Source organism: Cryobacterium sp. TMT2-17-1 (assembly GCF_004402765.1).
In the GTDB taxonomy this organism is placed as follows: Bacteria; Actinomycetota; Actinomycetes; order Actinomycetales; family Microbacteriaceae; genus Cryobacterium; species Cryobacterium sandaracinum.
The window spans coordinates 1-57,671 of the sequence record NZ_SOGC01000050.1 but is presented as its reverse complement, the minus strand read 5'-3'; the positions used below and the strand labels follow the sequence as shown (position 1 = coordinate 57,671).

General features: G+C 64.5%; 50 protein-coding genes, 1 tRNA gene, 1 other RNA gene and 1 pseudogene (1 of these 53 running past the window's edge). 45 read left to right on the top strand and 8 right to left on the bottom strand.

From position 1 onward, the window contains the following. Together E3O47_RS15375 and E3O47_RS15370 are read right to left on the bottom strand one after the other, a co-directional pair. Positions 1-347: part of a transposase family protein coding region (locus E3O47_RS15375; protein ID WP_134421206.1), annotated on the bottom strand (this coding region is incomplete at its 3' end). The annotated region extends 302 nt beyond the left edge of the window; the window shows 347 of its 649 annotated nt. A 275-nt stretch (positions 348-622) separates the two neighbouring features. Beyond that, a complete protein-coding gene (locus E3O47_RS15370; RefSeq protein WP_134421196.1) occupies positions 623-1,618 on the bottom strand; it encodes an NAD(P)-dependent alcohol dehydrogenase in 996 nt (331 codons plus the stop codon). 117 nt (positions 1,619-1,735) lie between these two features. Between E3O47_RS15370 and E3O47_RS15365 the strand changes: the two genes are divergently transcribed. The 3 genes from E3O47_RS15365 to E3O47_RS15355 are packed head-to-tail and all read left to right on the top strand — an operon-like array spanning position 1,736 to position 3,508. Further along, on the top strand, positions 1,736-2,179 hold the full coding sequence (locus E3O47_RS15365; RefSeq protein ID WP_174722157.1) for a DUF6326 family protein: 444 nt from the start codon (positions 1,736-1,738) through the stop codon (positions 2,177-2,179). Positions 2,180-2,198: 19 nt separating this feature from the next. Continuing rightward, positions 2,199-2,534, top strand: coding sequence for a PadR family transcriptional regulator (locus E3O47_RS15360; RefSeq protein WP_104099223.1), 336 nt, complete (start codon positions 2,199-2,201; stop codon positions 2,532-2,534). Beyond that, entirely contained in the window at positions 2,531-3,508 is a 978-nt protein-coding gene (locus E3O47_RS15355; RefSeq protein WP_134421194.1) for a permease prefix domain 1-containing protein, read from the top strand. Before E3O47_RS15360 ends, E3O47_RS15355 begins: the two co-directional genes overlap by 4 nt. Before the next feature lie 36 nt (positions 3,509-3,544). Here E3O47_RS15355 and E3O47_RS15350 read toward each other — a convergent pair whose 3' ends face one another. Next, complete coding sequence (locus E3O47_RS15350; RefSeq protein ID WP_134401156.1) at positions 3,545-4,078, bottom strand: hypothetical protein; 534 nt, start codon at positions 4,076-4,078, stop codon at positions 3,545-3,547. A gap of 154 nt (positions 4,079-4,232) precedes the next feature. On the opposite strand from E3O47_RS15350, the gene E3O47_RS15345 reads away from it, so the two are divergent. The 3 genes from E3O47_RS15345 to E3O47_RS15335 all read left to right on the top strand — a co-directional run bounded on the left by E3O47_RS15345 (position 4,233) and on the right by E3O47_RS15335 (position 6,730). Then, the gene (locus E3O47_RS15345; protein ID WP_241986229.1) at positions 4,233-5,600 is read left to right on the top strand and encodes a potassium transporter TrkG; all 1,368 of its coding nucleotides are present in this window, start codon (positions 4,233-4,235) and stop codon (positions 5,598-5,600) included. 34 nt (positions 5,601-5,634) lie between these two features. Continuing rightward, the gene (locus tag E3O47_RS15340; protein WP_104099219.1) at positions 5,635-6,291 is read left to right on the top strand and encodes a TrkA family potassium uptake protein; all 657 of its coding nucleotides are present in this window, start codon (positions 5,635-5,637) and stop codon (positions 6,289-6,291) included. Positions 6,292-6,487: 196 nt separating this feature from the next. Then, on the top strand, positions 6,488-6,730 hold the full coding sequence (locus tag E3O47_RS15335) for a ferrous iron transport protein A (protein WP_104169199.1): 243 nt from the start codon (positions 6,488-6,490) through the stop codon (positions 6,728-6,730). Positions 6,731-7,205: 475 nt separating this feature from the next. Here the strand turns inward: E3O47_RS15335 and E3O47_RS15330 are convergent. After that, positions 7,206-7,293 (bottom strand) — tRNA-Ser (locus tag E3O47_RS15330). A 163-nt stretch (positions 7,294-7,456) separates the two neighbouring features. On the opposite strand from E3O47_RS15330, the gene ffs reads away from it, so the two are divergent. The 7 genes from ffs to recR all read left to right on the top strand — a co-directional run bounded on the left by ffs (position 7,457) and on the right by recR (position 18,086). Next, positions 7,457-7,553: signal recognition particle sRNA small type (gene ffs, locus E3O47_RS15325), an RNA gene on the top strand. A gap of 136 nt (positions 7,554-7,689) precedes the next feature. Continuing rightward, on the top strand, positions 7,690-10,158 hold the full coding sequence (locus E3O47_RS15320; RefSeq protein ID WP_134421192.1) for a phosphoketolase family protein: 2,469 nt from the start codon (positions 7,690-7,692) through the stop codon (positions 10,156-10,158). A gap of 3 nt (positions 10,159-10,161) precedes the next feature. Next, positions 10,162-12,423, top strand: a complete 2,262-nt coding sequence (gene pta / locus E3O47_RS15315) for a phosphate acetyltransferase (protein ID WP_104099833.1) — start codon at positions 10,162-10,164, stop codon at positions 12,421-12,423. Further along, entirely contained in the window at positions 12,420-13,634 is a 1,215-nt protein-coding gene (locus E3O47_RS15310) for an acetate kinase (RefSeq protein ID WP_104099832.1), read from the top strand. Before pta ends, E3O47_RS15310 begins: the two co-directional genes overlap by 4 nt. Before the next feature lie 391 nt (positions 13,635-14,025). Further along, on the top strand, positions 14,026-14,436 hold the full coding sequence (locus E3O47_RS15305) for a YccF domain-containing protein (protein WP_104099831.1): 411 nt from the start codon (positions 14,026-14,028) through the stop codon (positions 14,434-14,436). Between the two features lie 173 nt (positions 14,437-14,609). Next, entirely contained in the window at positions 14,610-17,483 is a 2,874-nt protein-coding gene (locus tag E3O47_RS15300; protein WP_134416393.1) for a DNA polymerase III subunit gamma and tau, read from the top strand. A 3-nt stretch (positions 17,484-17,486) separates the two neighbouring features. Next, positions 17,487-18,086 (top strand): recombination mediator RecR, encoded by a 600-nt coding sequence (gene recR, locus E3O47_RS15295; RefSeq protein WP_104099829.1) that lies wholly within the window; start codon positions 17,487-17,489, stop codon positions 18,084-18,086. A 225-nt stretch (positions 18,087-18,311) separates the two neighbouring features. Here recR and E3O47_RS15290 read toward each other — a convergent pair whose 3' ends face one another. From E3O47_RS15290 to E3O47_RS15280, 3 genes are read right to left on the bottom strand one after another with little or no spacing between them, the layout of a single operon-like run. After that, a complete protein-coding gene (locus E3O47_RS15290; protein ID WP_134416391.1) occupies positions 18,312-19,310 on the bottom strand; it encodes a DUF5692 family protein in 999 nt (332 codons plus the stop codon). Positions 19,311-19,360: 50 nt separating this feature from the next. Next, positions 19,361-19,741 carry a hypothetical protein gene (locus E3O47_RS15285; RefSeq protein WP_134416389.1) on the bottom strand — a complete coding sequence of 127 codons (381 nt, stop codon included), beginning with the start codon at positions 19,739-19,741 and terminating at the stop codon, positions 19,361-19,363. A gap of 21 nt (positions 19,742-19,762) precedes the next feature. Next, the gene (locus E3O47_RS15280; RefSeq protein ID WP_134416387.1) at positions 19,763-19,993 is read right to left on the bottom strand and encodes a helix-turn-helix domain-containing protein; all 231 of its coding nucleotides are present in this window, start codon (positions 19,991-19,993) and stop codon (positions 19,763-19,765) included. Between the two features lie 202 nt (positions 19,994-20,195). Here E3O47_RS15280 and E3O47_RS15275 point away from each other — a divergent pair, with 202 nt between their 5' ends. The 7 genes from E3O47_RS15275 to E3O47_RS15245 all read left to right on the top strand — a co-directional run bounded on the left by E3O47_RS15275 (position 20,196) and on the right by E3O47_RS15245 (position 28,961). Continuing rightward, on the top strand, positions 20,196-21,533 hold the full coding sequence (locus E3O47_RS15275) for an aspartate kinase (RefSeq protein WP_104099827.1): 1,338 nt from the start codon (positions 20,196-20,198) through the stop codon (positions 21,531-21,533). A gap of 319 nt (positions 21,534-21,852) precedes the next feature. Further along, positions 21,853-22,959 carry an aspartate-semialdehyde dehydrogenase gene (locus E3O47_RS15270; RefSeq protein WP_134421190.1) on the top strand — a complete coding sequence of 369 codons (1,107 nt, stop codon included), beginning with the start codon at positions 21,853-21,855 and terminating at the stop codon, positions 22,957-22,959. A gap of 40 nt (positions 22,960-22,999) precedes the next feature. After that, the gene (locus E3O47_RS15265; protein ID WP_134421188.1) at positions 23,000-25,525 is read left to right on the top strand and encodes an EAL domain-containing protein; all 2,526 of its coding nucleotides are present in this window, start codon (positions 23,000-23,002) and stop codon (positions 25,523-25,525) included. Continuing rightward, a complete protein-coding gene (locus E3O47_RS15260) occupies positions 25,522-25,974 on the top strand; it encodes a DUF1801 domain-containing protein (RefSeq protein ID WP_134421186.1) in 453 nt (150 codons plus the stop codon). Before E3O47_RS15265 ends, E3O47_RS15260 begins: the two co-directional genes overlap by 4 nt. A gap of 164 nt (positions 25,975-26,138) precedes the next feature. Then, the gene (locus tag E3O47_RS15255; RefSeq protein WP_134421184.1) at positions 26,139-27,608 is read left to right on the top strand and encodes a malate:quinone oxidoreductase; all 1,470 of its coding nucleotides are present in this window, start codon (positions 26,139-26,141) and stop codon (positions 27,606-27,608) included. Between the two features lie 190 nt (positions 27,609-27,798). Next, entirely contained in the window at positions 27,799-28,110 is a 312-nt protein-coding gene (locus E3O47_RS15250) for a transposase (protein ID WP_134421182.1), read from the top strand. An 8-nt stretch (positions 28,111-28,118) separates the two neighbouring features. Next, positions 28,119-28,961, top strand: a complete 843-nt coding sequence (locus tag E3O47_RS15245; RefSeq protein WP_241986228.1) for an IS3 family transposase — start codon at positions 28,119-28,121, stop codon at positions 28,959-28,961. Between the two features lie 836 nt (positions 28,962-29,797). Here E3O47_RS15245 and E3O47_RS16110 read toward each other — a convergent pair. After that, positions 29,798-30,256 carry a hypothetical protein gene (locus tag E3O47_RS16110; protein WP_166785415.1) on the bottom strand — a complete coding sequence of 153 codons (459 nt, stop codon included), beginning with the start codon at positions 30,254-30,256 and terminating at the stop codon, positions 29,798-29,800. 16 nt (positions 30,257-30,272) lie between these two features. Between E3O47_RS16110 and E3O47_RS15235 the strand changes: the two genes are divergently transcribed. The 25 genes and pseudogenes from E3O47_RS15235 to E3O47_RS16705 all read left to right on the top strand — a co-directional run. Next, entirely contained in the window at positions 30,273-31,367 is a 1,095-nt protein-coding gene (locus E3O47_RS15235) for an ATP-binding protein (RefSeq protein WP_134421178.1), read from the top strand. After that, a complete protein-coding gene (locus E3O47_RS15230; protein WP_134421176.1) occupies positions 31,364-32,704 on the top strand; it encodes a hypothetical protein in 1,341 nt (446 codons plus the stop codon). The genes E3O47_RS15235 and E3O47_RS15230 overlap by 4 nt, the downstream gene beginning before the upstream one ends. A gap of 92 nt (positions 32,705-32,796) precedes the next feature. Beyond that, entirely contained in the window at positions 32,797-33,450 is a 654-nt protein-coding gene (locus E3O47_RS15225; protein WP_134421174.1) for a thymidine kinase, read from the top strand. A 211-nt stretch (positions 33,451-33,661) separates the two neighbouring features. Continuing rightward, positions 33,662-34,315 (top strand): response regulator transcription factor, encoded by a 654-nt coding sequence (locus E3O47_RS15220; protein ID WP_104099815.1) that lies wholly within the window; start codon positions 33,662-33,664, stop codon positions 34,313-34,315. Then, positions 34,312-36,675 carry a hypothetical protein gene (locus E3O47_RS16160; protein WP_174722156.1) on the top strand — a complete coding sequence of 788 codons (2,364 nt, stop codon included), beginning with the start codon at positions 34,312-34,314 and terminating at the stop codon, positions 36,673-36,675. The genes E3O47_RS15220 and E3O47_RS16160 overlap by 4 nt, the downstream gene beginning before the upstream one ends. A gap of 134 nt (positions 36,676-36,809) precedes the next feature. Then, positions 36,810-38,252 (top strand): polysaccharide biosynthesis tyrosine autokinase, encoded by a 1,443-nt coding sequence (locus E3O47_RS15210; RefSeq protein WP_134421172.1) that lies wholly within the window; start codon positions 36,810-36,812, stop codon positions 38,250-38,252. Continuing rightward, positions 38,252-38,857, top strand: a complete 606-nt coding sequence (locus E3O47_RS15205; RefSeq protein WP_134421202.1) for a low molecular weight phosphatase family protein — start codon at positions 38,252-38,254, stop codon at positions 38,855-38,857. Before E3O47_RS15210 ends, E3O47_RS15205 begins: the two co-directional genes overlap by 1 nt. A 50-nt stretch (positions 38,858-38,907) precedes the next feature. Further along, positions 38,908-39,843 carry a hypothetical protein gene (locus tag E3O47_RS15200; RefSeq protein WP_134421170.1) on the top strand — a complete coding sequence of 312 codons (936 nt, stop codon included), beginning with the start codon at positions 38,908-38,910 and terminating at the stop codon, positions 39,841-39,843. Further along, positions 39,834-41,687, top strand: a complete 1,854-nt coding sequence (locus E3O47_RS15195; protein ID WP_241986227.1) for a nucleoside-diphosphate sugar epimerase/dehydratase — start codon at positions 39,834-39,836, stop codon at positions 41,685-41,687. The genes E3O47_RS15200 and E3O47_RS15195 overlap by 10 nt, the downstream gene beginning before the upstream one ends. Beyond that, the gene (locus tag E3O47_RS15190) at positions 41,684-42,823 is read left to right on the top strand and encodes an aminotransferase class I/II-fold pyridoxal phosphate-dependent enzyme (protein WP_134421168.1); all 1,140 of its coding nucleotides are present in this window, start codon (positions 41,684-41,686) and stop codon (positions 42,821-42,823) included. The genes E3O47_RS15195 and E3O47_RS15190 overlap by 4 nt, the downstream gene beginning before the upstream one ends. After that, positions 42,820-43,470 (top strand): sugar transferase, encoded by a 651-nt coding sequence (locus E3O47_RS15185; RefSeq protein WP_134421166.1) that lies wholly within the window; start codon positions 42,820-42,822, stop codon positions 43,468-43,470. The genes E3O47_RS15190 and E3O47_RS15185 overlap by 4 nt, the downstream gene beginning before the upstream one ends. Positions 43,471-43,544: 74 nt before the next feature. After that, a complete protein-coding gene (locus tag E3O47_RS15180; protein WP_134421164.1) occupies positions 43,545-43,778 on the top strand; it encodes an acyl carrier protein in 234 nt (77 codons plus the stop codon). After that, positions 43,775-44,539 (top strand): SDR family oxidoreductase, encoded by a 765-nt coding sequence (locus E3O47_RS15175; protein ID WP_134421162.1) that lies wholly within the window; start codon positions 43,775-43,777, stop codon positions 44,537-44,539. Before E3O47_RS15180 ends, E3O47_RS15175 begins: the two co-directional genes overlap by 4 nt. Beyond that, the gene (locus tag E3O47_RS15170) at positions 44,536-45,180 is read left to right on the top strand and encodes an acetyltransferase (protein ID WP_134421160.1); all 645 of its coding nucleotides are present in this window, start codon (positions 44,536-44,538) and stop codon (positions 45,178-45,180) included. Before E3O47_RS15175 ends, E3O47_RS15170 begins: the two co-directional genes overlap by 4 nt. Continuing rightward, positions 45,177-45,857, top strand: coding sequence for a hypothetical protein (locus tag E3O47_RS15165; protein WP_104193763.1), 681 nt, complete (start codon positions 45,177-45,179; stop codon positions 45,855-45,857). Before E3O47_RS15170 ends, E3O47_RS15165 begins: the two co-directional genes overlap by 4 nt. Next, positions 45,851-46,861: a ketoacyl-ACP synthase III gene (locus tag E3O47_RS15160; protein WP_241986226.1), complete on the top strand. Its 1,011-nt coding sequence runs from the start codon at positions 45,851-45,853 to the stop codon at positions 46,859-46,861. The genes E3O47_RS15165 and E3O47_RS15160 overlap by 7 nt, the downstream gene beginning before the upstream one ends. Further along, positions 46,855-48,120: a glycosyltransferase family 4 protein gene (locus E3O47_RS15155; protein WP_134421158.1), complete on the top strand. Its 1,266-nt coding sequence runs from the start codon at positions 46,855-46,857 to the stop codon at positions 48,118-48,120. The genes E3O47_RS15160 and E3O47_RS15155 overlap by 7 nt, the downstream gene beginning before the upstream one ends. Continuing rightward, positions 48,117-49,172 (top strand): polysaccharide biosynthesis protein, encoded by a 1,056-nt coding sequence (locus E3O47_RS15150; protein WP_134421156.1) that lies wholly within the window; start codon positions 48,117-48,119, stop codon positions 49,170-49,172. The genes E3O47_RS15155 and E3O47_RS15150 overlap by 4 nt, the downstream gene beginning before the upstream one ends. Next, on the top strand, positions 49,173-50,276 hold the full coding sequence (locus tag E3O47_RS15145; RefSeq protein WP_134421154.1) for an NAD-dependent epimerase/dehydratase family protein: 1,104 nt from the start codon (positions 49,173-49,175) through the stop codon (positions 50,274-50,276). It begins immediately after the preceding gene. Beyond that, complete coding sequence (wecB, locus tag E3O47_RS15140; protein WP_104193759.1) at positions 50,273-51,403, top strand: UDP-N-acetylglucosamine 2-epimerase (non-hydrolyzing); 1,131 nt, start codon at positions 50,273-50,275, stop codon at positions 51,401-51,403. Before E3O47_RS15145 ends, wecB begins: the two co-directional genes overlap by 4 nt. 504 nt (positions 51,404-51,907) lie before the next feature. Next, positions 51,908-53,269 carry a hypothetical protein gene (locus E3O47_RS15130; protein ID WP_134421150.1) on the top strand — a complete coding sequence of 454 codons (1,362 nt, stop codon included), beginning with the start codon at positions 51,908-51,910 and terminating at the stop codon, positions 53,267-53,269. After that, positions 53,253-54,374 carry a glycosyltransferase gene (locus tag E3O47_RS15125; protein WP_134421148.1) on the top strand — a complete coding sequence of 374 codons (1,122 nt, stop codon included), beginning with the start codon at positions 53,253-53,255 and terminating at the stop codon, positions 54,372-54,374. Before E3O47_RS15130 ends, E3O47_RS15125 begins: the two co-directional genes overlap by 17 nt. A gap of 54 nt (positions 54,375-54,428) precedes the next feature. After that, positions 54,429-55,631, top strand: a complete 1,203-nt coding sequence (locus tag E3O47_RS15120; protein ID WP_134421146.1) for a glycosyltransferase — start codon at positions 54,429-54,431, stop codon at positions 55,629-55,631. A 416-nt stretch (positions 55,632-56,047) separates the two neighbouring features. After that, positions 56,048-57,064, top strand: coding sequence for a hypothetical protein (locus E3O47_RS15115; protein ID WP_166785414.1), 1,017 nt, complete (start codon positions 56,048-56,050; stop codon positions 57,062-57,064). Positions 57,065-57,243: 179 nt separating this feature from the next. Then, positions 57,244-57,496: pseudogene (locus tag E3O47_RS16705) on the top strand (hypothetical protein); the annotation flags it as partial. Between the last annotated feature and the right edge of the window lie 175 nt (positions 57,497-57,671).

Here is a 57,671-nt window from a genome sequence, read left to right as displayed (position 1 = left end):
GTGGCCAGCCACGCGACATATGAATCGAAGTGGCGGGTGTGGCCGGCCTGGTGCCTGGCCCATGGCACCGCAGCCACGATCACCCCGTGCTCCCGGCACGACACCCGCGGGGCATCCGCCTCCAGAAAGACCCGGGTCGAGCCGAAATCCAATCCCCGCCACCGGCGCCGCCCCGCCCCCTCGTCGTAGCGCGGGCAGCGTTTCTGGCAGCTCCCGCACCGGTTCCGCATCGACCTGGTCAGTCGCACCGACGCAACAAAAACGCCCGCTACGAGGTCGAGATCAACGTCCTCGACCACTGTCTTGTCGACACCGAGCAAAGTCCGCCATATTGTTAGAGACCGCACGCCGTTTTCCCGCCTATAAAGTTTCTTTCCTTTGACAGTCAGAAACCTAGACAGGAAGCGGCGTGCGGCCGTTAAGGCGCTCCGAAACACCCACGGATACAGCAGGGGAGCCGAGATTTTGCCCGTAAACCCGGTTTTCCGACCCAAAACATCCGTTTCGGCCAAAATCTCCGTCGAATTGGTTCGGGAGCGCAGCCCCCGCGCCAGACAAGGCGGCGCACTCCGCGCCAGCCGTCACTCCGGGCCAGACGAGGCGGCGCACTCCGCGCCAGCCGTCACCCCGGGCCAGCCGTCACTCCGTCCCAGATCGAGATGGCGATCTTGCCTCGGGTGTGTTCCTCGCCGAAGTGGTGCAGGGCGTCGGCGGTCCGGCTCAGTGGGTAGGTCGTCTCGATCCGGGGAGCGACCTTGTCCGAGTCGATCAGCTCGCGAATCACATCGAGATCGGTGGCGCTGGCCGACGCCACGAGCGGGCGGAGGCTCTGGCGCGAAAAGACTCCCAGGGCCGATGCGGCGAGGATGCGCCCGATCGGGCCGAGCAGACGACCGCCTGCAGCGGAGGACAGCACCAGCGTTCCGCGTGGGGTGAGCGCGCGGCGGCAGTCGGACAGGGAGCGATTGCCGATGAGATCGAAAATCACCTCGTACTGCCGACCCTTGGCCGTGAAATCCTCGGAGGTGTAGTCGATCACGTGGTCGGCGCCCAGGCCGCGGGCCAGCTCGGCGTTCCGAGTGCTGCAGACGGCCGTCACCTCAGCCCCGAAGGCTTTCGCAAGCTGCACGGCGAACGATCCGACCCCGCCGGATGCGCCGTTGACCAGAATCCGATCGTGCGGCTGCAGGTTCGCGGCATCCCGGAGTCCCTGCAGCGCCGTGGTCGCGGCGATCGGCACCGTCGCCGCCTGCTCGAAGGTGAGCGTGGCAGGCTTGCGGGCAACCACCTTCTCGGTCGCCACCGTGAATTCCGCGAAGCTGCCCGCATTGACCTCCGCGTAGACCTCATCATTCACGGCGACGCGTCGCACGGCGCTGCCGACGGCCACGACCACTCCCGCGGCATCCCGTCCCCGGACCGCGATGCGGGGTGCCCGCAAACCGAACGCGAGCCGCATGAGATAGGGCTCGCCGTGCATCAGCAGCCAGTCGGCCGCATTCACGGATGCCGCGTGGACGCGGATCAGCACTTCGTCGGCACGGGGCACCGGCATGGGGACATCGGTGTACTCGAGGGTCTCGGGCCCGCCGTAGGCCCGCTGGATGATCGCTTTCATGGCACCCTTTCTAGTGTAACACTATAGTGTGTGATACACAGTACAGTGCGACTTACAAAACCGAAACCCGACAACACCAAATCCCCACACACCAACCCTCGGAAAGGATCCGATCCCATGATGCTGCTCACTCCACTCCCGCGGCCGGTGCTGCTCTCCACGCTCTGGATCGTTCTGCTGTTCAACTACCTCTACTGCGACGTGCTCGGGCTCTACGACCCGACACACCTCGTCGACCTCGAGACCGGCACCCTCGGCGGCGGGCCCTTCACACCCGGCAAGCTGGTCGCGGCCGGGGTGCTGATGCAGATCCCCATCGCGATGGTTCTTCTCGCTCGCGTGGTGCGGCACGGACTGAACCGCTGGATCAATGTGGGCGCCGCATCTGTTATGGCCGCGGTTCAGGTCTCCACGCTGTTCCTCGGCACACCGCCCACGCCGGTCTACCTGTTCTTCTCCGCGATCGAGATCACGCTGCTGCTGGCCATTGTCGTCCTCGCGGCATCCTGGAGACGCTCCAGGGAGCGGGCGGCGCACGACCGGGCCCTTGCGGGTGTGTGACGCACACTAATGTGTACAAGTGCTCAACGAAGAAGAACTCGCCACCCACCGGCAGGAGTTGCGGCGCGGCACCATCGTGCTCGCCTGCCTGGTGCTGCTCATGCAGCCCAACTACGGCTACGCCCTGCTTACGGCCCTCGAATCCCAGGGGTTCGCGGTGGATGCCAACACCCTGTACCCTCTGCTGCGGCGCCTGGAGAAGCAGGGTCTCCTCACGAGCGAGTGGAACACCGACGAGTCCCGACCGCGCAAGTTCTACGTCACGAGTGAGGAGGGGGTGGGTCTCGCCGCCACCCTCACCACCGACTGGAACGAATTGAACATGGCATTCCGATCCCTCACGGAGACATCATGACCACCCCGTTCACCCCGTCCACCCCGTCCACCCTCACCGACCGCTTCGTCACCGAAGCGCTGCGCGGCCTGCCTGCGCGGCAGCGTGCTGACATTGAAGCCGAACTGCGCACCCTGATCGCCGACGCAATCGAGGATCGCCTGGAGGCGGGAACGGATGCCGTGGCCGCCGAACACACCGTGCTCGCCGAGTTGGGCGCACCGCGCCGGCTGGCCGCCCGGTACTCGGAGAAGCCCACCTACCTCGTGGGACCGGATCTCTACTTCGACTACGTGCGCGTGCTCACGGTGCTGCTCTCGACCGTGGTGCCGATCTGGTTTCTGTTCAGCGGCATCGTCACTTTTGTCGCCGGCTCGTCGGCTGGTGAAACGGTGGGCGTCGCCGTCACCGGCGCAATCGAGACGGCCATGTCGATCGCGTTCTTCACGACGGTGATCTTCGCGATCATCGAGCGCACATCGGCGATGCGGTCAAGGCGCACAGTGGTCTGGGATCCGGCATCCCTGCCCGAGGTCCTGGACAAGCGCGGCTATTTCACGGAGCTCGTCGGCGGAGTCAGCTTTCTCGTGATCATCGCCAGCGTGCTGATCTGGCTGCAGACGGTGGGTGCGGTCGAGGGGCGGGACAGCGCACTCATCGGTCCGATTGCGACGGAATTGTGGACATCCGGGGCGTTCTATATCGCACTTTTCTATGCCGCTGTCAGCATCAGTTTTCACCTGTTCGCGTATTACACGGGATGGTCGGTGTCGAATGCGATGGCGACCATCGTGCTGGACGTTCTCTTCGTCGTTCCAGCGGTCTGGCTCACGGCGAGCGGCCGGCTGCTCAACCCGGACTATTTCGATGCCGTCGGCTGGCCGCAGGGCGTCGGGGTCGTCACGGCCATCGTGGTGGTCGTCGTGCTGCTGTTCTCCGCCCTGGACTCCATTGACGCAATCGTGCGCGCGACCCGGAAACGGCGCACTCGCTGAGCCGTGATTCGCAGAGCGCGAAGAACGGATGCCGCGCTACTCCCCGCGCCGGGTGAAGCGTCGCTCGAACCAGTAGAGCAGTTCGGGGCGCACCCGGTTCAGGTCCTGCAGGGTCATCGGTTCGGGCACCCGCACCATGGGTACGCCGAGCTGATCGACCACCGTGTCCATGGCGCCGCGCGAGTAGTACTGCCCGCGCATGCGCACCAGCAGTCGGCCGTCGGTGCCGGTGACGAAGAGCTGCGGCTGCGTGTCGAGCGCCCCGCTCCGGTAGAGGTCGAGCAGCACGACGCTGCCGATCTCGTCCGAGGAGAAGTCCTTGACCAGGCCCATGAAGCCGCGCTCCGAGATGCCCTCGGCATCGACACGGATGATGGTGCGAGTGTAGGCGAGATAGGCAAGGCCGCAGATGCTCAGGAGCACAACCTGGGCGATGGCAACCGGACGCCAGGTGCCGTTGGGGATGCTGAGCCAGAAGAGCACGGCGGAGATGGGTGCGACAAGGGCCAGGACGGAAAGCCCCGACTGCACCAGCAACCGGCCGTGGGGCCGCAATGCGTGCGTGTGCATACGCACACCCCCGTTGAATCTCACCCTTGGTTCCCCCTCGCCGGTGTACACAGATTATCTCGGATTTTGCGTGAGTGCGGCAGTCACCGATAGGGGGGGTGCCGTGTCGAAACCGGAACAGACGACGGATGCCCGTGAACCGTATAGTGAGCGGGTGCCATCCTTGTCTCTCCGAAGAAGCGGTCCGCGCGTGCCGCGCGCCCGGCTGCATCCGGCGCAAGTCGTGGTCGCCGGATTCGCCGCCGCCATCCTGATCGGCACGGTGCTGCTGATGATCCCGATCGCGACGCCCGGCCCCGGCGGCACCCCGCTCCTGATCGCGGCTTTCACGGCCACGTCGGCCGTTTGCGTGACCGGGCTGACCGTCGTCGATACCGCGACGTTCTGGACGCCGTTCGGCCAGGTCATCATCCTGGCCCTGATCCAGGTCGGCGGCTTCGGGATCATGACGTTCGCCTCGGTCATCGGGCTCGCCGTGATCCGCAAGATGTCCCTTCGGTCCCGCATGACGGCAGCCGCCGAGGTCAAGAGCTTCGGGCTTGAGGATGTCCGCGGGCTGGTTCTCGGCGTCGTGCGCATCTCCCTGATCGTGGAGTCCATCGTGGCGGTGCTGCTGAGCCTGCGGTTTTGGATCGGGTACGGCGAAGCGCCGAGCCGAGCCATCTGGCTCGGCGTGTTCCACTCCGTGTCCTCGTTCAACAACGCGGGCTTCGCCCTGTTCAGCGACAACCTCATCTCCTATGCGACGGACCCGTTCATCTGCCTGCCCATCGCCGCCGCCGTGATCCTCGGCGGCCTGGGCTTCCCGGTGATCATGCAGCTGCGCAAGCACTTCCGGAACCCGCTGAAGTGGTCGATGAACACCCGCATCGTGCTGGCCGGAACGATCACACTTCTGGTCGCGGGCACTGTCTACATCACCGGCGTGGAGTGGAACAACCCGGGCACGCTCGGACCGCTGGACTGGCCGAGCAAACTCCTGGTGGGATTCTTCCAATCGGTGCAGACGCGCACAGCCGGGTTCAACAGCCTCGACATCGGGGCGATGGATTCCGCGAGCCTGCTCGGCATGGACGTGCTCATGCTGATCGGCGGAGGCCCGGCCGGCACCGCCGGCGGCATCAAGATCACCACCTTCGCTGTGCTGTTCTTCATCCTGCTGACCGAAATCCGTGGCGAGGTGGCCGTGAACGTCTTCGGCAAGCGCCTCTCCCGGGCCGTGCACCGTCAGGCGATCACCATCGTGCTCTTGGCGGTTGCGGTGATCACGGTCTCCACGGTCGCCCTGATGCTGATCACCGATATCGGCCTCGATGCCCTTCTGTTCGAAGCGATCTCCGCGTTCGGCACGGTGGGGCTCTCCACCGGGATCACCGCGGGTCTGCCCCCGGCCGGTCATATCATCCTGATGCTGCTCATGTTCATCGGTCGTCTGGGTCCCATCGCCTTCGCCTCGGCGCTCGCCCTGCGGGACCGCCCCACCGGGTATGAATTACCGAAAGAGAGGCCCATCATTGGCTAAATTTTCCCTGTTCGGGCACCAGCAGCCTGCGCGTATGGCCGAAGAGGATGCGATCGTCGTGATCGGCCTGGGTCGGTTCGGCAGCGCCCTTGCACTCGAGCTGATGGCCAGCGGCAGCGAGGTGCTCGGCATCGACGGAGACGAGGAGATCGTGCAGGCGCACAACGGCCTGCTCACCCACGTCGTGCGCGCCGACTCGACCAAAGAGGAGACGCTCCGCCAACTCTCGGTGCCGGACTTCAGCAGCGCGGTCGTCGCGATCGGCGGCGATATCCAGGCGAACATCCTCACCGCGAGCCTGTTGCTCAAGCTGGGCATCCCGAATATCTGGGCCAAGGCGGTCAGCGACCCACACGGTGAGATCCTGCGCCAGATCGGCGTCAAGCACGTCATCTACCCCGAGAAGGACATGGGCAAAAGGGTGGCCCACCTCGTGCGCGGGGTGATGCAGGACTACATCGAGATCGACGAGAACTTCGCCCTCGTGAAGACGAACCCGCCGCAGGAGATCATCGGCGTGCCGCTCGGAAAATCGAGCGTGCGCACCATCCACGGGATCACCGTCACGGCATTCAACCGCCCCGGCAAGGGCTGGAGCTACACGACCCTTGACACGACGTTGGAGGCCGACGACGTCATTCTGATCGCCGGCGACGTGCGCAAGGTGGAGTCCTTCAGCCGCCTCAGGTAGCGGATGCCGTCGGCCTTCCCGGTCGGCGAGGAGCTGGGTGCGGCGGGGCGGGGTTGGGTTGGGCTGGGTTGGGTTGGGTGCGGCGCGGCGCGGCTGGGTTCGGCGCGGTGCGGCTGGGTGCGGCTGCGTGCGGCTGGGCCGGGCGCCGCGCGGCTGGGCTGCGCTCGGCTCGGGCTCGAAGAGTAGGCTCAGCCGGATGAGCCTCGCCGCCGCCCAATTCGTCTCCAGCACCACCCTCGGAACCCGAATCGTGGTGCGCACCCGCATCGAGGGCGGGGTCACGGATGCCGTGGGTTACTTGCGGTCCGTCTCCGACACAGGGTGCATGGTTGAGACCAAACGCGGTCTGGTCGTCCTCGCGCTCGCCGATGTCGTGGCCGCGAAGCCGGTGCCGCCGCCGCCCGTGCCGCGTGCGCCGCGGCATCCGCTCGCCGACTAGCCCCCGGGGCTCGCCGGTGCTCGCCGGTGCTCGCCGGACCTGCCCCGACACTTCCGTGGCCAACTCAGGAGATCCCTGGGCGGCCGCAGTCTGCTCCGCACTGGTCTGCGGCCACGGCGGAGCGGTCCGCGCGGATCTCCTGAGTTGGCCCCATGCCAGGCACGGTCGGAGCCTCGCTACGTGCATAACTCCTGCCAATTCTCGGCGGTGGGCTGTTTCAGGGCTCTATTGGCCACATCCGGCAGAATGTGCGGGAGCTATGGACGCGGGTCGGTGGCTAACTCAGGAGAACCACGGCCAGTTGCGGTTCCCGCCCCCGGAATCAGGCGGTGGATGTTTGCGTGCGGCTTGGATCTCCTGAGTTAGCCCCATCCGGGCACGGAAGCAGCACTGCGGGGGCGGAAGATTCGAACCCCCGAGAGTTGATTGTCGAGTTCGTCGAGACTAATGCCCGCCCGCGTGCTGCAGCGCGATCTGGCGGAGAATGGGGGATTCGAACCCCCGAGGGCTCTCACCCAACACGCTTTCCAAGCGTGCGCCATAGGCCACTAGGCGAATTCTCCTGGCCGAACGTTCCCTCAAGGAACGACCTAGAGAATCTTACCTGTTTCCGGTGGCCTCCGTGCACACTCGCCCCGCCCGCCCGGTGCAGACCCGGTGCAGACTCGGAATCGACTTGGAATCGGCCCGTTTTTCGGCCTCGCCGGCTTTGCGTCTAAGCTAAGGGTCGGCTCCTCGCGTGGCGCCATCTCGGCCAACTCCCCCAGGACGGAAACGTAGCAAGGGTAACCGGGCTCTGGTGGGTGCGCGAGGAGTCTTTTTCATGCCCGCACGCGCCGGAAAAACAGCCACAGCCCAGCCACAGCCGCAGGCCGTTAGCAATGATAACGATTTCGCCTCATCTCGTAAGATGAAACGGCGCAGATAACGCCCCCGCCCCGATAGTGCCTGGAGGCACCATGGCTGAAATATTCGGTAAACCCTTTCTCTGGCCAGACCGGTCACCGCATCCGCTCAGCGCTGAAGCGCTCGCCAGCGTCGATGCCTGGTGGCGGGCCGCCAACTACCTGTCGGTAGGGCAGATCTACCTGCTCGACAACCCGTTTTTGCGTGAGCCGCTCACGCGGGACCACATCAAGCCGCGTCTGCTCGGCCATTGGGGAACCACCCCGGGGCTCAATTTTCTTTATGCCCACCTGAACCGCGCCATCCAGGAACGGTCGATCAGCACCCTCTACGTCACCGGCCCCGGCCACGGCGGCCCCGGGATGGTGGCCAACGCCTACCTCGACGGCACGTACTCCGAGATCTACTCCGGCGTCGACCAGAGCGAGCAGGGCGTCAAGGCCCTGTTCCGCCAGTTCTCGTTCCCCGGCGGCATCCCCAGCCACGCCTCGCCCGAGACGCCCGGCTCGATCCACGAGGGCGGCGAGCTCGGTTACGCGCTCAGCCACGCCTACGGCGCCGCGTTCGACAACCCCGACCTGCTGGTCGCCGCGGTCGTCGGCGACGGCGAGGCCGAGACCGGCCCGCTGGCCACCAGCTGGCACTCGAACAAGTTCATCGATCCGCTTCAGGATGGCGTCGTGCTGCCGATCCTGCACCTCAACGGGTACAAGATCGCCAACCCCACCGTGCTCGCCCGCATCCCGGAAGAGGAACTCCTCGACCTGATGCGCGGCTACGGCCACAAGCCCTACATCGTGGATGGCGGCTTCGACGGCGAGGATCCCCTTCTCGTTCACCAGCGCATGGCGCTCACCCTCGACGAGGTGCTCAACGAGATCGCCGCGATCAAGGCGCGCGCCCTCGCCGGCGACACCGAGCGTCCGCGCTGGCCGATGATCATCCTGCGCACGCCCAAGGGCTGGACCTGCCCGCCCGTCATCGACGGGGTGCAGGTCGTCGACTCCTGGCGTTCGCACCAGGTGCCCCTGAGCAACGCCCGCGACACCGAGGCTCACACCCGGCTGCTCGAAGAGTGGCTGGCCTCTTACCGGCCGGGCGAACTCTTCGACGCGAACGGCGCCCCCGCCGCAGAGATCTCGGCGCTGGCCCCCGCGGGCGACCTGCGGATGAGCGCGAACCCGGTCTCCAACGGTGGGCTGCTGCGCCGGGCGCTGAAGCTGCCCGACTTCCGGGAGTACGCGGTGGATGTCCCTTCCCCGGGCGCCACCACCGATGAGGCGACCAAGGTTCTCGGCACCTGGCTGGCCGACGTCATCCGTGACAACCCCGACAATTTCCGCATCTTCGGGCCCGACGAGACGGCCTCCAACCGCCTCGCCCCGGCCGTCTACGCGGCCACGGACAAGCAGTGGAACGCGGAATTCCACGAGGGTGACACGAACCTCGCCCGCGCCGGCCGCGTGATGGAGATGCTCAGCGAACACCAGTGCCAGGGCTGGCTGGAGGGCTACCTGCTCACCGGCCGTCACGGCCTGTTCAACTGCTACGAGGCCTTCATTCACATCGTCGACTCGATGTTCAACCAGCACGCGAAGTGGCTCAAGGTCACCCGCGAGATCCCGTGGCGCCGCTCAATCTCGAGCCTGAACTACCTGCTCAGCTCGCACGTCTGGCGCCAGGATCACAACGGGTTCTCGCATCAGGACCCCGGGTTCATCGACCACGTCGTCAACAAGAGTGCGGATGTCGTACGCGTCTACCTGCCGTTCGACGCCAACACGCTGCTCGCCACCTACAGCCACTGCCTGCGCAGTGTGGACTACGTCAACGTGGTCGTCGCCGGCAAGCAGCCCGCGCCGAACTGGCTCACCATGGACCAGGCCGTCGCGCACTGCAAGCGGGGTCTAGGCATCTTCGACTGGGCCGGAACCGAGACGTTCGGCACCTCACCCGACGTCGTGCTGGCCGCCGCCGGCGAGGTGCCCACCCTCGAGGTGCTGGCCGCGGCCGCCATCCTGCGGGAATGGCTGCCCGACCTGTCGGTGCGCGTTGTGAACGTCGTTGACCTGATGCGCCTGCAGTCCGAGGCGGACCACCCGCACGGCCTCAGCGACAACGAGTTCGACGCCATCTTCACGGCCGACAAGCCGATCGTGTTCGCCTACCACGGGTATCCGTGGCTGATCCATCGCCTGACCTACAAGCGCACCGGGCACGGTAACCTGCACGCCCGCGGCTACAAGGAGAACGGCACCACCACCACGCCGTTCGACATGGTCATGCTCAACGACCTCGACCGGTACCACCTGGTGATGGACGTCATCGACCGGGTTCCCGGACTCGGCGCCCGCGCCGCCCTGCTTCGCCAGGAGATGCAGGATGCCCGCCTTCGGGCCCGCAATTACACCCGCGACCACGGGGAAGACATCCCCGCCGTCACCGAATGGGTCTGGGACGCCGATGGCGTCGGCGTGACCCCCGACAATGCCGGTGTCTCCACCGGCGGAGATAACGTATAAACCGTGGCTGACAGTATCTACATCACCTCTGCCGAGGGAAATACCGGCAAATCCACCATCGCCCTGGGCGTGCTCGACACCCTGCTCCGTTCGGTGGAGCGCGTCGGTGTGTTCCGGCCCGTGGCTCGCTCGGCGCACCACCCCGACTACGTGCTCAAGCTGCTGCTCTCGCACCTGTCGAGTGCGTCTGCGCTCACCGTGCAGCCCCCGCTGACCTACGACGACTGCGTCGGCGTCACCTACGACGAGGTGCACCTCGACCCCGACGCGGCCCTCGGCCGCATCGTGCAGCGCTTCAAGGCCGTCGAGGCCCAGTGTGACGCGGTGGTCGTGATCGGCTCCGATTACACGGATGTCGGCAGTCCCACCGAGCTCGCCTTCAACCTGCGCATCGCCGCCAACCTGGGGGTGCCGGTGCTGCTGGTGCTCGGCGGGCGGGTCGGTCCCGGCCAGCGCGACACGCTCAGCCAGGGTGACCGGCAGCTCGGCCAGAGCGACCCGCGCACGGCCGAGGACATCCGCCAGTTGACCGACGTGACCCTGGCGGAACTGCGCGACGAGCACGTTTCACTGCTTGGCGTGATCGTCAACCGCGCCGATCCGACTCGGCTCGATGAGCTCATCGACGCCGTGCGGAGCGTCGTCGACGCCGACACGAAGCCCGGCAGCGGGCGCAACGCGGTGCCGGTCTGGGCGCTGCCCGAAGACCCGTTCCTCGTGGCCCCGAGCATGAAGAGCATCCTCAAGGCCACCGACGGCACGCTCGTCAAGGGTGACCCCGCGCTGCTGTCCCGGGAGGCGCTCGGCGTGGTCGTGGCGGCCATGTCGATGGTCAACGTGCTGCCGCGCCTGTTCGAGGGCGCCGTGGTTGTGGTTCCCAGCGACCGCCCGCAGGTGCTGCTGGCCGTTCTGATGGCGAACTCGTCCGCTACGTTCCCGTCGATCGCCGGCATCGTGCTGGTCGGCGGCTTCGCCCTGCCCGAGGAGATCGGGCGGCTCGTCGAGGGGCTCGACGCCTCGGTGCCGATCATCAGCACCGAGCTGAACTCCTATGACGCCGCGCTGCGCATCACACACACGCCCGGACGGATGGCCGCCGACTCGCAACGCAAGCGCGACACGGCGCTGGCGCTCTTCGAAGGCCACGTGGAGGCATCCGTGCTGCTCGACCGGCTCAAGGTGAGCCGCGCCGACGTGGTGACGCCGCTGATGTTCGAGTACATGCTGCTCGAACGCGCACGCACCAACCAAAAGCGCATCGTGCTGCCCGAAGGGGACGACGACCGCGTGCTGCGCGCCGCCGCGACCCTGCTGGCCCGCGATGTGGCCGACATCACGATTCTCGGTGAGGAGTTCGAGGTGCGCTCGCGTGCCATCGGCCTCGGCCTGGACATCGCCAAGGCGCAGGTTCTGAGCCCCTTCGACGACGTGCTGCGGCGCAAGTTCGCGGAGGCGTACGCGAAGCTGCGCGCCCACAAGGGCGTCACGGTCGAGCAGGCCATGGAACTCGTGACCGACGTGTCCTACTTCGGCACCATGATGGTGCAGCTCGGGCTGGCGGACGGCATGGTCTCCGGGGCGACGCACACCACGGCGCACACCATCCGGCCGAGCCTGCAGATCATCAAGACGCGTCCGGGAGTCTCGGTCGTGTCCAGCGTGTTCCTGATGGCGCTGGCCGACAAGGTGCTCGTCTACGGCGACTGCGCGGTGAACCCTGACCCCACCGCGGAGCAGCTCGCCGACATCGCCATCTCGGCGTCGGAGACGGCCGTCGAATTCGGTATCGAGCCGCGCATCGCCATGCTGAGCTACTCGACCGGCGAGTCCGGGCAGGGTGCCGACGTGGACAAGGTGCGGGCCGCCACCGCCCTCGTGCGGGAGCGTCGCCCCGACCTTCTGATCGAGGGTCCCATACAGTACGACGCGGCGGCGGATGCCGCCGTCGCCGCCACGAAGATGCCCGGTTCGGCTGTCGCCGGCCGCGCCACCGTCTTCATCTTCCCCGACCTGAATACGGGCAACAACACGTACAAGGCCGTGCAGCGGAGCGCCGGAGCAGTGGCCATCGGCCCCGTCCTCCAGGGCCTGCGCAAACCCATCAATGACCTTTCTCGAGGAGCACTAGTGCAGGACATCGTCAACACCGTAGCCATCACCGCGATCCAGGCCGCGACGCTCGCAGCGTCCGAGTCCGGCACCCCGGCAGCTTCGGCTTCCGGTGCGGCATCTTCCGCATCGGCCGCAGCGGCGGTGTCCGCATGACCGCCATCCTGGTCGTCAACTCCGGATCGTCGTCGTTCAAGTACCAGCTGATCGACATGGACACCGAAACGGAGCTCGCCAGCGGCCTGGTCGAGCGCATCGGCGAGCCGATCGGGCACTCACGGCACACCGCGGGAACGTCGAAGGGCGGCCGCACCGAGCGCGACCTGCCGATCATGGACCACACCGCCGGCTTCGCCGTGATGATCGAGGCCTTCGCCGAGCACGGCCCGAAGCTGTCCGAGACGAACCTGATCGCCGTCGGCCACCGCGTGGTGCAGGGCGGCAACCGGTTCTTCGAGCCGACCGAGATCACCCACCTGGTCGAGCTGAACATCGAGGACCTCTCCGAGATCGCTCCGCTGCACAACCCGGCCAACGTGCAGGGCATCCGTGCCGCCCGCGCCAGCTTCCCGAACGTGCCTCACGTCGCCGTGTTCGACACCGCGTTTCACCAGACGCTGCCGCCGGCCGCGTACACCTACGCGATCGACAGGGACATCGCGACGCGGTACCGCGTGCGCAAGTACGGCTTCCACGGCACCTCGCACAAGTTCGTCTCGGAGGCCGCGGCGGCCTACCTCGACCGGCCCCTGGCCGAGCTCAAGACGATCGTGCTGCACCTGGGAAACGGGGCATCCGTGTGTGCCGTCGACGGCGGCGAATCGATCGACACCTCCATGGGCATGACCCCGCTGCAGGGGCTCGCGATGGGCACCCGCTCGGGCGACATCGACCCGGCCGTGATCTTCCACCTGCGCCGCCGGGCCGGGATGACCACCGCCGAGCTCGACGACCTGCTCAACCGCCGCGGCGGCATGCTGGCCCTGGCCGGCAACGGCGATATGCGCGACGTGGAGGATGCCGCGGTCGCGGGCGACCCGGTCGCCCAGGCTGCCCTCGACGTGTACTTCCACCGCGTCAAAGGCTATGTCGGCAACTACTACGCGCAACTCGGAACCGTGGACGTCATCGTCTTCACCGCGGGCGTCGGTGAGAACTCGCCGATCGTGCGCGCGGGCGCCCTGGCCGGACTCGAGGGCATGGGGATCGAAATCGACCCCGTGCGCAACGAAGCCAAGTCCCGCACGCCGCGCGTGATCTCCACGGATAACTCCCGGGTAACCGTGCTCGTCATCCCGACGAACGAGGAGCTGGAGATCGCCCGGCAGACGCTGGGGACGATCAAGCGCACGCATCCTTCGGTGTAGGGGGTTCGCTGGTAGGGGTTTCGGCTCCTGTGTCTCGTTGATGCCTTTGTTGATGCTTTGTTGATGCTTTCGTTGATCGGCCGTTCCCGGGTTCCGGGGGCGGCCGATTGGCAGGTGGGGGTTCGGGGCGCTCGGGATGCGAGGTGCGGGGTGCTGTAGGACGTGACTTCGAAGTTTTTAGGCGACACGGGTCACCCCAGCGCCGTGGGCGGCGTGTTGCGAAATTCTCCGAGTTTAAAGTCGAGCCGGGTGCCGGGAGCCGGGAGCCGGAAGCCGGAAGCCGGGAGCCGGGTGCCGGGAGGGCAACACGCGGCCGGCGACGGATGTCCGCGCTCGCCGCGCCCGATTCCGATCCCGCGACCTCCGCCTCCTGCGCGGGTAGTATTTTCGCGTGAGCACACTCCTGAACTTGATCTGGCTCGTGCTGAGCGGGTTCTGGCTGTTCCTGGGCTACCTCGCCGCAGGCATTCTGCTCTGCGTGCTGATCGTTACGATCCCGTGGGGCATCGCGTCGTTCCGCATCGCCGCCTACGCGCTCTGGCCGTTCGGCCGCACCGTCGTGGCCAAACCCACCAGTGGAGCGTTCTCGTTCATCGGCAACGTGATTTGGGTGATCCTCGCGGGCTGGTGGCTGGCCCTGGCGCACATCGTCTCGGGAATCGCGCTCTGCCTCACCATCATCGGAATCCCCCTCGGCATCGCCGACTTCAAGATGGTGCCGGTTTCGCTCGCGCCCCTCGGCAAGCAAATCGTGAGCAATCGCCCCGGCGCGTTCGACCAGGCCGTCGCCCGCCGCGCCTGAGCTGCCGCGCCTGAGCTGCCGCGCCTGAGCCGCCGCGCCTGAGCCCTGCCCACCTGACAAACGGATGCCACCCGCCCCACCACACACCCCACCCACACCACACACACACACACCCCGCCCCACGCCCGCCCCACACCGCACTATAGTCAGTGGCTCCGGCTACGATTGACCTCGTGGTTACCGCCCTGTATCGCCGCTACCGGCCCGAGACTTTTGCCGAAATGATCGGTCAGTCTCAGGTGACCGATCCGCTGATGACGGCCCTGCGCACGAACCGGGTGAATCATGCCTATCTGTTCAGCGGGCCCCGAGGTTGCGGCAAGACGACATCCGCCCGTATTCTCGCGCGCTGCCTGAACTGCGCCGAGGGTCCCACCGACACGCCATGCGGGGTCTGCCCGAGCTGTGTGGAGCTGTCCCGCGACGGCGGCGGATCCCTCGACGTGGTCGAGATCGACGCGGCCAGCCACAACGGGGTCGACGATGCCCGGGACATCCGTGAGCGCGCGATCTTCGCTCCCGCCCGCGACCGATACAAGATCTTTATCCTGGACGAGGCGCACATGGTCACGCCGCAGGGCTTCAACGCGCTGCTGAAGATCGTCGAAGAGCCGCCCGAGCACGTCAAGTTCATCTTTGCGACAACCGAGCCCGAAAAGGTGATCGGCACCATCCGTTCGCGCACGCATCACTACCCGTTCCGGCTCGTGCCGCCCGGGCCGATGCTCGAATACGTGCAGCAGATGTGCGACACCGAGCAAATGACCGTCGCGCCGGGCGTGCTGCCACTCGTGGTGCGGGCCGGCGGCGGGTCGCCGCGCGACACCCTGTCGCTGCTCGATCAGCTGATGGCCGGATCCGACGGGCACTCCGTCGAATACGACCGCGCCGTGGCGCTGCTCGGCTACACGAACGCGTCGCTGCTCGACGAGTCCATCGACGCGATCGCCGACCGCGACCCGTCCGCCGCGTTCGACGCCGTCGACCGGGTCGTGCAGACCGGCCAGGACCCGCGCCGCTTCGTCGAAGACCTGCTCGAACGCCTGCGCGACCTCATCATCGTGGGCGCCACGAGTGCCGCCGCCGCTGCCGCCGTGCTGCGCGGCGTGCCGCAGGAGGAACTCGACCGCATGGCCGTGCAAGCCGCGAAGTTCGGCCCCGCCGAGCTCTCCCGCACCGCCGACGTGATCAACGCCGCCCTCACCGAGATGACCGGCGCGACCAGCCCCCGCCTGCAGCTCGAACTCATGATTGCCCGCGTGCTCATCCCCGCGAGCGACGATTCCACCCGCGGCGCGCTCGCCCGCGTCGAACGCCTCGAGCGCCGCATCGGGGTCGGTTCTGGTTCTGGTTCCGGTTCTGGTTCCGGTTCTGATCCCGGCGACAGCTCGGCGACGGATGCCCCAGCCACCAGCCCGGTCGGCTCGCCCCCGCGCGCGGCTGCGGTCTCGGCGACGCATGCCTCCGGCCGGCCCGCGGTCTCCGGCGGTGCGGCTGCTGCTTCTGCCGCCGCACCTGATGCAGCTGCGCCCGCGACCCAAGTCGCGGCCCCGCCCCGCCCTGTCGGACCCGTCACCCTGCAGCAGGTAAAGGACTCTTGGCCGCAGATCCTCGAGGCAGTCAAGGCCGCCAAGATCAGCGCCTGGCTCGTGCTCTACACGGCCCGCGCCATGGAACTGCGTGGCGGGGACCTGTTGGTGCTCTCCTTCCCGAGCCAGAACGACGTCGCCGGACTCAAGCAGTCGGCGGCCCCCGGGCAGGGCGTCGGCGACTATCTCAAGCGCGCCGTCAACGAGGTGCTCGGCTTCACGCCCCAGCTCACCGCCCGGGTCGACTCCCCGAGAACGGATGTCCCAGCCACCCCCAACGCATCCGCCCCCGCTCCGGCACCGGTCGCCCCGGTCTCCCCGGGGTCAGGTTTCGGCGTGCAGGACTCCACCGCGCCGAGCCCTGTCGCGCGGGCCGCAACCGTCAGCGGCTCGGCCGCAGCCGGGTCCGGAAGCGGCGACACCGGCTCCAGGACGACACCCAAATCCGCTGCTGCAACAACCGACGAGGCGTCGCCCGCCGACCCCGATCCGGCTGCTGCCGCCGACCCCGATCCGGCTGCTGCCGCCGACCCCGATCCGGCTGCTGCCGTGAACGCTTCAGCCGGTTCCGCCCCAGCCGGCGTTGGCAAGGTTGACGCCCCAGAAGCGCCTGCGGCATCGGCTGCCGGCCCCACGGTGACCAGCCCCACGGTGACCAGCCCCACGGCGGCCAGCCCGGCGGCGGCCAGCCCGGCAGTGGCCAGCCCGACAGTGCCCGAGTCGCCGGTGACCAGCCGCGCAACTGCCAGCCCGGCGGTCGCCGCGACCGGCTGGGCGACCGCTGCCATTCCGAGTCCCTCGGATGCCGGCACCGGCTGGGCCACGGTGGCCATCCCGGGGTCAGCCCCGGCTGCTGAAACCGCTGCTCCTGCGTCTGCGGCCTCCGCTGCGACCCCCGATGCCCCCGCGCACGCATCCGCCCCGCAGACCGCCCCGCGTTCCACGCCGAGCGCGCCGGCGCCCACGACGCTTCCCGCGTCCGGGCGAGACCCTGAGCCGCAGCCGCCCTACGACGACGAGCCCCCGTCCTACGACGAGGAATTCCCGCCGGACCTGCACCCGAACGGCGGCCAGCCCGGCCGCTACCAGGCGCCCGCCGCGCGTGCGGGATTGTCCGCAGCGGGAGCCCAGCACCAATCGGGAGCCCAGTCTCAGCCGGGAGCCCAGGCCCAGTCTCAGTCCCAGTCTCAGTCTCAGTCTCAGCCGGGAGTCCAGTCCCAGTCCCAGTCTCAGAACGGCGCCCAGAACGGCGTACCAAACGGCGCCCAGCCCGGAACCCCGGCGCGCACCCAGGTGCAGGCTCCGAACCGGGCGGGCGTCGAAGCATCCGTTGCCCGTCGCGGGCCCGCCTTTGCGGAGAAGCAGCGCTACGGCGAGTCGGTGGTGCGCGAAATCCTCGGCGCCACCTTCCTCGAAGAACAGCCGCACGATCCGGCATCCCGAACCAGAGGCGACTAAACCATGTACGAAGGCATTGTTCAGGAACTGATCGACGAGCTCGGCACGCTGCCCGGGATCGGGCCCAAGTCCGCGCAGAGGATTGCGTTCCACATCTTGCAGACCGAGCAGTTCGACGTGACCCGGCTCGCCAACGTGCTGCTCGAGGTGCGCGACAAGGTGAAGTTCTGCGACATCTGCGGCAACGTGTCCGAGCAGAAGACCTGCATGATCTGCCGCGACCCGCGCCGCAATCCCGCGATGATCTGCGTGGTGGAAGAGGCCAAGGACGTCGTCGCGATCGAGCGCACCCGCGAATTCAAGGGGCTCTACCACGTGCTCGGCGGGGCGATCAGCCCCATCGACGGCGTCGGACCGGACGACCTGCGCATCCGTCAGCTGATGCAGCGCCTTGCCGACAACACGGTGCAGGAGGTCATCATCGCCACCGACCCGAACCTCGAGGGGGAGGCGACCGCGACCTACCTGTCGCGCCTGCTGACCACCCTCGAGATCAAGGTCTCCCGGCTCGCGTCAGGGCTGCCGGTCGGCGGCGACCTCGAGTACGCCGACGAGGTGACTCTCGGGCGGGCCTTCGAGGGCCGCCGTACCGTCACGAACTAGCCCCCCGCGCCGCCTGCCCACTGCCGCAAGTGTTGCCGGAGCGGACAACTGTGCCCGGTGTGCCGGCAACAGTTGTCCGCTCGGGCAACAGTTGCCGCCAGGAGTGGCCAGGGGGACCGTATCCGCCACCGACCTCGCCGGACTGGACGGCCCGCCCGCCCGGACGACAGACGGGCCGGGGCGACGGATGCCGCGTGTCGCGAAATTCTCCGCAGTTACGGCGTTCTATTTCGCGCTGGCGGTCGCCCGCGGGTGCGCGGCTGGAGCAGCCGCCGCCGGCACCAGCGGCTTGTTCGCTTCGAGCACCGTGCGGTACGTGGGCAGGTGCGTGAACAGCCCGTCGGTGAGCGGGTTGCGGCGTCTCTTCACGATCGTGTAGATCTGGTAGACCACAACGGCGATGTTGGCCGCGAGGGCCACGGCGCTCACCCAGAACAGGGCGACCGGGTCGTGCGACGACTTCACTGCGAACTGCGAACTGCGAACTGCGAACTGCGAGCTCGACACGAAGGTCGGGAAGGCCATGGTGAACATCATCCAGAACGCCAGGGTCTGCGCGCGGTGCTGCAGCCAGGCGCCGCGCTTGATGAAGAAGGCGGGGATCGTGCGCGACACGAGTAGGGCCGCGCCGGCGTAGAACGAGTGGTCGCCGACCGCGTTGTAGACGTAGGCGAAGTTCCAGAGGTCATAGGCGATGATCCAGAACCACAGCATGTCCGGCCAGATCATGTCCTTCTTGGGGCCGCGGCTGATGATGATCCCGGCCCAGCCGCAGATCGTGAGCAGGTTCAGCAGCCCGGCGATACCGTTCATGATGTTCCACGGCCCGCCCACCATGAACACTCCGTCGACCATCCCGTTCAGCCCGTAGACCTGGAAGTCGCGAATCACGGCCTCGAAGATGTTGAGAGCCAGAATGAACGCGGGGAACATCAGCGCGTACCGGTTCTTGGCCAGACGCGGAATGAAACGGATGGCCATGAAGCCCAGGCATCCGGCAAGTGCCGAGTAGACCTTGACCCAGTGAAACCAGGTGCCCGTGCTGGACCCGGCGCCGGCGGTGGTGGGCCACACGAAGATCGTCAGCGCCACCGGCAGTGCAATAAACAGCGCCAGCGACGCCCATTTGCTCGACCGTGCGACCTCGTTGGCGATCATCAGCCCCGCGACGACCGCGACCCACATCAGGGTCGACGACCACGGGATGGCATCGAATAGGAACATATGCGAATACTTCTTTGTACTGGGTGAAAAAGTGATGCTAGAGAAAAGTCTTAGGCCGGCGCGTTGTGGTCGAGGTGGAGCGTCTGGCGCACAATCGCCACGAGCACATCGTCCGAGACCGTGGGCGTGGAACGTACAAGCCCGATCAGCCCGAACACCAGCACAGAGAACACCTCGGAGACGTTGTCGATCCGGATCTCGTGCCGCCGCGCGTAGGCCTCGACGGTCGTGACCTGCAGCCGGTCGACGACGGCCCTGACGGCCCGGTCGACGAACTCGTTGTAGAGCCCGGCGTACTCGGTGCGGCCGAGTTCCTCGCGGAAGAGGTCGGTGCGATGCAGGTGGTGACGGAACAGTGCGACGCACTCGACCAGCGCGCTGTCGATGTCGCCGGGGATGCGGGCGGCGTCCCAGAGGTTGAGGTCGGTCACGAACTCCGCGATGTGGTCCTCTCAGATGAGGTCGATGATCGCGTCCTTGTTCGGGAAGTAGTGGTAGATCAGGCCGCGGGTGACGCCGACCCGGGCGGCGATGTCGGTGATCTTCACGCGGGACACGCCGCGCTCGGCGACCAGTTCCCGGGTGGCGCGCAGAATGTCGTCCCGGCGCTCGTCCGGCTGCTTGCTCTGGCGCACCGGCACCGGCACCGGCACCGGCGCTTTCGACGTGAACTCGTCGGGCATCGGAGCTTCCTCGGCAACTGGGTCAAACCGCGTGGCGGGGCGGGATCCACCCTCTGCCCCGATCCTGCGACCGCGATTGACATAGTGTCAATGACAGGGCGTCAATGGGTGCCGCACACCGTCACATGACCGCTGCCGAATACAACAGCATTTATGATGGGAGCTTGCCTGTGCCCGCGTACCCGAACCCTTGGAGTGCCACGTGAGCTTGATCGTGCAGAAGTTCGGCGGATCATCCGTCGCCGACGCCGAAAGCATCAAACGCGTGGCCAAACGCATCGTCGACACCCGCAAAGCGGGCAACGAGGTCGTCGTCGCCGTCTCCGCGATGGGAGACTCCACCGACGAGTTGCTCGACCTTGCGCACCAGGTCACCCCGATCCCCGCGCCGCGCGAGCTCGACATGCTCCTCACCGCGGGCGAGCGCATCTCGATGGCGCTGCTCGCCATGGCGATCAAGAGCATGGGCTACGACGCCCGCTCCTTCACCGGCAGTCAGGCCGGCATGATCACGGATGGCCAACACGGCGCCGCCCGCATCGTCGACGTGACTCCCGGGCGCATCCGCGATGCCCTCGACGACGGTGCCGTGGCGATTGTCGCCGGCTTCCAGGGCTTCAATCGCGACACCAAAGACATCACCACGCTCGGTCGCGGCGGTTCTGACACGACCGCCGTCGCGCTGGCCGCCGCGCTCAGCGCCGATATCTGCGAGATCTACACGGATGTCGACGGCGTCTTCACCGCCGACCCGCGCGTCGTTCCCCGGGCCCACAAACTCGACCGCATCTCCAGCGAGGAAATGCTCGAGCTCGCCGCCGCTGGTGCGAAGGTCCTCTATATTCGGGCGGTGGAATATGCGCGTCGGCACGGTGTGACGCTGCATGTGCGGTCCTCGTTCAACAACAACGTGGGAACCATTGTCTACAACCCCGACACCACGAGCCCGCATGTCGCAATCCCGAATTCGTCGGCCACCGAGCGCACACATCCCAATAACGCATCCGCGAATGGAGAGACAGTGGAAGAGCCAATCATCGCCGGGGTCGCCGCCGACCTGAGCGAAGCCAAGGTCACGGTCGTCGGCGTTCCCGACATTCCGGGCAAAGCCGCGCAGATCTTCAAAATCGTCGCGAAGACCAACGCGAACGTCGACATGATCGTGCAGAACGTCTCGGCTGCGTCCACGGGACTGACCGACATTTCCTTCACCCTGCCCAAATCGGAGGGCCAGCAGGTGCTGACCGCGCTGAGCAACGAGCAGACCAACGTCGGGTTCGCCGGTCTGCAGTATGACGACCAGATCGGCAAGCTCGCGCTCGTCGGCGCCGGCATGCGCACCAACACGGGCGTGTCCGCGAAGCTGTTCGAGGCGCTGTTCGAGGCCGGGATCAACATTGAAATGATCTCGACCAGCGAGATCCGCATCTCCGTGGTCACCCGCGCCGACACCATCAACCAGGCGCTGCGGGTCGTGCACACCGCATTCGGCCTGGACTCCACCAACGACGCCGTCGTGCACGGCGGCACCGGCCGCTAGCCGGCATCCGTCGGCCCAACCGGGCTCGGCCGGACGCCAGCCGGGCTCGGTCCCACCCCGCCTCACCCCGACTCACCCCACCCCGCCTCACCCCACCCCGACCCCGTTCAACCGGTTTCCCTGGGGCTAACTCAGGAGAACCAGAGGCCACAGGCGCGATCCGGCTGGAATTCGGGCCAAGTCGCGAGAATCTCCTGAGTTAGCCACAAATGCAAGTGCAGATGCAGATGCAGATGCAAGTGCAAGTGCACGAGCAAGTGCACGAACGAGAGCGAGACCACCAGCACCAGCAGCCACGGCATCCAGCGGAGGAAACACAGTGAACAGCACCGCAGCAACCAGCACCGCAGCAAACAGCACCGCAGCAACCAGCACCACAGGAATCCAGATCGGCGTCGTCGGGGCCACCGGCCAGGTCGGAGCCGTCGTGCGCAGCCTGCTCGAGGAACGGGACTTCCCGGTCGGCGGCATCCGTTTCTTCGCGTCGTCCCGGTCCGCCGGCTCCGTACTGCTGTTCAAGGGCGAGAAGATCGTCGTCGAAGACGCCGCCACCGCCGACCCCAGCGGACTCGACGTGGCCATCTTCTCCGCCGGCGCGACGCTCTCGAAAATTCAGGCTCCCCGGTTCGCCGCGGCCGGCGTCACCGTGATCGACAACTCCTCCGGGTGGCGGATGGACCCCGACGTGCCGCTGGTCGTCAGCGAGGTCAACCCCGAGGCCATCAAACTCGCCACCAAGGGCATCATCGCGAACCCGAACTGCACCACCATGGCGGCCATGCCCGTGCTCAAGGTGCTGCACGACGAGGCCGGCCTCGAACGCCTCATCGTCAGCACCTACCAGGCGGTCTCCGGCAGCGGCCTGGCAGGCGCCCGCGAGCTCGCCAGCCAGGTGCGGGCCGCCGCCCTGAGCGACAACCTGCTCCAGCTGGTCCACGACGGGTCCGCTGTGCCCATGCCGGCACCCATCGTCTACGCCCGCCCGATCGCGTTCGACGTGATCCCGCTGGCCGGTTCCATCGTCGACGACGGCGAATTCGAGACCGACGAGGAGAAGAAACTCCGCAACGAGAGCCGCAAGATCCTCGAGCTGCCCGATCTGCTCGTTTCCGGCACCTGCGTGCGCGTGCCCGTCTTCACCGGCCACGCCCTCTCGATCAACGCCGAGTTCGCCAACCCGTTGACCGTCGCCCGCGCCCTCGAACTGCTCGCCACCGCCCCCGGCGTGGTCGTGACGGATGTCCCCACACCCCTCGAAGCGGCCGGCCAGGACCCGAGCTTCGTCGGCCGCGTGCGTCAGGACCGTGGCGTGCCGAACGGGCGTGGATTGGCCCTGTTCATCACCAGCGACAACCTTCGTAAAGGTGCGGCACTCAACGCCGTGCAGATCGCGGAACTCGTCGCCGCGGACCTGCTCGTTCGCTGACCTCAGCGTGGTGGTGTATAACCGGGCGCTCACTCCGCTAGTGTCAGACTTCGTGGGCGGGAATCGGAACTCAAGGGGCGTCAAACGCCTGGCTTTCCTTGCGTTCGCCGGCATCGGCCTCGCGCTCATCGCCACGTCGTTCGTGCTGCTCCTTGATGAACCCTCAGACAGCTGGCTGATCGCCGGGGTCGGTGTGGTCTGCGCGGCCGCCCTCGAGCTCACCTGGGTGCGCGTGGGCGCCGTGGCGCACCGCAGCCCGATGATCAGCCTCCCCGTTCTGGCGCTGCCGGCGCTGGCCCTCACCCTCTCCCTGCCGGTCTCGGCCGGGCTGATCGCGCTCGGCGTTCTGCTGGCCATCCTGATCGAGTCCGGGCGGGCATCGGTCGCGCTCTACAGCGCCGGCCTGCAGGGTGCCGGCGCCCTCGCCGCCATCGGCCTGTTCACCTGGTTCGGCGCGGGCGGACTGCCGATTCTGGTGGGCGTGGCCGCGGCATCCGTGGGCTATGTCTTCTTCATCATCGCGACCGAGGTGCTGCGCCAGCGCTTCGTCACCGGCCCGCTCGGTCGGCGTAGCGGCGGGCGACCCCTGTCGCCGTTGCGGGTTCTGCTGGTGTTGGTCGGAACCGTCGTGGTCACGGTGACGGCCGCGCACTGGAGTGTCGTCGGGCTGCCGTTTCTGGTGGAGGTCACCAACACGCTCGATGCCGTCATCGTGCTGTTCGCCCTGATGATCGTCGCCTCCGTGGTCAAGGTCTCCACGGTGATGGCGGTCATGCGCCACCGGCTGGCCGGCATGGTCGCCGCCACGAGCGCGCTTGCCGCCGACCCGGCCACCGGGCCCTCCGGGCGGGTCACCCCAACGAGCCCAGCCACCACAGGCATCGGCGCCACGAGCGGTACCGCCATCACGAGCGCCGCCGACAACACCTACCCCGCCACGAGTGCCGCCGACGCCACCCCAGAGCCCGAGCCCGGCTCCCCGGCGGCCGTCACCGACCTGCTGCGCCGGGTGGTGGCGGATGCAATCGGTGCCGAATCCGTCATCGTGCGCAGCGAGCCCGCGCAGCCCGGCGAGATCAGCATGCTGCTGCCGCTGGCCGGCGCCATCGGGCCGGACCAGTACATCGTGGCCCGGCGCGACGCCATGGACGGCGCCTTCACCGGCAACGACCGCCGCGCCCTCCAGGCCCTGGCCACGACCGCCGAGATGGTCGTGCGGGCCCGCCGCAACATCGCCGGCCTCACCCTGCGCGCCAACACCGATCCGCTCACGAGCCTGCCCAACTACGGCGCGTTCCAAGAGGCCCTGGCGAACATCAACGACCACCGGGACTACTCAGAGGCCCTGGCCGTGCTATTCATCGACCTCGACGAGTTCAAGCGTTTGAACGACCGGTTCGGCCATCAGACCGGCGACGAGGTGCTGCGCGAGCTCGGGCGTCGGCTGAGCGCCGTGGTGCGTCCGAATGACGTGGTCGCCCGGGTCGGCGGCGACGAGTTCGTGATCATCCTCACCCACCTGGCGTCGCTGGCCGAGGCGAAGTCCATCGCCGAGCGCATCCTGGTGGTCTCCGGGGAGCCGATGCTCATCGGCCAGACGACCCACAGCCCGATCATCAGCGTGGGCCTGGCCTACTCGGCGCACCGCGAAACCGACGTCAACCAGCTGGTCCAGGATGCCGACCGGTCGATGCTCGCGATCAAGAAGTCCCGGCGGCGTGGCGGCCCGTCGAAGGAGAGCAGCCTCAACATCTCGAGCCACCGCTCCTCGCAGATGAACGACATCATCGCCCACGCCATCGACGAGGACCTGCTCGAGCTGGCCTTCCAGCCCATCGTCAGCCTCGTCACCGGGCAGATCTGGGCGTTCGAAGCCCTCGTGCGCTACACCGACCCGGACCTCGGCCCGCTATCGCCGCCGTCGATCGTCGAGAAGGCGAAGGGCCTCGGCCGGCTCGACGCGATGACCCGCCAGGTGGCCGTGAAGGCCATGGCCGCCGCGGCGGACTTCCGGCTGATCGAGCCGCGCGTGGTGTGCATGACCATCAACGTTGAGGCCGGGCAGATCCTGCCCGAGCGTGTGGGCAACTACATCGAGGAGCTCGCGGACCGCTACCCCGGCATCTCGCTCTGCCTCGAGCTCAACGAGCGGTCGATGACCAAGGTCACCCCCGCGATCCGTGCCCAGGCCGACCGCCTGCGCGACCTCGGCATGATGATCGCGCTCGACGACTACGGTTCCCAGGATTCGTCGGTCGACGCCCTGGTACGGATGCCCATGGACATCCTCAAAATCGACCGCAGCCTGGTCGACGACCTCGACGACATCCGCCAGCGGGAGGTGCTCACCGCCCTGCAGGGTTTCGGTGACAACCTCGAGTACTCGATGATCGTCGAGGGTGTGGAGAACGATACGATGGCGAACCACCTGAGTGCGCTGGGCATCCGTAGCGCGCAGGGGTTCCACTACGGCGTGCCGGAGAGCTTTGAGAAGACCCTGTCGCGGCTGGAGTTGTACGGCGCCCGTGCGGTCGTGCCGAGGCTCGGCATTACGCTTGTTTCATGAGCACAGAACCGGTTCCGTTCGAGGTGGAGACGATCGTTTTCGACCTCGAACCCGAGCGTCGGGCGGTGATCTACCCGGTGCTCGACGTCGTGCGCGATGCCATGCCCGCGGGGTATCGGCTCGGCGTCTACGGCGGCATGCTCGGCTGGGCGGTTCCGCTGGAGCTGTTGGCGAACACCGACGACAAACAGCCGCTCGTCTATGTGAGCCTGGCCGCGCAGAAGCACTACAACTCGCTCTACTTGATGGGCCTCTACAGCTTTCCCGGGAAGGATGCCGCGTTCCGCTCCCAATGGGACGCCACCGGACGCACGCTGAACATGGGCAACAGCTGCGTGCGGTTCAAGACGCTGGCCGACCTCGATCTCGACCTGATCGTGCGCGAGGTCGCGAGCGTGTCCGTCGACGACTTCATCGCCAACTACGAGCTCCTGAAAAGTCGCGGCTGAGCCGCTTTTGGTGGCAACTGAGTCGCTTATCGGTCGCGACTGGACCGGTTTTGAGCCGCGATTGGGTCGCTTTTGAGCTCGTTGCCGAGCCAACCGTGACCTGACGCGTCTGCGTCCCGGCGGGAGGCATCCGTTGCCACCGATATGGTGGAAGAGTGAATCCAATGGCGAAGATTGATGTCGTTCTTATTGGTGGCGGCATCATGAGCGCCACCCTCGGTACCTTGATCAAGCAGTTGCAGCCCGACTGGAGCATCGAGGTTTACGAGCGATTGGGGGAAGTCGCTCAGGAAAGCTCCAACCCGTGGAACAACGCGGGCACCGGCCATGCGGCTCTGTGCGAGCTGAACTACATGCCCGAATCGAAGGACGGCTCGGTGACCGCGGCCAAGGCCGTGGCGATCAACGAGCAGTTCCAGATCAGCCGCCAGCTGTGGGCACACCTGGTCGAGACGGGCGTGCTGCCCGAGCCCACCAACTTCATCAACTCCACCCCGCACATGACTTTCGTGCACGGCAAGAGCAGCGTCGAATACCTGCGCAAGCGGTTCGCAGTACTCCAGGGCGAGCCCCTCTTTGCGGGCATGGAGTACAGCGAGGATCCGGCCGTGATCGGCACCTGGACCCCGCTCCTCACCCAGAAGCGCCCAAAGAACCAGAAGATCGCGGCGACGCGTATCGTGTCCGGCACCGACGTGGACTTCGGCGCCCTCACCCGCTACCTTTTCGCCAACCTCACCGCCGAGGGTGTGGGCGTGCACACGAACCAGCAGGTCACCGGTGTGAAACAACTCACGGATGGCTCATGGAAGCTCAACCTGCGCCGCCTGGTCGGCAACCACCCGAGCGTCGTCAACGCCCGGTTCGTCTTCGTCGGTGCAGGCGGCGGCGCCCTGGCGCTGCTGCAGCAGAGCGGCATCCCCGAGATCAAGGGTTTCGGCGGGTTCCCGATCAGCGGGCAGTTCCTGCGCACCACGAACCAGAAGCTCGTCGCCCAGCACCACGCCAAGGTCTACGGCAAGGCGGCGAAGGGTGCTCCGCCCATGTCGGTGCCGCACCTCGATACCCGCGTCGTCGATGGAGAGACCTCGCTTCTGTTCGGACCATACGCCGGCTTCACCCCCAAGTTCCTCAAGTCGAGCAGCTGGCTCGACCTGCCGTTCTCGATCCGGGTGCACAACATCGGGCCGATGCTGGCTGTGGCGGCGCACAACTTCGGCCTGATGAAGTACCTGATCGGCGAGGTGTTCGCCTCAAAGAAGACGAAGCTCAAGGCGCTGCAGGAGTTCATCCCGACCGCGAAGCTCGCCGACTGGGAACTCATCACCGCCGGACAGCGCGTGCAGGTCATGAAGAAGGATCCGGAGCAGGGCGGCGTGCTGCAGTTCGGCACCGAGGTCATCACCTCGGCCGACGGCACCATCGCCGGGCTGCTCGGCGCCTCCCCGGGAGCCTCGACCGCGGCCCCGATCATGGTTGACCTGATCAAGCGCTGCTTCCCCGAGGAGTACCCGGCCTGGGAACCCAGACTGCGCGAGATGATCCCGAGCCTCGGCACGAAGCTCTCCGACGACCCGGCCGTTGCCGCCGCGTCGCTCGCCGCGACCGCGGCCGTGCTGAACCTGACCGCGTAGGAGGTTGCCCGGGGGTGGGGTTGCCCGGGGCGCGGGGGCTGGGGGGTGCCTGTTCTCTGCCCGTGCCCGCGGGCTGGGGGTGCCTATTCTCTGCCCGTAACTGCGGAGTTTTTCGCAACATGCCGTCCTGGCGGGTGGGGTGACCCAGTGTTTCCGGACAGTCTTCCTGAATTCAGGATTGGATAGATAAATGGAACACGAGAAACACAAACACTTCAGCCCGGAGTTTCGGGCTGCCGCGGTGGCCCGCGTCGCGGAGGGCGACAAATCGATCGTGAAAGTCGCCGCAGCGCTCCGGATCAACCACCGGACTCTGTGGACTTGGGTCAACGCCGCGAGGCTGAAGACCATCGATCCTGCTGGTGAGCTCACGCCGCAAGCCCGGAAACGGATCCGGGACCTGGAGAAGGAAAACGCCCTGCTGCGGAGGGATCTCGACTTCGAGAAAAAAGCGAAGGCCTTCTTCCTGGAACTCGATCAAAACGACAACGGTTCGAAATGATCTCCCGGATGAAGGCCGACTTCCCCATCGCCTACCTCTGCCGCCGGCTCGGAGTATCAACATCAGGGTTCTACGACTGGTCGCACCACGTCACCGCGCCCGCGCAGAGGCGGCATGAAGACCTCACCGGGCAGGTGATGATCGCGTTCGCCGAGTCCAAGGGCGCGGCCGGATACCGCAAAGTCACCGCGGCTCTGAACCGGTCCCGGGTCCCGGTGAACCGCAAAACCATCGCCGGAATCATGCACGATCTGGGATTAATCTCCCCAGCTGCAGAACGCGCCTTCACGATCCGCTACCAGCGGGCCTCCAGACTGGCCGACCCGGTTGATCTGCTCCTGCGGGACTTCACCTCGCTGAGCGTCGGCACGATCCTCGTCGGTGATATCACCTACATCCACACCCAGGAAGGCTGGCTCTATCTCGCCACCGTCATCGACCTAGCCTCCCGCTCCGTGCTCGGCCACGCGACCGGGGCCCGCATGACCACCCAACTCATCACCCGGGCCATGAACATGGCCCTCGAGACCGGCCACGTCAAACCAGGAGCAGTTTTCCACTCCGACCACGGAGTCCAATACCGGTCGAAACGGTTCACGAAGTACTGCGGCCGACACGGCATCATCCGCTCCATGGGCGCGAAGATGCAGTGTTGGGACAACGCCGCCGCCGAAACGTTCTTCTCCAAACTCAAGAGCGAAAGCCTCAACTGGCAAACCTTCACGACAAGGCGCAAGGCCCGCACCGAAGTCATCAACTCCGTTCACCACTTCAGCAACGTTCGCCTGCACCAAACTCTCGGCTACTCAACACCCACCGAACGCCTCATCAAACTCACACTCGCCGCCTAAAATGAAACCGAGGACCCCGGCCGAAAAGACCGGGTCACCCCAGCGCCGTGGGCGGCGTGTTGCGAAATTCTCCGAAGTTAGCTCACACTGCTGCCCCGAACGGATGCCGCGCCGCCGCATCCGTCACGCCCTGTCGCTGGCTCGCCCAAGAGCCTCGACACCGACCCGTGGTGGGGCTAACTCAGGAGATCTCGCCCGAGTCGCGGCCGAGTGTCGGCTACTTTGGCACTGCTTCGCGCCCGTGGTCGGGCCGCCGGCTGGGATCTCCTGAGTTAGCCACATCCGATGCCGGTGGCCGCGGTCGCTGCGCCCTGCTCCTGCTCCAGGAGGGCCGATATCGGTGCGGGGAAGTCCCTGCACCGGTGCCGCCGTATTTTTTTGCCTTCGCCGTGGCCCGTACCCGAGCCATGCTCTGCATAACTCCTGCAGATTCTCAGAAGCGGGTCAAAGCGGGTTAAAACGGGCCGGAATCAGCCTATTTTGGCCAAATTGCAGGAGATGTGCGTGCCCGGAAGTGGGAAGAGGCGGGGACTGGTGGCCAACTCAGGAGATCCCGGCGGGGTCGTGGCCGAGTCGCGGCGACTTCGGCACTGATCCGTGCCCGCGCCGTGGCCAGCGGCTGGGATCTCCTGAGTTGGCCACAACCGGGCGCGGGGGGATGGCAGGGAAGGCATGGAGGGGCGCGGGGGATGGCAGGGTGGCTAGGGCCAGAGCCGCCGGAGCCGCAGCGCCACGCGACCGTACGCGACGGATGCCCCGCCGCCCCGCGCGACCCCAGCCGAACGAATTCGACGGAGATCTTGCACGATGATTGCGCAAAGGGCCCCGTGGCCACGTTATTGTGCACAATCTCCGTCGAATTCGATCTGGGCGAAGCGGATTACCCGGGGCAGCGCGGAAGCGCCCTCGCGGAATGAGAGAATCAACCGAACAGAGAGGGTTGCCATGACGCTTGGACTCCCGGACCACCTGGTCACGAGGGCCCTCAGCCATGCCCTCGCGCGGGCTGCACACTGGTTTGCGCTGACCTGCCTGGCTGCCTCCCTCGCCGCCATCATCCTCCTCAGTTTGTCCACAACCTCAGCCACAACCGCAGCCACAACCGCCACAACAAGTGCCACAACCGCAGCCACAACAACCGCCACGCTCGCCACCACAGCCACAGCCACAACCGCAGCCACAACCGCCACAACAACTTCCACAACCGCCACAACCGCAGCCACAACCGCCACAACCGCAGCCACCACAGCCGCAGCAACGCTCGCCACCACACCCACCGAAACCCTCGCCACCATCGTCGCCCTCCTCCTCATGGCCGCCGTGCTGATCGCCCTCTCCCTGCGCCGCACCGTCGCCCTGACGATCGCCTACCTCGTGACCGGCACCGTCGCCACCTACCTCTACACGATTACCGTGCTCGGCATCCCCGCCCTGTTCCCGAGCTCGAACGTCTTCCTCGTCACCCTGCCGAAACTGGCCCTGGTCATGATCGGCGGCGCCGGAGTCTCCGCCCGCGCCGGCGTGCTCTGGAGCAGCACCGCCTTCGTCCTGGCCGAAGCCGTCACGGTCTACGCCGCCACGCAAACCGAGGTGCCCTACGGCGCGGACGTCTTCACCATCTCGACCTATCTCTTCCTCGTCAGCGTGCTGCTGCTCACGGTCTTCGTGCGCCGCGAGTGGTCCGTTCAGATCGCCCTGCACCGGGCCATGCAGACCGACCAGACCCGCCTGCTACGCCACGAGCTCGACCTGCGCACCCTCGCCCTGGGTCAGGACACCACCCTCCAGCAGCTCGTCGCCCTCGCCCGCGCGCATCCCGGGCCGCTCAGCGCCAACCTGGCCGGCAGCATCCGTGACACCCTGCAGACCCTGCGCGGCACCGACTGGCTCACCGACGCCGATGCGCTGAGCGTCGAACCGCACGGGGGCACGGATGCCTGGCTCACCAGCGCGGTCTACGCCGCCATCGAGCGCAGTCGCGATCGTGGCCTCGTGGTTGAAGTCACGGGAGACCGCGCCGCCCTCGGCCGCCTGAGCCCGGCCAGCGACCGCGAGCTGAGCCTGGCGGTGCAGCAGTGCCTCGTGAACGTGATCCTCCACTCCGGCATCGTCGCCGCCGAGGTCGTGATCGAGTCCGAGCCGAGCAGCATTTCACTGATGGTGATGGATGCCGGGCGCGGCTTCACGGAATCGGAGACCGGCGCCGACCGTCTCGGCCTGCGCCAGGCGGTGCGCCGCCGGATCGAACGCCTGGGTGGCTCGGTGAGCATCCTCACCCGGCCGGGCGCCGGCACCTCGGTGATGCTGAGCGTGCCCGTGGCGATCGAGGAACCCGGCGGGCACGCCGAGCCGACAAAACAGCCCGAACAAACAGAAACCCCAGACCCCGAGCGGGTGGCCCAGTGACACCCACGAACGCAACCTCGCGATCAGGCAGCGCCGCGGCCACGGCCGCAGCTGCAGCCGCACAGCAGAACCACACCCCCGTCCCCACGCCTCACACCAAACCGCACGCCTTCACCCAGCAGCGCCTCGACCCGCTCGGCGCCCTCGCGGTCTGGACGATCGTGCCCGGCATCGCCCTGGTCGTGTTCGGCTACGCGGTGGTGACCACGGTGCTGCAGGCCGACGAGATCCGGCATCCGTTCCTGGCCGTGCTCGCGCTCGTCGCCACCGCAGCGGCGTCCGCCGCGCTCGTGTCGGCCGTACGACCATCGCGGTCCCCGGTGCGCCAGACGTCGCTGCTGCTGATCATCAGCCTCGGCCTGGCCGCCCACCTGCTCGACCAGACCGCCCGCTGGGGCAGCAACTCCCTGGTGCAAGACGACTTCGGCCCGATCACCATCGGCTTCCTGCTCGTGGCCCTCGCCCCCTTCCGCCCCTGGCGTGAACTGGTGCTGACCGCGGTGCTCGCCTCCGTCATCGTGGCCGCGGTCACACTGCCGCAGGAACCGTTCCGCTCGCTGCGGGTGCCGTCGGGCGTCTTCGTGGTCGTCGCGGTCACCCAGGTGCTCGCACTCGGCCTCGCCGGCGCTGCGTATTCCCGCCGCATCGTGCGTCAACTGCTGGCCTGGCAAACGGATGCCCGCCGCGCCATCGCCCGGCGCACCGAAGAATCCCGCGGCAGCGTGGTGCGCCAGGTGGTCGAGCAGCAGCTCGCCACCCTGCAGCCCGGTGTCTTCCCCCTCTTCGACGGCGTGCTCGAACGCGGCGTGGTGACCAAGGCCGACATCAATCGCGCGAACGAGCTCGCCGCCGGGGTTCGCCGGGCGATCGTGGCGCACATCGACGAGACCTGGCTCGACGCCGTCATCGCCCGCGAACGCACGGCGCTCCTCGAGCGCGGCAAGGATCCGCTGCTCGTCGTGGCCGACCCCGAGCACCGGGCGGCGCACTTCGGCACGCAGCAGCGCGCGGCCACCTCGGCCCTGATCAGCATGCTCTGCCTGGCCCCCGGCTTCGACCCGCGCAGCCTCGTGGTGCAGGCCGACACCGAGCCCGACTCCGAGCCCGACACCCAGGTCGATCCGCCGAGCGACCGCCAGCAGCGGCACTCCGGCATCGACACGTTCTCGATCCGGGTAGCGCTCGACCTCCCGCCGCGCCGGGTGCGCGCCCTGCTGCGCTCCTACACGGCGGTGCTGCGGGTGGTGTTCCCGTGGGTGCGGGTGAGCATCCGTCGCCCCGGCCTGACGCTGGAATTCGGCGACAAGCGCCCCCGCCCGGTTCCACCAGTACGCTGAGCTAGGCGCACGCAGCGCCACGACACGCAGCGCAGCATGACGCAGCGCAGCAGAGCGGCACGAGCGCGACCAGCCGAGGGGGCGACCACGCAATGGCGAAACTGTATTTCCGCTACGGAGCCATGAACAGCGGCAAGAGCACCTCGATGCTCCAGGCCGCCTACAACTACGAGGAACGCGGCCACCAGGTGCTGTTGGCCAAGCCGTCGGTCGACACCAAGGGCGACCGGGGCATCCTTTCCCGGCTCGGCGTCACCCGGGCCGTGGACTACCTGCTCACCCCCGAGACGGATGCCTACGCCCTGTTCCACGAGCACCGCGCCCGGGTGCTCGCCAAGACCGGCCTCGACGTGAGCGCCCTGCTGGTGGACGAGGCGCAGTTCCTCACCGAGCAGCAGGTGGACGACCTGCTGCGCATCGCTATCCTCGAGAACATCCCGGTGCTGGCCTACGGTATCCGCACCGATTTTCAGACGGTGGCCTTTCCGGGCAGCCGGCGCCTGCTCGAGGTGGCGCACAGCCTCGAAGAGCTGAAAACCATCTGCCGGTGTGGGCGCAAGGCCGTGTTCAACGGGCGCCAGATCGACGGGGTCTTCGTCTTCGACGGCGACCAGGTAGCCATCGACGGCGCCGAGGTGACCTACGAGTCGCTCTGCGGATCGTGCTACCTCGAGGAAAGCAATGGTGTGCTGAACAACCGCAGCCGGCCCGCACCCACGCCCGCAGGACGGACCGCACTCGCGTGACAACTGGAAGGAAGGGGCGCTCGAACGACTTCGGGATCGCGAGCGCCCCACCAACCCCCCGGTTGGTTTTCCCCATGCCTAAACGTAGGGGCCGCTTTACGGACTGACCAGCCGTTACTTCTTGTGGCACCAGAACAGGGGTCACTCCGCACGTCGTTGAACCCTGCCCGAGACCCCGGCAGGCACCGCCCCGAGAATCCAAGGATCGCCGATGTCCCGCTTTCGCGTAGCCCTGATCGATGACCACGAGATCGTCGCCCGCGGATTCGCCGGCCTCTTCGCCACGATCCCCGAGATCGAGGTGGTGGCCACGGTCGCGACCGTGACCGAGCTGCTCGAGTCTGCCGTGCAGCAGACGCCCGTCGACCTGGTCATCCTGGATCTGCGGCTCTCCGACGGGTCCACCGCCACCGGCAACGTCGACCGGCTGCGCGGGGCGGGCGCGGCGGTGCTTGCGTTCACCGGTGGCGACGACGCCGCTCTGATGCGGGCCGCGGCGCGCAGCGGCGTGCTGGGTGTGGTGCGCAAGTCCGAGCCGACCGCGGTGCTGCTCGACGCCGTCACCCGGGCGGCGGCGGGGGAGACCGTGGTCTCCACCGAGTGGGCCGCGGCCCTCGACGGCGACCCGGACCTCTCCGACGCGGGCCTGAGCGTGCGCGAGTGCGAGGTGCTCTCGCTCTACGCTGCGGGCGCGAAGGCACCGCTGGTGGCCTCGCGGATGGGACTCTCCGAGGCCACGGTGATCGACTACATCCGTCGGGTGCGCTCGAAATATGAGCGGGTCGGCCGCCCGGCGAACACCAAGATCGACCTCTACAAGCGGGCACTGGAAGACGGCCTGCTGCCCATCCCCGGCCAGCCGTGACACGGCCGCTCCGGCCAACCCGGCCGCCCCGGCCGCCCCGGCCAACCCGGCCAACCCGGCCAACCCGGCCAATCCGGCCGCAGTCCTCGACCGAGCGCCTCGCCCGCCTGCTCTACGGCGCGCTCGGGCCCACCGCCCTTGTCTTCGGGCTGCTCTGCCTGGGCACCGTGCTCGAGCAGGCCTGGAAGCCGCAGCGGTCCTGGTCGGTGGCGGCGTGGCTGCTGATCTTCGGGCTGCCGATGCTGCTCGCCGTGCTCTCACGCCGGGTGCCGTTGCGCGTGCTGCGGGTGATCGCGCTCGCCGAGGGGGCCCTCTTCGTGCTGCTGCTGATGTTCTGGCTGACCGAACGGGCGGAGCCGCTGCCGGCGGGCGCGGACATCCCCTGGGCGATCACCCTCACCGGCGTGCCCGTGATGGCCGTGGCGGTGACCACCCGCGACCGCACGGCCTGGGCCTACCTGGTGCTGGTCTGCACGATGAGCGGGCTGCTGCGTGCGGCCACCTCGACTGACCCCTCCCCGGTGCTGGTCGGTGTGGAAGACGGCCTCTACTCGTTCCTGCTGTTGAGCATGCTCGTGGGACTGACCACCATGGCGCGCCGCAGCGCCGATAAGGTCGACCAGGCGGCCACGATTGCCCTCGTGCAGCTCGTCGATCACGCCGACCGCCTCGCGCGCAAACACGAGCGGCTCACCATCGACGCCCTGGTGCACGACAGCGTCATCTCAACCCTGCTGATGGCCGGACGCGGCGGCACCCCGGTGCCGGTGCTGAGCCGGCACGCGGCCGACACCCTGGTGCGGCTCGACGCCCAGCGCGCTCCGCTACCCGACCCGAGCATGCCCGGCCTCCAGGTGACTCGGCGCCTCCAGCAGCTGGTGGCCGAGCTGGCACCGGATGCCCAGATCACCTCCAACCTGCCCGGCACCCTCACGGTGCCCGCCCTCGCCGTGACCGCCCTGCTCGGCGCCGTCGGCGAGGCCCTCCGCAACTCGGTCGCCGCCGACGTGCGGGAGCCCGTGCGGAGTCCGGTGGCCCGCACCCTTACCGTGCGCAGCTACCAGGGCGGCATCCGGGTGGCCGTGCACGACAACGGCGTCGGCTTCGACCCGGCAAGGGTGCCGGCCGAGCGCCTGGGCATCGCGCAGAGCATCATCGGCCGCATGGAGCGCCTCTCCGGCGGTGCCGCCGCCGTGCGCTCCCGCCCCGGCGTCGGCACCGAGGTGGTGGTCTCCTGGACGCCCACACCTGCAGCCCCCGCGCAGCCGGTCCCGGCCCTCTCGAGCGCACCCCCGACCCCGCCGCGACCCGCCACGCAGCTGAAGGGCGTGACCCGCCTGCCGAAGGCCCTGTCCACTACCATCCTCATGGGATTCATCGCCGTGCACGCCCTTCTCGCCTTCGCCGACGGTGAACCCCCGTGGACCCTGCCCTACGAGATCCTCGGGTTCGTGGCGGTGTCTGCGGCGGCCGCCTGGCTCACCCTCGTCGTGCCTGACCCGGTGTCGCCTCGCAACGCCGTTATGGTGCTCGCGCTGTGTGGGCTGTCCGCCGTGGCCACGGCATTCCCGGTGCCGCCGGTCGGGTCGACCCCGTTCGCCCACTGGTACCTCGGCGCCATCACCATGCTGTTGGTCGTGCTGGCGGTGCGCGGCCAGCCCGGATTCGCATGGTACGGCTACGGCATGATCATGGTCATCTCGATCGTCTGGGCGCTGCTCAACGGACTGTCGCTGCTCGACGGGGTGAACCTGGCCATCCGTCATGCCGGCACCCTGCTCGCCGGAACCCTGTTCGCCGTGGGTCTGAAGCGTTCTACCCAGACCCTGGCCGGGCTGAACCGGGAGCGAGCCCGCAGCGGCGCCGCGGCGGCCACGGCGGCGGCGGCCCTCGATGAGCGCGAAACCCAGCTGACCCGGGTGAACACGCTGGCCCGGCCCACCCTGCAGCGCCTCGCGAATTTGCTGAAAAGCGACGCCCTGCAGAACAACCTCCTGCAGATCAATCCCCTGCAGATTGAACCGACCCTGCGAGCGGAAAGCCTGCTCGTGGAGGCCACCCTGCGCGACGCCATCCGGGGGCGCTCGCTCTTCGTCGAGCCGGTGATCACCGCGGCCCGCGCCGCCCGCATCCGAGGCGTCGACGTGACCCTGCTCGACGACAGCACCGACCGGCCGCCCCGGCAGCTGGCCGCCGCGGCCGCCATCGTGGCTGCCCAGCTCGACGCCCTCACTCAGGGTCACCTGATCGCCCGGCTGCTGCCCGCCGACCGCGCCACGATCGCCTCGATCGTGGTCGACGCCGGCGAGCCACGGATGCTCACGGTCGCCCCCGACGGCACCCTCCAGCCGTCTTTGTAGCACCCGTACGAAAACCCGAGAGAACTTCACACCCCCCATGGGGGGTGGCCCAATACCCCTATGTGCAAGGATGGACAAGGGGATAATGCAATTCGAGCGGTTCCTCTCTGCCTAGTACTACCGGAGGAACGCGCGTGGAGCTCAAGGACTACCTCAGGATCTTTCATAAAAGTTGGATCCTGATTCTCGCTTGCACCCTCTTCGGAATCGCCGGCGCGGCCGGTGCGGCCATTGCGACCACCCCGAAGTACATCGCCAACACCCAGCTCTACGTCGCGGTGCAGGCCTCCGCCGGCGCTGTGACCGGAGACCTGGTTCAGGGAACCAGCTTTGCCCGGCAGGCTGTCACGTCGTACGTCGACGTCGTCGACAGTGCCATCGTGCTCGACGAGGTCATCAAGCAACTGAACCTCGACCTGACCGCCGCGCAGCTCGCCTCCACAATCACCTCCACGTCACCCCTCAACACCGTTCTGATCGACGTCTCCGTGACCAACAGCGACCCGGAGCTAGCCGCTCAGATCGCCAACTCCGTCGGGCAGAACTTCAGCAAGGTCGTCGTCGACCGCCTTGAGAAGCCCGATGGCGACGCAGCCAGCCCCGTGAAGATCGAAACGATCCAGCCGGCGATCGTGCCGACAACGCCGGCCAGCCCCAACGTGCCGTTGAACATCGCCCTCGGCCTTCTCGTGGGTCTCGCGGTCGGCATCGGGCTCGCTGTGCTGCGCAGCGTGCTCGACACCCGCATCCACAGCCTGCACGACATCGAGCTGGTCACCGACTCACCGATGCTCGGCGGCATCACCAACGACCCCGGCGCGAGCCTTCGCCCCCTGGTCGTGCACACCGACCCGAAGAACCCGCGGGCCGAGGCATTCCGCAGCCTGCGCACCAACCTCCAGTTCGTGAACATCGAGGGTGGCCCGCGCAGTTTCGTGGTCACCAGTTCGGTGCCCGGCGAGGGAAAGAGCACGACCACGGCGAACCTCGCAATCGCGCTCGCCGAGACCGGCGCCCGGGTCGCGTTGATCGACGGGGACCTGCGCCTGCCACGCGTGGCGGAATACATGGGCATCGAGGGCGGCGTCGGCCTTACCGACGTGCTCATCGGTCGCGCCGAGCTCGCGGACGTTCTGCAGAAGTGGGGCAAGAACAAGCTGTTCGTTCTGCCCAGCGGCCGCGTTCCCCCGAACCCGAGCGAATTACTCGGCTCCGCTGCGATGGCCCGCATGCTCGGCGCGCTCACCGAGGAGTTCGACGTGGTGCTGATCGACGCCCCGCCGCTACTGCTGGTGACGGATGCCGCCGTGCTGAGCAAGCTCTGCGGCGGCGCCATCATGGTGGTGGCCTCCGGGCGCACGAAGCGCAACGAGCTGACCAGCGCCGTGAAGGCTTTGGAGCGCGCGGGGAGCCGCCTCGTCGGCATGGTCATCACCATGCTTCCCACCAGGGGGCCCGACTCCTACGGCTACGGCCAGTACAGCTACGGCACGATTCACGAGGAAGAGAAAGCAACTGTCGGTGCCGCAGCGCCTGCGGGGCGGGGCATCCGCAAGGCCCGACGGAGAACCGCGTGATGCAGACCTTCTCCATTCTCACGGTCTGCTCGGGCAACATCTGCCGCTCGCCGCTGGCCGAACAGCTCTTACGTGTCGGCCTGGCGTCGTGGCCGCAGGTGCAGCTGGCCAGTGCCGGAACAATCGGCCTGACCGGTCAGGGCATGCCAGCGCAAGCCGCTGACCTGTCGCGCCATTTCGGCGGTGACCCGAGTGCCCACGTGGCCCAAGAGCTGACCGCCGAGCACGTGCAGAACGCCGACCTGGTGTTCGCGATGTCCCGCGAACACCGACGCGCCATCGTTGAGCTTTTGCCACGCGCCATCCGTTACACGTTCACGATCCGCGAGTTCGCGCGTCTCGTTGCGGACCTCACCGATGACGACCTCGACGAGGCTGCCGCTCTGCCCCTCGATGACCTTGTTGGGCGCCTCTCCACTCTGATCGGGTTGGCCGCGTCTCAGCGTGGCGCTGTCGCCCCCCTGGTATCGGCCGATGACGACGACGTTGTTGACCCCTATCGCCGTAGCGACGAGGTCTATGTGGAGTCCGCCCAACAGCTCGTGCCGGCCATTAACGCTGTCACTGCCCTGTTCCATAGAGCCGCAACGGTGCAGCCGAGCTAGTGAACGCCGTGGGAGGAAATAGGCCTAAGAGTCGCAAGAACCGCGACAGCGTGCTTCGCCGTCGCCTGCTCATTGCGGGTCTGGCCGTGTTCTTGCTGTTCGACGTTGCCCTGGTGTCCTTTGCACTCACCGCGTCGAAGCCCTCCGCCAATGCGGGCACGGCGGTCGAGCCTGTCGAGACCACGACGCCGGATCCCGAGCCGTCGGAAACAGAGCAGCCGGTGGTCGAGCCTGTCGAGCCCACGGCAATTGAATCTTCGACCCCTGGCCGTATCCTCACCGCCCTCGACGCGTCCACACTCTGGCGTGCCACGACCGGTGACTGCCCCGCCGCCACCGCGAACCCGGAGCTCTCCACCGACGCCGGTGAGACCTGGACAGCACTCGACGCTTCGGCCGACACCGATTCCTCCTCCATCCTGTCGATCACTATCTCCAGCGAGTCGGAGGCCTCCATGGTCACGCTCACGGCCGCAGACTGCACCCCGCAACGCGTGACTACCTTCGTGGCCGGCGACCAGTGGCAGGAATACCCCGATCGTGTCGGGACCAACTGGTACGTGGACCCGGCGGACCGGGCCACCGTGCACGGCCCCACCGGCACGTTCCCTGCTCCCTGCACGTCGGTTGTCGCGCTCGCACCCCGCACCGACACCACGGCGGCTGTGCTCTGTTCAGACGGCACCCTGTTTCGCACCGACGATGGTGCCGCAACCTTTGGGTCCGGGGTCGCTCTTCCCGGCGCCGCGAACCTGACTGTCAGCGACGACGGTTACATCATCGTGGCCACCGATCAGGCAGGCTGCGCGGGCGCACAGCTGCTCGCGACGCCTGAAGAGCTGGACGGGGTGCTCACCCCGAGCGGATGCCGGGAGACGGAAGTCACGCCGGGAGACCTGGCGGTGGCAAGCGCCGATGGATTTGTCTGGCTGTGGGCGGGGGACGAGATGAGTAAGTCGAGTGATGGGGGCACAACATGGCAATAAGCGACTTTGCAACGACGAGAATGCAGGAGCTGCACGGGTCTGTGCCGCTAGTGCGGTTCGGTACTCAGTTCGCGTTTGACGCGGGAGCTTGGGTTGTCGCCCTGTTCCTGGCCGAGATTCTTCGCTATGAGTTTGACCTGCAGCTGATTGACATCCGACCGCTGTTGGCTCTCTGTGCGGTCGCGTGCCTGGTGCAGTTTTTTGCCGGCGGTGCCAACCACCTTTACCAGGGGCGCCACATCTACGGGAGCTTTTCCGAGGTGCGGGCGCTGCTCGGGGTCGTTCTCGCGTCGACCGTCATCCTGGGCATCCCGGTTGCTGTCGCCGGCACGATGGTCGGCATTCCCCGCAGCACGGTTTTCATCGCACTTCCCATGGCCTTCGTCTTGATGGGCGGCGTTCGCTACGTCAAGCGTCTCCTGGTGGAACGGTCGGTCGTTCCCAAGGACGACATTCAGAAGGCCCTGATCTTTGGCGCCGGTTACATGGGCGCGTCAATCGCTCGGCGCATGACCACTGACCGCAACTCACCATTCCTGCCGGTGGGGATCATCGACGACGATCCGCGCAAGCGCACTCTCTGGCTTCATGACGTTCGCGTCGTCGGTTCTCGCGCCGACCTCTCCGCTGCAGCTCAGGAAACCGGAGCGACTGCGCTGGTCGTGGCCATTGCCAAGGCCGATGCAACTCTGCTGCGTGAGATTACCGATGCCGCCAAGGTCGCGCATCTCAAGGTGTTGGTTCTTCCTCCCCTTGAAGAACTGCTCAACGGCAAGTCACGCCTCAATGACCTTCGCGATATCTCGATCGAAGACTTGATCGGCCGTCACCCTGTTGACACCCACGTTGAGTCGATCGCGGGTTACCTCGCCGGCAAACGCGTGCTGGTCACGGGCGCGGGCGGTTCCATCGGTTCCGAACTGTGCCGTCAGATCACCAAATTCGGCCCGAGCGAACTGATCATGCTCGATCGCGATGAGACCGGTCTCCAGGGCACGCAAATCTCAATCCTCGGTCACGGCCTTCTCGACACGAAGGACGTGGTGCTTGCGGACATCCGGGATGCGGAGGCGCTGAAGACCATCTTTGCCGAGCGTCGACCCGAGGTGGTTTTCCACGCTGCTGCTCTCAAACACCTTCCGATGCTGGAGCAGTATCCCGACGAGGCGTGGAAGACCAATGTGCTCGGCACACTGAATGTGCTCGAAGCCGCGCAGGCGTCCGGGGTGACCACGTTCGTGAACATTTCCACCGACAAAGCCGCGAACCCCACGAGCGTGCTCGGTCATTCCAAGCGCGTTGCCGAGAAGCTCACAGCGTGGGCCGCCCAACAATCCGAGCGCGCGTACCTCTCGGTTCGCTTCGGCAATGTCATCGGCAGTCGTGGCTCGATGCTGCCCACGTTCACTACCCTTATCGAGGCCGGCGGACCGCTGACGATCACCCATCCTGACGTCACCCGCTTCTTCATGACCATCCCCGAGGCATGCCAGCTGGTGATTCAGGCCGGCGGTATCGGTGGTCCCGCGGAGGTGCTTATCCTCGACATGGGTGAGCCGGTCAGAATCCTGGACGTGGCCGAGCGAATGATCGGAATGTCGGGCAAGGATATCGAGATCGTCTACACCGGCCTGCGCCCGGGGGAGAAGCTGCACGAAGAACTTATCGGCGATCACGAAACGGACGCACGACCCATCCACCCGAAGATCACCCACGCCTCCATAGCCCCCATTCGCCCCGAGAACCTGAACAAACCGGGTTGGGATGAGCGTTGCCGTCAAGATCCAACAAATCGGCCAGCCCAGGCTGAGCCCGCGCTGGCCGGAACAGGAATACCCCTATGAGTGAACGCATCTACATGTCTTCGCCCGATGTAGGCGCTATCGAAGAGCAGTACATGGTGGCCGCGATCAGGTCCGGCTGGATCGCACCTCTTGGACCCGACGTCAATGCCTTCGAGGGGGAGATGGCGGAGCGCATCGGTGTGGCACACGCTGTTGCCCTCAGCTCGGGTACGGCGGCCCTGCACCTTGGGCTGCTTGGGCTTGGAGTCGGGCCGGGCGACATTGTGCTCACGTCGACGATGACGTTCGCGGCGACTGCTAACGCAATCGTCTATACAGGGGCTGAACCGTTCTTCGTTGACTGCGAGATCCAGAGCGGAAATATGGATCCGGATCTCCTTCGTCAGGCTATTGAGCAGCTCCTCGGGAGTGGCGAGAAGGTTGCCGCAATTGTTCCGGTCGACCTGCTTGGTAAGGCGGTTAATTACACCAAGATCTGTGCATGTGCAGAGGAATTTGGCATTCCCGTTCTTGCCGACGCCGCCGAATCCCTTGGAGCCAGCCATATGGGCAAACCGGCGGGTTCTTTTGGTCATGCTTCGATCGTTTCCTTCAATGGAAACAAGATAATGACCACGTCCGGCGGCGGAATGCTACTTACAGACAGCGTTGAATTAGCCTCCCGCACGCGCTATCTGGCTACGCAGGCCCGACAGCCGGTCACGCACTACGAGCACACCGAGATCGGATACAACTATCGGCTGAGTAATCTGCTGGCCGCTCTCGGCAGAGCGCAGCTGTCCCGTCTGGACGAGATGATCGCCCGACGCCGGGAAATGCGTGAACGCTATCGGGAGCTGTTCGCAGCCGTAGACGGCGTTGAGGTCTTTGGAGGCGACGCGGACGAGGGCGACAACTGTTGGCTCACATCAATCATCATCGACTCTTCGGTAACTCGATGGCCGTCCTCCGAGCTGAGCGCGGCCCTGCTGACAGACAATATCGAGACTCGCCCATTGTGGAAGCCCATGCACCTGCAACCCGTTTTCGCCGCTTCACGGGCTGCCGTGAACGGGAATTCTGAGCATCTATTCAGGACCGGTCTCACCCTGCCGAGCGGGTCTTCGTTGAATGGATCTGAAATAGAACGAGTGGAGTCGGCTTTAAGTCGTTTTCTGGGCGGACGTGCACGATGAGCTCGTCTGAACGCACCTCCTATGACGTAGTGAAACGTGGATTGGACGGGCTTGTCGCCGTCGTTGGGCTGGTTGTGTGCTCTCCGGTACTGGCTACGATCGCACTCCTGGTTGCCGCGAAATTGGGTCGCCCCGTGTTGTTCGTACAGGACCGACCGGGCCTGCACGGTCGTGTTTTTAAGTTGTACAAATTTCGTACTATGAAAAACGTCGATGTCGAGAGTGGGCTCGTTAGCGATGGTCAACGTCTCACGCCATTCGGGAAAGCGCTTCGAACGACAAGCTTGGACGAACTCCCCACCCTAGTGAATGTCCTCAAAGGCGATATGAGCATGGTCGGACCAAGACCGCTTCTCGTGCGGTACCTGAGTCGATATTCGCCCGAACAGGCTCGCCGACATGAAGTCAGGCCCGGAATCACCGGCCTCGCTCAAGCCAACGGGCGGAATGCGCTTACCTGGGACGAGAAATTCATCCTCGACGTTCAGTACGTAGACAGTCGAGGTTTTTCCGTTGATGCCAGCATTCTCCGTGATACGGCCAGTGCACTAGTCCGTCGCGATGGGATCAACGCTGATGGGCAGGCCACGATGAACGAGTTCCTTGGCCGAGCCTCGACACCGCCGGAGGATCGATCGGCGGAGTAGGAATCTCCGATCGGGTATTGCGGACCGGCTCTGGTCCGACCACGACATCACAAGAAAAAGAAGGAACTGGAATAATGGACCAAATTGAATTCATGCAGCTGATAGAAGACACACTCGAGGTTGGTCCTGGGACGCTAGCGGTGACAGATCAACTCGACGAAATAGACTGGGATTCACTTGCCAATATCAGTTTCATCGCTGAGGTAGACAACCGTTTCGGGGTTAGCATGGATTCAGAGCAGCTCGCAAAGAGCCTCACGATTGCGGATTTGTTCGACATGCTCAAGGTCGCGATCCGAGTCCAGTGACCTCTCCAGACTTCCTCAACCTCCACCAGAAGACGCTCCTGGTAACAGGCGCATCATCCGGGATCGGCCGCGAGGCGGCCCTTCTGGCGAGCCAGTACGGCGCGCGCATCGCCTTGCTTGCGAGGCGAGTGGACGATCTGGAAGACCTCGTTGGTCGTCTGCCCGGGGAGGGCCACATCATCGTCCCTTACGATCTGACAGACACCGACGGAATTCCCGAGATGGTCCGGTCAGTTGCCGATCGCCTGGGTGGGCTTGATGGGTTGGTTCACGCCGCCGGGCGTCACTTAACACTCCCTTTGAGGTCTGTGAGTTCATCCAACATCCATGAGCTTTTCGATATCAACGTGGCGGCTGCGATCATGCTGGCCAAGGGATTCAGACACAAGCAGGTCAGAAAGCCCTCGGCCAGTCTTGTCCTTCTTTCATCTGCTGTCGGGCTTGTTGGTCAGCCTGGCGTGAGCGTTTACTCCGCGACGAAAGGCGCCATCATCACGCTGACCAAGTCCTTGGCACTCGAATTGGCGAGAGAGGACATACGTGTCAACTGCGTTTGTCCAGGTGTGGTTATGACTGCGATGACCCAGGGAATCCGCGACAGAATCGGAGAGGAAGGCTTCAAGGCTGTAACAGACGCGCATCCTCTCGGATTGGGGCAAGCCTCGGATGTTGCGAACGCGATCCTCTTTCTTCTGTCCAGTTCATCTCGCTGGATAACAGGCACTGCGGTACCTGTTGATGGCGGGTATACCGCCCAATGATGAATCGACTGGTGATCGTAGGAGCAGGCGGCTTTGGTCGCGAAATGCACAGTTGGGTGAAGACATCCCCCCGATGGTGTCAGAGTTTTGCAATCGGAAGCGTCGTGTTCGTCGATGACGACGTACCCAAGGCCCCGGTTCGTGCGCCGATCATTTCCACCGTTCGCGACTACCGGCCCGCCGACGTGGACCTCGTGTTTTGCGCGATTGGGGCGCCCTCAGCTCGACGTGAAGTCTCGAAGCTGCTCTCACAGAGGGACGCGCGAATGGGCACGTTCGTGCATGATCGTGCAGTGCTGGGCGACGATGTCCAGCTGGGCCGAGGTTCCATCGTCTGCCCTGATGTCCTCATCACCTGCGACGTGCTTATTGGTGAAAACGTTCATATCAACATCGGGTCCACAATCGCCCATGACGTGATCATCGGCGACTTCGTTACCGTGAGCCCCGCGTGCAACCTGAATGGAAACGTCAAGATTGAAGATGGAGCCTTCCTGGGCACGGGCGTGACTGTCATTCCGGGAAAGTCCGTAGGCCAGAACTCTCTCATTGGAGCTGGAAGTCTCGTGCTGAAGAACATCCCGCCCCAGGTAACCGCCTTTGGGAATCCGTGCGTCATCGTTGGAAGGCGGTCCGCATGAGGGGGCGAATTAGCTCCGTTCATTGCCTTCGGGCTGGGTTCGGTCTTACGGCTGGGGCAGGAGGCGCCGGCGGATACACATCTGAACTGGCCGCGCAGGTCGCATCGGAGCTTTTTGCCATTAGCGACACCAAGCTGGCAGAAGTCGACTATCTGATTCTCTGCACCCAGACGCCGGATTACCGGCTCCCCACTACGGCGTGTCTCGTTCAGTCCCAAATCGGCCTGAGCTCGAGCGTCGGCGCCATTGACCTGGCTGGCGGCGTGCCCAGCTTTGTTTTCGCGTTGGCACTCGCTCAGGGCCTGATCTCGACGGATCAGGCACACAGAATCCTGATCATCACCGCCGATACTGACGCATCTTCGGGGTCTGCCAGTGCTGTTCTGGTCGCTGCCGACCCTGACCGTGAGGGTGTCGATGGATTCGCTTTCGGAAGCGAAGGTGATTCAGCAGCAAACCTCGACACTGTGCTGACAGCCAGCGGTCTGGATTGGGTAGCCCCTGAAGTCGTCCTCATCGCCCATCCGCGTGTGCAGAGACCGGACTACAGCTCATCGACTCTGCCAATCGCGCTTTCGGACGCTCTCGGTGAGGGACGGGTGAGCAGAGGGGACAAGCTTGTCTTGCTCGGAAGCGATGCTGCAGGATCCTGGGCGGGAGCGATGGTGACATGGTGAGCGCACGCATTGTGGCCGTCGACTACTACTTGCCCGCCGGCGAATTGACCAACGAGCACCTATCGATTCAGTTTCCTGAATGGACCGTTGACAAGATCGCGGCGAAGACGGGAATCCGGACGAGGCACATCGCGGATGCCGCCGAGTCTGAGGCAAGCATGGCCGTCATGGCCGCCCGAGCGCTGCTTGACAACAACGACATCGAGACCAGTTCCATTGATCTCGTTCTCCTGTGCACGCAGAGTTCCGACCTCTCGAGGTCTGCCGCAGCCACGGTTCAGCGGCAGCTCGGCCTCAGGTCGGGAATTGCTGCGATCGATATCAATCTGGGCTGTTCCGGGTACGTATATTCGCTGGGGCTTGCCAAAGGCTTGATTGAATCCGGAGTCGCAAAGAACGTCCTCCTGCTGACTACAGACACTTACAGCAGGTACGTCAACGCCGCCGACAAATCCGTGCGCACACTCTTCGGCGACGGCGCATCCGCGTCACTTGTTGCAGGCAGCGCGGCGGACACCCAGCACCTCTTCGCATTTGCCTACGGAACGGACGGTGCTGGCGGAAACGCGCTGATCGTTCCAAATGGCGGCCATCGCCCGGGGCAGGACATCGCGCCCAATTCAACAGCGGACAACCGGGGACTTGTTTCCAACGGTTTCGACCTGTTCATGGATGGCCCGGCCATCTTCAATTTCACCTTGAACGTTGTTCCGGGCACGGTGGATTCGATCCTGCGCAAGGCTCAACTGCGTCTTGACGAAGTTGACTTGTTCGTCTTCCACCAGGCAAACGCGTTCATGCTCCAGCATCTTCGCAAGAAGCTTGGGATCGCCCCAGAAAGGTTCTTCATCTCACTTGAGAATTCCGGCAACACAGTCTCGTCGACCATCCCGATCGCGCTTTCGGAAGCTCAGAAGCAAGGTGTGCTCCAGCCAGGGATGAAAGTCATGCTCTTGGGCTTCGGTGTCGGGCTGTCCTGGGGAGGGGCGATGGTCCAATGGTGATCGCTGACAGGTCTTTGAAGATAGTTATTGTCAGTCAGTACTACAAGCCAGAGCACGCCCGGATACCCGTGGAGCTTGCGCGGAGCCTGGCGGAGCGTGGGCACGAAGTCCGAGTTGTGACGGGTTACCCTAATTACCCTGAAGGTCGTCTTTACCCTGGCTACCGCCAGCGGCTGAGTCATCACGAATCCGACGGGGCAGTGCGCGTACGCCGGGTCCCGATCGTGGTGAGTCATTCGCAGAATGCACTCGCCCGATTTGCCAACTACGTCTCCTTCGCCGTCAGCTCGATCGGTGCAAGCCGGTTCGCCGCTGACGCCGATGTCGTCTATGTCTATGCCACTCAGATGACCGCCTCGCTGGCGCCGTGTCTGTGGCGTGCCACCCGAGGGACACCGTTCGTCCTCCACGTCCAGGATTTGTGGCCGGAGTCAGTGACCGGGTCATCGATGGTCTCGGGGAGCTTGGCGAAGCGGGTTGTCAATGGGTGTTTGCGCCCTTGGCTGGGCGCGGTGTACCGCAGCTCGGCGGCAGTCATCGGGACGGCGCCTACAATGGCACGCATGCTCCTTGATAGGGGTGTCGAGAGCCAGAAGGTACACACAGTCCTGAATTGGGCAGAGGAAAACGGCGCGCAGGAGCAGCCGCGTGGTCGGGCCCGTTCGGACAGTGGAGGCACTGGCCTCTCACTCGTCTATGCGGGGAATCTGGGCGAGTTCCAGGACCTGGACACAGTGGTCAGGGCTGGCGCAAAGATTACCGGGTTGGAGGGGTTCACGTTGACAATAGTTGGCTCGGGGATCGCTGAGGAGGGGCTTAAAAGCCTTGCACGGGATCTCGGGGCAACGAATGTCATTTTCCGTGGACGCGTGCCGCATGCAGGCATGGATGAGATCTATGCTGCCTCGGATTTTCAAGTGGTGCCCCTTCGAGATCTGGAAATATTCCGGGGAACGATTCCGTCTAAGTTTCAGGGAAGCCTCGCGAATGGGATCCCCGTAATAACGACCGTCGCGGGGGACGTCAGCACCATCGTCCGAACGCACGAGATCGGGTTTGCCAGTGGGCCAGGTGACGTGGATGCTTTGGCGGCGAGCTTCAGAAGCGCCTATGCATTGTCCCCTGCTAGCAGACGACTAATGGGCGAGCGGGCTCGCGCCTACTACATGACGGAGATGTCACGTGATGCCGGCGTCGAAAGAATCGAAGAGATTCTGAGAAGCACGGCCAAAATTCGGACAAAGAAGGTAAGGCATTGACAGATAGCACAAGCAACTATAAAGGCCGGCGGATTCTCGTCACGGGGGGTACAGGGTCTTTCGGTCACACTGTGACCGAAAGACTTTTGTCACGCGGTGCTGCGGAAGTGCGGATTCTGAGCCGTGATGAAGCGAAACAAGACCTCATGCGCAATGAGCTCGCTGACTCGCGGCTGCGGTTCTACGTGGGTGACATTCGGGACTACCTGAGCGTGGAGCGAGCCATACGTGATGTGGACTTCGTGTTCCATGCAGCGGCCCTCAAGCAGGTTCCATCTTGCGAGTTTTTCCCGATGGAGGCCGTTAAGACTAACGTTTTGGGCAGCGAGAATGTGGTGAGAGCCGCTGACCGGGCCGGAGTCAAATCTGTTGTTTGCCTCAGCACCGATAAGGCGGTCTACCCCGTCAACGCCATGGGTATGAGCAAGGCAATGATGGAGAAGGTCGCGCAGTCCTACGGTCTGAACAACCCCAATGCCGAAACGACCGTCTCGTGCGTGCGCTATGGCAATGTCATGTATTCGCGTGGATCGGTCATTCCTTTGTTCATACGGCAGCTCAAAGCGGGCAAGAACCTCACGGTCACGAACCCCGACATGACGCGGTTCATGATGTCACTCGCTGACTCGGTAGATCTCGTTGAGTACGCTTTTCATAACGCCCTGCAGGGAGATCTCTTCATTCGTAAGGCGGAGGCCTGCACAATGGGTGACCTGGCTCAGGCCCTCATCCTCCTGTTCCAGTCGTCAGCCCGAGTGGAAGTCATCGGAACCCGCCACGCGGAGAAGCTATCCGAGGCTCTCGCCAGCCGCGAGGAACTGGCTCGCGCCCAGGATATGGGGGACTATTTCCGCATTCATGCCGACAACCGTGATCTGAACTACAGCATCTATGTCGAGCAGGGCGACCTCGCCCAGGCGCAGTATGAAGACTACGACTCTCACACGGTGTCACGGATGAGTTTGCGTGAGGTTCAGGCACTTCTCTTGACTCTGCCCGGGGTGCGAGCGGAACTCGCCTCAGCGGGAATCCGCTTTGAACAGGTCGTTTAGATGGAGAATCACGTTGCGCTAACCGGGGCCCATGGCTTTCTCGGGTGGCACGTCCGCGCGGCTCTTGAAGAATCCGGTCGCGAAGCGGCGACAATTCCGGTGGGCGATACCTTCAATGTTGCTGAGGCCGCCTCGGCTATGTCTGGAACAACTCGCCTAATCCACCTTGCTGGCGTTAACCGTGGTTCTGATACCGAGGTGAGCGAAGAGAACAGACGATTCGCCAGTCAGCTCGCGCAGGCCATCGTGCGGGCAGAAGTTCCCCCCACTGTTATCGTGTACGCGAATTCCTCGCAGGCAACTAACGGAAGCCTGTACGGGAACGCGAAGGCTGCGGCCGCGGACATCCTCCGGGCAGCGGCGGAGGAAGTGGGCTCGGACTTCCAAAACGTGCTGCTTCCGAACCTCTTCGGTGAACATGGGCGCCCGTTCTACAACGCTGTGACCGCGACGTTCAGCCATATGCTGAGTCAAGGTCAGACGCCGTCGGTGAATGTTGACAAAGAATTGACTCTTCTGCACGCGCAGGACGCTGCAGATTTACTCACAGGTGCTGTTGACGCAGGAGCCAGCCGAGAACTAGAAGTGCACGAGACAGTGTCCGGGCTGCTGGACCGCCTGATCACGATCGATGCGGTCTATCGTCGTGGTGAAATCCCTGATGTCGCCGCGGAATTTGACCGTGACCTTTTCAACACCTACCGTTCCTATACTTTTCCCGAGCATGCTCCCGTCCAGCTGACCCGCCATGCAGATGCGCGCGGTTCGTTCTTTGAGATAATCCGCTCACATGGCGGTTGCGGCCAGTCGTCTTTTTCGACCACGGAACCCGGAATCAGCCGGGGTGATCATTTTCACCGACGCAAGATCGAGCGGTTCACTGTTCTATCCGGCTCCGCCACGATTGCGCTGCGGAGGCTGTTCACCGAGGACGTTGTCGAATTCCAGGTGACAGGCAGTGCCCCGGTCGCGGTCGACATGCCCACGATGTGGTCACATAAAATTACGAACACGGGGGCGGATCTCCTCTACACGTCCTTCTGGACGAATGAAATATTCAACTCTCAAGCACCCGACACGATCGAAAAGGCTGTGCACAAATGAATCCGCGACTGAAAGTCTTGACAGTTGTTGGAACGAGACCCGAGATTATTCGTCTTGCGGCTACCATCAAACGACTCGACCGGTTCACTGACCACGTCCTGGTTCATACAGGGCAGAACTACGACTACGAACTCAATGAGGTCTTCTTCGAGGACCTTGGTCTCCGTCGACCGGACCACTTCTTGGAAGCCGATACATCTTCATTGGGCAAGGTTCTCGGCTCTATCCTGGCCAAGACTGAGGAAGTGCTTCTGCTGGAGAAGCCCGATGCCATGCTCATACTGGGTGATACCAATAGCTGCATTTCGGCGCTTATGGCCAAGCGGATGAGAATTCCCGTGTACCACATGGAGGCTGGAAATCGTTGCTTCGATGAAAACGTCCCCGAGGAAACCAATCGCCGACTCGTAGACCATATTTCTGACTATAACCTCGTCTACACCGAGCATGCTCGTCGAAATCTCCTGGCCGAAGGCATCCACCCGGCCCGGATTCTGCTCACCGGATCTCCGATGCGAGAGGTGCTCGACGGCAACGCAGCGGGCATTGCAGCCAGCGCCGTTGTGGAGCGGCAAAACTTAGTCGCGGGAGAGTACTTCTTGGTCAGTCTCCATCGAGAGGAGAACGTTGACGACCCCGCACGGCTGGAGTCCGTACTTGCGGCGCTGTCGGTGCTCCGTGAAACACACGGGGTTCCGGTCCTCGTGTCCACGCACCCACGGACACGGAAGAGACTGGAGAACGTTGCGGCGGAACTCAAGGACGGCTTGATCTTTCATCCTCCGTTTGGATTCAACGACTACATCAAACTCCAGATGGCTGCCAAACTCGTTCTTTCCGACAGCGGAACAATAAGCGAGGAATCCAGCATCCTCGGGTTTCCGGCGGTGACCCTTCGGGACTCCATCGAACGACCTGAGGCGTTGGACGCCGGCGCAATCATCACTTCCGGCGTCAATCAGGAATCGATTCTGGATTCCGTACAAATGGTTTTGGCGGAGTTGGGAAACCATCCGCCCACTGCGCAACCGAACGGTTACGAAGTGACGGATACCTCTCGACGAGCCGTCAATTTCATTCGTTCTACAGTGGCCACTCACAGCATTCGTGCGGGTGTCCGGAAATAATGGCTAGAGACCGATGAGCGCGAAACTCCACGTGGTGAACCTTCTCTCGAGCCTCCTTCCGCAAACACGGGTGTTCGGGTTGAGGCGAGGTCTCTATAGAGTGACCGGTGTGCACGTGGGGCCGAATACGCGCATCAACGGCGGGGTGAACATCCAGCACACGAACGTGCGAATTGGTGCGGATACCTGGATCGGTCGTCGAAGTGAGATCGTGTCGACGATAGACGCACCAGTGACCATTGGCGACCGCTGCGATGTGTCGCAGGACGTTCTCTTCATCACTGGCAGTCATGAGATTGGGGATCCACTACGGCGCGCAGGGACTGGTACGAGTTTGCCAATCTCTGTTGGTGACGGGACCTGGATTGGGGCGAGAGTTACTCTACTGGGTGGAGCGGTACTGGGGAGTGGCGTCGTCGTAGCGGCTGGGTCCTTAGTGAGGGACGTATTTCCGGACGACGTTCTTGTGGCGGGGACGCCAGCTCGCATCGTTAGGCAGCTTGGGTGAATATCAACGAGCGAACTATCCGAGCTAGAGCGGGAGCCGTGGTTGGGGCGGGCACAGCGGTGGCAGTTGCACGTCTTTTCTCGTTGGTCGCTGCCGCCGTGCAATTGCCTCTTCTCACGAACCTCCTCAGCACAACCGAGTATTCGAGCGTCGCTCTCGCCATTGCAATTGCCACGTATTTCAGTCTCTTTGCCGCGGAACCGGTAATCTTGGGATTTCAAAGGTTTCCGGGCGGCAACAATGAGCGCTCCAACTACACCTTTGCTCTCGGGCGCACGGTGGTTTCAGTCGTCCTAGCTGGCATTCTCGTCTCCGGTATTGGTCTTCTTATGGGTCGAGCCGAGGAGGCAGCGGCATTCGCAGGCTGGGGCATTGGTCTCGCTATGAATCGATTGGTTTCAACGGCATGGCTCATGTGGGGTCGGCCGTGGGGATATGCATGGAATCTCATCGCTGGCACTGGTGTGAGAACTGTGGTTCTTCTTGTGATGATCTTGGCTGGGTGTGGACCTCTGCTCAGCTTGGGTGCGGCCGGACTCGCCTCAGCCTGTGCCGCGTTACTCCTTAGCCCCAGGGTCAGGGGCCTAAGGGCGGCTTCTACATCGCGCCCCTGGTCAATGCGGTTCGGCCTCCAGCTCGCGCTAGCTTCACTCGCATTCACACTGCTCACGAATGGGAACCTCCTTGTCCTAGCGGCTGTCGCGTCAGGCGACCAGGTCGGTAGATATGCCGCAATGACCCAAGTTGCTGCGTTGAGCTCGGGCGCAGTTGTTGGGCTCATGTTGACAGTTGCCTACCCACGTCTTAGGGCAGCTTGGGATCGACAGAATCGGCCCGCCGTTGAAGAGCAACTCGCGATTCTCCAATTGGTGTGTCTCGGTATCGCCCTCGCCGCAATCTTCTCGACGTACGTAGCCAACCACTCCCTTCTCCACTTTGTCGTTCAAAAGGAGTTCATCGATGGACGCGTCCTTGCACCCCTGATCATGGCAACTGCATTTGCGGCCATGGGGCAAATATCGAGTTGGAGGCTCCAGTTCCAGTTCGAGGCGGGAGGTGTGGCGCGAAGAACTGCTGCGACTGCTGTGTTCGGCCTACTAATCACGGTTGGGCTGACTGCGGCGTTTCAAGCGCAGGGTGCCGCCGTTGGTGCAGCCCTGGGATTCATGGTCTATTTCCTAGTGATGAGTGCCGGGTCGGCTCTTCCGCTGGCTATCCTTGCCGGGTCAATCGCTTCGCTGGCTCTGTCCTCGGCCGGTTTCGTGTTGTCCGGAGACGCAGTTGCATACGCTGCCCTGGTGGCAGCGAGCGTAATTTCGCTAGTGGTGGCAAGGAGATATCGTGCAAAAAAGCTATGATCTGGTTTTCTGGCAAAACACTCCTTCGCTACACCAAGCGCCTCTTATGCGAGCCCTGACTTCGGGCCTGGGCAAGCGTGTCCTTGTAGTAGCTGCGGGCGACGTCTCAGCGGCCCGACTAGCCATGGGCTGGGAGGGTATCGACTATGGGCCCGCGGACTTGGTGATCAAGCCGTCCTCGAGCCAGATCGAAGCCCTCGTCGAAAACAATCGTGGTGCCACAGCGCACATTTTTTCTGGAGTTAGCTCATATCCAGGAATGCGGCGAGCGATGAACGCGCTCACCCGGGGAGGCCATCGGCACATCGCCATCATCACGGAGCCGTGGGACCCACGAGGGCTGGCCGGAAAGCTGAGAGCCCTCAAGTTTGCGTTTCGTGGTAAGTCATGGCACCACGTCGACACCCTCTTTGCCTGTGGAGTTCTGGCAAGGAAACAATTCGCATCGCTCGGCTGCGAACTGGAAAAAATAGCCCCATTTGGTTACTTCGTGGACCCACCAGCGCGGAGCGACAACGGCCCGCGCGTCGGAAAGCCGAGCATAATGTTCATCGGCACACTCACGGAACGCAAGGACCCGAGAACACTCATACAGGCGTTGGCATTGACGCCACCAGAGTCTTGGGATCTCACAATGGTTGGAGACGGGCCTCTCCGGAAGGTCATGCTTGATGATGTGCTGGAGCTAAACCTTAGCCATCGGGTTAGTTTCGTTCATCGAATGGCGAACAACAAAGTTAGAGACGCGCTTGCTGCCTGCGACTTGCTTGTCCTGCCGAGTCAGTACGACGGGTGGGGAGCGGTAGTGAGTGAAGCGCTCATGGCAGGAACCCCAGTAATCGTAAGCAATACCTCTGGCTCTTCTGACTTCGTTGCCTCGAATCTTCAAGGCGAAATTGTCCGATTTGGGCGGCCGGGTGAAATCGCCCAGGCGTTGCATGAGCGTTTGCGGACCAGTCCTGTAACAGATGAGGCCCGCTCAATACTGCGCAACTGGGCGAACGAAGCCATCTCGCCGAGAGCTGCTGCCGAGTATCTGTGGAAAACCGTAACGCGCGAAAAAGATGTGCCCACGTTTCCTGCACCGTGGACCGAGTCTATTTAGTGCTCGTAATTCGTGCATCACACTCGAAACGTAACCAAAAGATTTAGGGGAGCCATGAATACGATGTCTAAATTTGCCGTTTTTGCACCGCTATTCCCACCCGCAACCCTTGGCGGCGGGCCTATTCGGACTGTCAAAGCCTTAGTCGATTCGGCACCGCAAAACACGCGCGCGATTGTATTCACATCTGACCGAGACATGAATCAAACTGTGCCACTTCAGGTCAAGAGAAACGCCTGGTTGGAAAGGGGCGGGGTATCGGTGTATTTCGGTACTCCAACGTCGATTCGGCTGTTGTTTCGTGGTTTGCGTGCCGTTCGACATGAGCGGCCTGACGTTGTTTACTTTAATAGTTTCTTCAATCCGAGTTTCTCGATTGTCCCGCAAATCCTAGGGGCCCTGGGCTTCTGGCGAGGAGCTCGGGTGCTACTTGCGCCCAGGGGGGAGTTCGGGCAAGGAGCCCTCGCGATTCGGGCGTCAAAGAAGCGTGCGTTTCTGACGTTCTACAAAGCGATGGGACTTCATCGTCGACTTCTTTGGCATGCGTCTTCGGTAAACGAAGAGGCAGATATTCGGGCGCTGTTCGGCGAAAGAGCGCGCGTTCTCATTCGGGAGGATGAAACAGCCCTGCCGCCCACAGCTCAGAGGCCACGCTCAGCGTCGCGGGAAGACCGTCCTCTACGGATTGTCTTTGTCAGCCGCTTGAATCCCATGAAGGGCCTCGATATATTGCTTCGAAGCCTGCAGCCGATTAGCGCTCCGATTGTCCTTGATATCTTCGGCAATGCTGAAGACAAGGACTACGTGCGAACATGTGAACGCCTGATCAGGGAATTGCCGACGAGCGTGACGTGCACATCGAACGGCCCTATCTCCCCGGAAGCCGTTCGAGCGGTCTTCGCAGAGGGCGATGTTTTCGTCTTTCCGACCGCTGGAGAGAATTTTGGCCACGTCATCGCTGAGGCGCTCTCGGTGAGTTGTCCCGTGATTTGCTCGAACCTGACACCATGGTCGGATGTCCTCAATATGGCGGGTGGAGACGTACTTGATAGTAGGGACCCCCTCGATTGGAGCGTTGCCATCCAGGCGTTCGCGGCGCTTTCGAATGAGCAGGTCCTGGGGCGTCGGCACGCGGCAGGTGCAGCATTTGATGTCTGGAGATCCCGAGACAAAGGAGATCATATTTTCGCTCAAGTCGCCCAAGTCGGACGATCACCGCTCGCTGTCAAAAGGGCGCGAATTTATGGCGGCGAGTAGTCTAAGTCGGCCCAGCAAGTTCCACATACTTACGAAACGCGGGGCAGGAAACCAATGATGAGGCCTCGCCCGAAAGGATTTACGTCTTGAACGCAGCACCTTGGATGCGCGACCTATTTGCTTGGATTTGCGCAGCGGTTGTTGCGACCGCTCTGGGGTGGCAGACCTCGATGGGAGTGGCCTGGTCTCTGTGGCTACTACTCGGGATTGGCGGCGTGGTGACACTCGTCCTGAGCCCGTGGACCCGGGTCTGGTCCCCGTATGCGGCCGGAGTGCTTCTTATCCTCGCGTCAGCGTCAGTTGCAGCCCCAAGCACAGCCGTGTCTGTTGCGTTTCGGGTTGTCGGAATCGGGTTTCTCTGCCTATCAGGTGCAAATCAGGTATTCGGACGAACGAAGTTTGTTTCTGATAAAAAAATGAAGGCTGCCTCAGTGCGGTCGTGGCTTTCGCTGGTTGTCGGTGCGCACCTCGCTTTTTTGTTGCTTGCTGCAGCGTTTCACGGACAGTGGGTTGAGTTCATCTTGTATGGATTTGGCCTGACCCTGCTGGCTATTGCAGTCATAGTGACATCGGTCGCAGTCCCGAGAGAAATAGTGACGGTTTCTGTCCTATTCTCTCTTGGCTTCGTCGTAATCGCCTCCTTCGCCTACGGCCTGACCACGCCGGAGGTAGCGGTAGCCGGAATTCGGCTGCGGGGGCTCACGGCGAATGCAAATACGCTTGGATTCTTTGCATTCCTTCTCGGCTCACTTGCCCTGATTGTCGTGCGGCATTCTGGTCTAAAGTTTACCCTCTTGTTCTTTGCGGGCGCCGTCCTTTTGTGGACCTCGAGCCGAGCAAGTATCTTGGCGTTCGCAATCGTCGTGCTTTTTGTCGTTCTCTCTCGACTCTCGACAACGGTGGTTTTGGCTGTCCTTGGAGCAACGGGAGCGGCTGCAGTGGCAGCATTGATGTCGCCGAATGCCCTCTCGATTCTCGATGGAGTTTTTCGTGGGGATGAATCCCGGGCCCTCTCGCTTACGGGGGCAATCAATGCCTTTCGCTCGTCGCCCCTAGTCGGAATCGGTCTGGCTAACGAAGAATTTGAGATCGCGAGCAGCCCCCTGCGCGCACTGGCGTACGCAGGAATCGGCGGTTTACTTGCCGTCTCGGTCATGTGGGGGGCCTTCATCTGGCACGCTCGGACTGCGGGCATACAGGCGGTCGGATTCACTGCGGCAGCTGTTGTTCACAGCTGTTTTGAGGGATGGCTTCTGTCGCCAATTAGCCCGTTGCTGTTGATCTTCATACTTGCTTGGTGGGTCATCGTGAGACCGGTCCCGGGGCTCAGTAGTAAGTCGAGCAACCAGCGTCAGACGAGCTACGCGAATCCTCGCAAGATGATCCCCTGGGATAGGGCTAGGCCGAGGCTCGCCATAGCTGCTTGGCCTTGAATCTGAGCAAAAATGTCTACTGACCTTGGCTCGTACTCATATTTTGATCGCGGTACCCAGTACGCATCCGCACAGATCATCGTGTTCGTAAAACGACATCGAACCACTAGTCGATGGAATATAACGGGGATTGATTCATCGCACCGCTGAAAACCGAGTTCTGCCGCTGAGGCGTCTGGCCGTGTCAATGCGGCTCCAACGAGAACATGAACGGACTGCTGCGCTAAGCACACCGACCTCGCCATCCACAGCGCCGACGACCTCGCCGCTGTCGCGACCCAAATCAACAACAGGCCCCGGAAACGACTCGGTTGGTCAACACCAGCCCAGCTCCTCGCCGATGTACTACGGTCCAGCTCACTAATTAGCGTCGCGACGACCGCTGGAATTCGCCGGCGCTATTGGCCCTGTTTTGGGTCAGCGTTGACATAATGGTGTATTTGGGGTCTCGAGCTCTGGAGTCGCAACTCCCAGAATGGTGAATGTTACAACGATCGCAAATGGCGAGTAGCGCTTGGTGGTAGCGGTAGTCCGGCGAGTTGGTAGCACGTTTCCGGGTACATGGTAGCGCTGGCGGTCACGGGACTGCTCTGCTGTGAGAAGACAA

Excerpts from the sequence above, each read along its gene's own strand:
- E3O47_RS15370 (WP_134421196.1), bottom strand. The coding sequence starts at position 1,618 with ATGAAAGCGATCATCCAGCGGGCCTACGGCGGGCCCGAGACCCTCGAG.
- E3O47_RS15365 (WP_174722157.1), top strand. The coding sequence starts at position 1,736 with ATGATGCTGCTCACTCCACTCCCGCGGCCGGTGCTGCTCTCCACGCTC.
- E3O47_RS15355 (WP_134421194.1), top strand. The coding sequence starts at position 2,531 with ATGACCACCCCGTTCACCCCGTCCACCCCGTCCACCCTCACCGACCGC.
- E3O47_RS15350 (WP_134401156.1), bottom strand. The coding sequence starts at position 4,078 with ATGCACACGCACGCATTGCGGCCCCACGGCCGGTTGCTGGTGCAGTCG.
- E3O47_RS15340 (WP_104099219.1), top strand. The coding sequence starts at position 5,635 with ATGGCCGAAGAGGATGCGATCGTCGTGATCGGCCTGGGTCGGTTCGGC.
- E3O47_RS15335 (WP_104169199.1), top strand. The coding sequence starts at position 6,488 with ATGAGCCTCGCCGCCGCCCAATTCGTCTCCAGCACCACCCTCGGAACC.
- E3O47_RS15320 (WP_134421192.1), top strand. The coding sequence starts at position 7,690 with ATGGCTGAAATATTCGGTAAACCCTTTCTCTGGCCAGACCGGTCACCG.
- E3O47_RS15310 (WP_104099832.1), top strand. The coding sequence starts at position 12,420 with ATGACCGCCATCCTGGTCGTCAACTCCGGATCGTCGTCGTTCAAGTAC.
- recR (WP_104099829.1), top strand. The coding sequence starts at position 17,487 with ATGTACGAAGGCATTGTTCAGGAACTGATCGACGAGCTCGGCACGCTG.
- E3O47_RS15290 (WP_134416391.1), bottom strand. The coding sequence starts at position 19,310 with ATGTTCCTATTCGATGCCATCCCGTGGTCGTCGACCCTGATGTGGGTC.
- E3O47_RS15280 (WP_134416387.1), bottom strand. The coding sequence starts at position 19,993 with ATGCCCGACGAGTTCACGTCGAAAGCGCCGGTGCCGGTGCCGGTGCCG.
- E3O47_RS15260 (WP_134421186.1), top strand. The coding sequence starts at position 25,522 with ATGAGCACAGAACCGGTTCCGTTCGAGGTGGAGACGATCGTTTTCGAC.
- E3O47_RS15255 (WP_134421184.1), top strand. The coding sequence starts at position 26,139 with ATGGCGAAGATTGATGTCGTTCTTATTGGTGGCGGCATCATGAGCGCC.
- E3O47_RS15250 (WP_134421182.1), top strand. The coding sequence starts at position 27,799 with ATGGAACACGAGAAACACAAACACTTCAGCCCGGAGTTTCGGGCTGCC.
- E3O47_RS15245 (WP_241986228.1), top strand. The coding sequence starts at position 28,119 with ATGAAGGCCGACTTCCCCATCGCCTACCTCTGCCGCCGGCTCGGAGTA.
- E3O47_RS16110 (WP_166785415.1), bottom strand. The coding sequence starts at position 30,256 with ATGGTGGCGAGGGTTTCGGTGGGTGTGGTGGCGAGCGTTGCTGCGGCT.
- E3O47_RS15235 (WP_134421178.1), top strand. The coding sequence starts at position 30,273 with ATGGCCGCCGTGCTGATCGCCCTCTCCCTGCGCCGCACCGTCGCCCTG.
- E3O47_RS15225 (WP_134421174.1), top strand. The coding sequence starts at position 32,797 with ATGGCGAAACTGTATTTCCGCTACGGAGCCATGAACAGCGGCAAGAGC.
- E3O47_RS15220 (WP_104099815.1), top strand. The coding sequence starts at position 33,662 with ATGTCCCGCTTTCGCGTAGCCCTGATCGATGACCACGAGATCGTCGCC.
- E3O47_RS15205 (WP_134421202.1), top strand. The coding sequence starts at position 38,252 with ATGCAGACCTTCTCCATTCTCACGGTCTGCTCGGGCAACATCTGCCGC.
- E3O47_RS15195 (WP_241986227.1), top strand. The coding sequence starts at position 39,834 with ATGGCAATAAGCGACTTTGCAACGACGAGAATGCAGGAGCTGCACGGG.
- E3O47_RS15190 (WP_134421168.1), top strand. The coding sequence starts at position 41,684 with ATGAGTGAACGCATCTACATGTCTTCGCCCGATGTAGGCGCTATCGAA.
- E3O47_RS15185 (WP_134421166.1), top strand. The coding sequence starts at position 42,820 with ATGAGCTCGTCTGAACGCACCTCCTATGACGTAGTGAAACGTGGATTG.
- E3O47_RS15180 (WP_134421164.1), top strand. The coding sequence starts at position 43,545 with ATGGACCAAATTGAATTCATGCAGCTGATAGAAGACACACTCGAGGTT.
- E3O47_RS15170 (WP_134421160.1), top strand. The coding sequence starts at position 44,536 with ATGATGAATCGACTGGTGATCGTAGGAGCAGGCGGCTTTGGTCGCGAA.
- E3O47_RS15165 (WP_104193763.1), top strand. The coding sequence starts at position 45,177 with ATGAGGGGGCGAATTAGCTCCGTTCATTGCCTTCGGGCTGGGTTCGGT.
- E3O47_RS15160 (WP_241986226.1), top strand. The coding sequence starts at position 45,851 with ATGGTGAGCGCACGCATTGTGGCCGTCGACTACTACTTGCCCGCCGGC.
- E3O47_RS15155 (WP_134421158.1), top strand. The coding sequence starts at position 46,855 with ATGGTGATCGCTGACAGGTCTTTGAAGATAGTTATTGTCAGTCAGTAC.
- E3O47_RS15145 (WP_134421154.1), top strand. The coding sequence starts at position 49,173 with ATGGAGAATCACGTTGCGCTAACCGGGGCCCATGGCTTTCTCGGGTGG.
- wecB (WP_104193759.1), top strand. The coding sequence starts at position 50,273 with ATGAATCCGCGACTGAAAGTCTTGACAGTTGTTGGAACGAGACCCGAG.
- E3O47_RS15120 (WP_134421146.1), top strand. The coding sequence starts at position 54,429 with ATGAATACGATGTCTAAATTTGCCGTTTTTGCACCGCTATTCCCACCC.
- E3O47_RS15115 (WP_166785414.1), top strand. The coding sequence starts at position 56,048 with ATGAAGGCTGCCTCAGTGCGGTCGTGGCTTTCGCTGGTTGTCGGTGCG.